The organism is Hymenobacter sp. YIM 151858-1 (genome assembly GCF_025979705.1).
Taxonomy (GTDB): Bacteria; Bacteroidota; Bacteroidia; order Cytophagales; family Hymenobacteraceae; genus Solirubrum.
Map to the genome: position 1 here is coordinate 114,939 of NZ_CP110137.1, position 43,262 is coordinate 158,200.

A 43,262-nucleotide genomic window follows, 5' to 3' on the forward strand; every position below is an offset into this window, starting at 1 on the left:
CCAGGAAATCATGCAGGAGCACCCCGGCAGCCGCCTCAAGGGCATTTACCCCTTCTGGAACAAGTACATCAAGAGCGAGAAGCGCACCATGTACGACCGCACCGAGCAGTACTTCGCCGACAACGACATCCGCCTGCTCGACGCGCGCCTGGAGCACAGCGTGAACTACCGCAAAGACGAAATGCGCTCAACCATGTTCCCGCTCAAAAAGCAGTTTCTGGATCTGGGCGTGCGCAGCCTGATCGAGCAGATGAGCAACGTCATCTTCGCCGACGCCGTGCCCGCCGGCGCCGAAGCCGACGCCCAGTAACCCCTTAAGAGCTAGCGACCCGTATTGCCATGGCCACCAAGACTTCCCCCGCCAAGAACAGCAAACCCCTGGACGAGGAGCCGCTGGGCCCCTCCAAGCGCACCAAAGCCACCACCATTAACTTCTTCCGCGCGCCCGCGGCCCCGGCCACTCCGCAGCCGGCCGCGGAAACGGTAGCCGCGCCCAAGGCCGCAGTTGCCGAGCCCGTGGTGGTTGAACCGGCCGCTCCCGTGATTGCGCCCGTGGAGGCGCCGCCCGTAGCGGCGGTAGAAACCCCGGCGTTGGCACCGGTAGCCGAGCAGCACGCGGAACCAACCACCGCGGAGTTGCCTGCTGCGGCCGTTGACGCACCCGTGGTTGAGCCAGCCATTGCAGTGGCTGACGAAGAGCGGGTCTTGACAGAAACAGCTGCCGCCAGCAGCGGGGTAGGGGAGGGGCCCGCCCTTGAGTATGCCCATTTCCTGGAAAAGCGGGACAAGGACCAGCGCACCCACGCCTACATCAGCCGGGAGCTGTACGAGAACCTGGTGTACATCGCCAACACGCTCGGCGACAACAAATTTGTCTCCACCACGACCTTGCTCAACAACATCGTTGAGCACCACCTGCAGCAGTTCGGTCCGCAAATCCGGAAGCTGATAAAGGAAAAGGAAGCCCAGGCGAAGAAGAAGCGCCGGTTCTAGGCAGCTCAAGTACTACTTGAAGTAGATTATCACGCCGCCGTGCTGGCCCACTTACCCGGGTCAGCGCGGCGGCGCTGTTTTCAGTGGGGTAGGGGAGAGGTTGCCTGCGCCGGCACCATTCAACTTAATTCGCTGCCGGGTAGCGGTGACAAACCTGCTTTTTCAGCTTGCCAGCTAGCCCAATCCTCCGCGGAGAGCACGGATTGCAGAAATGCACCGAAGCCGACATCGCGCCGCTCTAGAGCGTGGCGGCGGAGCGGCAGGCTGGTCTTGCACTTCTCGAATCCATCCCGCTCCATGATCGCCCGAAAACGTTCTGGCAGGCCTTCAAGCCAATCTAGATAGTCCGCTTCGGTTACTTCGCCCGCGGCCAGTTGCTGGTAGCGAAACGTCGCATTACCAAACCGGAACAGCCGGGCCATGTACTCCCGCTGTTCTGCCTGCAGCTGCGCCAGCGCCTGAAGCTGCGCCCGGTGCTTGTCCGCGTACGGGTGACCAGGTGCAAGCAGCGCCTCTAATTCAGCAATATCCATATTAATTACTCAGCCAGCCCTTGCTGCGCAAAGGAAGAGAGGGCCTGGGTATTCTCGTACAAACTGCCAGCCGAATCTTCTGCGTCAAATTCAGGCTGATTACCCCGCTGAATGCTCCAGATCTGAGCAAAAGATACTGTGACTGGAGAAAACTTATTCGGATTCAGCAGTACGTCGCACGTAAACCGATTGGCTTCCACGCGCAGGTTGCGAACCGCGTCGCGGTGCAAGTAAAGGGAGCCAAGTAACACTGGCCCGTCAGGGGTTTCAAAGTAGTTGGTGCAGACCAGGTAGTGATTGGAAGCATCTGCCAGGCCCGCTTGTATGTGATTCATGGCGTGAGCAGCCGGGTGAATAGGGTTAACGGCCATATCTGGTACTACTAAGATTACTGCTGATTAAGAAGGGAGTGCTGATCCGCTGCATCAGCTCGCTCTAATTTACCTGGTTTGTAGGTGAATAGCAGGTAAGGACTCACCAAGCCGTAGCAAGCCAATGCCGTCAGCTTCAGTGCACATTCGTTGGGTAGTCTAAGGCCTCGCGGCTTTGACAAAGACCAGGGTGCACCAGGTAAAGCCCGGTTCGGTCGAGCCGGGAATGGTGCTCTGCAGCACGTAGCCCTGCTGGTAAAGCTTACTGATTACCTGGTGGTAGTTTTTCGCCGCCGAAGCGCTTTCCGTCTTGTTGTTTCCGGACTCAAACTCCAGGGTTTCCTGCGGCCCGGTTCCGCGCTCGATCACCAGCCGGGCCATGCCCGAGCGTTCGTTTACCCGCACCACAACCACGGAGGGGTCCTCCGCCAGTACGGGCGAGCCGCCCAGCACCAGCAGGCAGGCCAGCAAGAAAGCAAGTCTGTTCATGGGGGAAAGATAACCGCTACTCATCCGTTGCATCCGAGCTTTGCTCCCCTGAAAATGAAAGTATTGCCAATGCGGACTTACCGGATGACGTTATTACTGAAATTGGTTTAGCACACGGAACGCCGGAAAGCAGGCTCTCGATCAAGCGCAGGCGTCACGCAGCTCGTGCTCTTCCAAGGCCGCAAGCAGCAAGGCCGATAAGTTGGCCAGGTTCATAAAGCGCAACTGGTCAGGCCGGCTGATCAGGTAACGTTTGGCTAAGTACTGGGCCGTAGCAAGCTGCCCTTCGCGCAGGTAGCGCTGGAAGTCATGCATCATTACCCAAGGACGGCTGCCGTCGTTGATGCGCACTTCCAGGTTGATAGCAAAGGGGTCAAGAAAGATGCATACCGAGAGCAGGCTGCGGGCGTTGGACTCCATGGCAGGGACGGATGGGCAATTGCTAAATTGAATAGTTTTATCTACTACCAAATTTAGCAATTATTACCGCCATTGCAAGCTACCTGGGTACGCTCAGGGTCACCTTCACTAACGCCAGGGCCGTATCGCTCCAAGTTGGTAAACCACCCGGGGTTGGTTATCTACAGGTGGGGACGAGGCCAACTCAATAAAATAATTAGCAAAGGCGGGCTTAACTTTGCGCCATGAAGGCACCTTTGTTCCGGGTTGGGCAGGAAGTGATTTGCACGAACGATGACTTCACCCTGCTGCTTGCGCAGAACCCCAACATCCAAACGCCCAAGCGCGGGCCGATCTACCTCGTGCGCGAGCTCTACGATACCCACCGCGGCTACGGCCTCACCCTCGAGGGCCTCCACAACGCGGCGGTAGCGCCGGGCTTCCCGGAAGCCAACTTCCACGAGTCACGCTTTGCGCCCGTGCCGCCGCTGGAGCAGGTCGACATCAGCGCCGCCCTCGAAGAGTGCGTGCCCGCGTAAGCCGCACCACCCTGGACCTGACCAAGAGGCGTTGCCAGGCGGAGGGTGGAGTTCCACCCATCAAGCTGCTGCGGCATCCTGCCGGTATGGACAGTGGTCCATTGATCCAATGGCTTACCTGCACGCCTTGCCAGGCCAGCTGACTTAGCCACTTGCAAGCTTTAAACCGGGTTAGCGCGGGGTCCTGTTAACCGCCTCGCGTGTGCGTGCTCACCCGGTGGGCCGGGCGGTTGGCCGGGTATTACCGCCGGACGGGCGGTGGAGAGTGCATCCTTCGGCAGCCCCATCGCTGCTGAACCTTACGGGCAGCTTAGGGCCGGAGGCCCGCACCCGCCGGGCCAGCCCTGCTGGTACCTGGCGTTGCGCTGTGCGTACAAGCGGAAACAGGGTCGGGGCTTTACCGCGCGGGCGCCCCACCTGCGCTCGGTGCGCAGCGGAGGCGAGCTTCGTGCCCGCGATGACCGGCGGGCTGAAAACCCCCGGCTGATAACTTTGCCTTTTCCAAGCTGCGGATGGCTTGGCGGTTTATTGCTCCGCTATGCTTTGTCTTCGTGTTGCGGCCCCGTGGCTGGCCTGCGTCCTGTTTTTGGCCTCGTGCTCCCGCTCACAGGAGCTACCCAGCCCCGCTGCCCCGCGGCTGAGCGGGCACCTCACGCTGGGCAACCCCTCGGGCGCCGTAACGGATGAACGACAACCGGCCAACTACCTGCTCGAGAAGCCGCAATACGCCCTGAGCTACCACCGCGACCGGGGCATTCCCAACTGGGTGAGCTGGCACCTGAGCAGCGAGTGGCTGGGCGCGGCCGCCCGCCAGGACGACTTCCGCCCCGACCCGGCGCTGCCCGCCGGCTGGTACCGTGCCGGCGCCGCCAGCTACCAGGGCTCGGGCTTTGACCGCGGGCACCAGTGCCCTTCGGCCGACCGTACCAAGTCCGTGGCGGACAACTCAGCCACGTTTCTGATGAGCAACATGGTGCCGCAGGCGCCAAACAACAACCAGCGCACCTGGGCCGCGCTCGAGGACTACTGCCGCACGCTCGTGGGCCAGGGCCACGAGCTCTACATCGTGTGCGGCGCCTACGGCACGGGCGGCACCGGCAGCAACGGCTTTGCTAGCACCATCGATCAGGGCCGGGTTACGGTCCCCAAGCGCCTGTGGAAGGTGGTGGTCGTGTTGCCGGTGGGCGACAACGACGCGGCCCGCGTTTCGGCCGGCACGCGCGTCATCGCCGTGGACACGCCCAACGAGAACGCGGTGGGCAGCAGCTGGGGCCCGTACCGCACGAGCGTGGACGCGATCGAAGCCGCGACGGGCTACGACCTGCTCGCGGCCGTAGCAACCACGGTGCAGGCTACCGTTGAAGCCCGGGTGGACAACGGCCCCACGCAGTAAGCTGCTCCCCCACGCCATGGCTACCGGACACTACGCCTTCCGCCAGCTGGACTTTCCGCAGCAGTGCCGGGTGATTTGGGAAGAAGGCACGTTTCTGATGCGGCGCTACGAGGAAGAGGACGCCGTCAACCTCTACCACCTGCCCGGCGGCTTTTTTGCCGAGGTGTACTTCGACCAGTTCGAGGGCAAGGTGTACCGCACCAACAGCTTCACCAGTACGGACTACTTCGACGGCCATTACGGCTGCTACCTGGAGTTACCCCCGTTCGAGTTTTAGCGGCCCCGCCGAACAAGAGGGGCTATACCGGTATCCGCCAACAGCTGCAGGGGCAAAATGCCTGGGAGTTCCCGCGGCTCAACTTCCAGAAGGCGCCTAGGCGCGAAGCCAGCCCATCGGTATTCAACGCCTGCCCACGCATAATCCGCCGCCAGGGGCAGGCGGGTGCAGCTTACCGGTTTGCGCCGCGTACTGTTGCAGCTCGAGGCGCCGCGCAGGTTTGCGTGCTCGTTCCAGCTTCTTTCACTGGCAGTAAGCCTCCGCGCGGTGCCGCTGCGGGCATGATTGGGGGAGCGCAAGACCAGGAACCGAGGATCTCGGCAAGGCCGAAGCGGTAGATACCGGGGAATTAGGCTGACGCAGGAAACGGGCCAACAACGGCCGCGTTGGTTGGGGCGGCAGGTGGCGATGCGTTCGCGCCCGGAAGCGGCGTTAGCAAAAGCCCGGCAGGACAGTGTGCAGTATCAGTTATTGCTTTTGTCCTGGCCTCTCCCCTGAACCCGGCATTCCACTTAGTGCATGATGCACCGATGCACTTCTGACCGACGCGGGCTGCGCGCCGGGCTAGGATCCTTCGGCAATTTCACCGTAGGCGTTTGGGTAATGTCCAGCTAGCGTACTGATGTCCTTGAGTAGGTTTTCACCCGGCCCGCCGTTACCCTCTGCCGGTGGTGGCAAAGTGGTGCCGGGCAGGTGGTTGACGCCTCCCTTTTGAGTGCTGGGGCCCATGGCCAGCTGGTTTGCTAAACCAAACAAGCAGCCCGGGATCTTTGCGGTTACTGCGGAATGTTTGAACCGCCGGGGCCTGGCTGCTAGCTATTTCCTCTAATTCACAGGCCGGACCCATCACGCACCAACCAATTATGTACCATTATTTATATAGATTATTATAACATCAGCAACACCCACCGGTTGCTTTCAATTACACACCGCCAACACCTAACTGCCATGAAGACAAGACTATTTTCCCAACTTGCCGCCTTGCTTTGCACCGGCCTGCTCCTGACCGGTTGCCAGCAGGAAGCTGTGGAGCCGCGCGCAGAGGTTCTCACGCAGACCGCCGACGCGAAAGGGCAGAGCCGCAGCTACACCGCGCACTTGTCGGGGGACGAAGAAGTACCCGCCGTCCCAACCAATGCCACGGGCCAGGCTATCTTTCACCTCAGCAAGGACGGCACGTCCATCCGTTATAAGTTAATTGTCGCCAACATCAGCAGCGTCCGCTTCGGTCATCTGCACCTGGCCCCGCGCGGCGCTAACGGGCCGGTGGTGGTGAACCTGGTGGGCCGCACCGAGCCCAGTCCGCAGGGCGTGATTGCCGAAGGGGTAATCACCAGCGCCTCGCTGCGGGGCCCGCTGCTGGGGCAGCCCATCTCGGCTTTGCTGGCAGCCATCGAAGCCGGGAACATCTACACCAACGTGCATTCGGACGAATACCCCGGCGGGGAAATTCGCGGCCAGGTTCGCTAGCCTGGCCCGGCCATTTCCCACCCGAAAAACGATTTTTGCCAAGCCCGGCCTCCGCGCCGGGCTTTTGCTTTAACCCTGGCGGCAGGGGGAGCCTGGGCAGCGAGCCAGGCAACCTGCGGCACCCACGGGCTGCTTACCTGCTCGAAAGCTTGAAGTAAGAGCAGCTGCCGCGCCCCGCCGGCGTGGCCGACCCACAAGAGCTGCGGCACCGGGCGCATGCCAACCAGGCTTCCTCGCCCGAGCTGGCGCAGGAACTAGAACGCCGGCTCCGTTCCCGGCTCAGCTAGGACCTTAAAAAGCCCACGAGGACCGGCATCTGGGCGCCGGTCCTCGTGGGCTTGCTCGTTTGCGCCGGGGCTAGTACACAGTCACCTGCTTGGTAATGGGTCCGCGGGAAGTCTGGATGAGCAGCAGGTACAGTCCCTTGCGCTGGGCGGTCAGATCTACGCCCACCCAGGGCTGCACCCGGCCCCGCAGGTCCTGGGCGCTGATCAGCTTGCCCCGGGCGTCAAACACGCGCACTTGCGCCAGGTCGAAGTCCGCCCGCTGCCAGTCCAGCGTCAGCTGCCCGTCCGTCGGGTTGGGGTACACCGCCACGGCTTCCGCGGGCGGCAAGTCCAGCACGCGGAAGTCTTGAGCGCTGCGACTGCGCCCCCCCACGCCGGCGATCTCCACCGGACCCGACTGCGCTCCCTTGGGCACGCGCACCAGCGCCGTGGTGCCGGTCGCGGAAAGCACCGGGGCCCGTACGCCGGCAAAGGAAAGGGTGTCGGGCTGGCCTTCCTGCAGGAAATGCTCGCCCGCTACGGTGATGAGCTCCCCTACGGAGGCCTGGGCGGGCGCAAAGGAGCGGATCAGCGGCGCGGGAATAAACGTAAAGTCGGCGGCGGAGCTGGCCAGCCCGCCCGGGGTTTCCAGGCGCACGCGCCCGGTTTGGGCGGCCGCGGGCACGCGCACCAGCACGCTGGTGGCGGTGGCCTGCAGCACCGGAGCCGGTGTGCCGCCCAGCGTGACCGAGGTGCGCGCCGCCGGTGCCAGCGTGTGGCCGTGCAGGGTGAGCAGGTCCCCGGCTTTGCCTTTGCTCGCGCTCAGGCTGGTAAGCACGGGCGGGTGCCACACGGTGAACGCCTCCGCGCTGCGGGCCGCGCCCCCGAGCGTGCGCAGCTCCACCGGGCCGGAGAGTGCGCCCGCCGGCACCTCCACCCGCAGTTCGGTGGGGGAGGCCAGCAGCACCCGGGCCGCCACGCCGCCCACCTGCACCGTGTCCTCGGCCGCGACGGGCGAGAAGTGGGTGCCGCGCAGGGTAACCACGCTGCCGGGCTTGCCCTCGGCGGGGCTTATACCGGCCAGCGTCGGCGGCTGGTGCACGGTAAAGGCAGCGCTGCGGGCGCTGCCGTCGGCCGTGACCACTTCCACGAGGCCCGAGCCGGCCCCCGCGGGCACGCGCACCGTCAGGGCGGCCGCCGAGCTGCTGAGCACCGGAGCGGGAGTGCCGTTAAAGCGCACCTGGGGGAGCGCGCCGCCCAGGGCGAGCCGCTCGCCGGTAATCGTGACCAGCGTACCCGCGCGGCCGGCGGCCGGGGCCAGGCCGCGCACCAGCGGCGAGGCCAGCACGGAAGGCAGCTGCACCGCCGGGTCAACCAGGGCCGGCAGGTCGTAGAGGCGGTTGACGGTCGTGTTCGTGCGCACCGGCTCGTTGTAGTCGAAAAAGATGTCGGCGAAGTTGTCGATGCGGGTTTTGGGCGGCAGCCCGCTCTTGGGCTGGATGGTAAAGTCCACGAAGCCGTGGGAAGCGGGCTCGTTGCGCGCGCTCGGCGGCAAGCTCAGCCCGGCGAAGGTAAACGTGAGCACCGGCCGCCCCTGCCCGGTCACGCTCAGGCGGTAGGGGTGGGAGGCCGCCCCGGCCTGCAGCGTGGTCAGATCCAGGTGGGCGTCCAGCGTGTCCACCAGCACCACCCGGTAGGCGTCGTCCGTGCCCGTGTTCTGGAAACGGATGCGGTAGCGGAGCGGGGTGTTGGTGGGGGTGTAGCGCTGGTCGGTCACGCCGGCGGGCAGCACCTGCTTGTCGTTGGGGTCAAACGAGTCCACGATGGGCTGGCAGTCTTCGGCAAACTCCGGCCCCGGCTCGTTGGGCGGCAGGCTGTGCAGGGCGGCATTCACCTGGCCGGGGGCGCTCAGGCCGCGCAGCTCCACCGTGGCGCTGGCCACCCGCTGGCGGGGGTGGCCGGCCGGCTGCTCGGCTTCCACGCGCACCACGGGCTCGGTGGCGGGCACGCGCAGCACGAGCGAGTCGCCGGACCCGAGGCGGTAGCGCTGCAGCCGGGCCAGCAGGCCGTTCTGGTACACGCGCAGGGGGAGGCTGTCCTGGAGGGCGCCCGTGCCGGTGTTGCGCACCACGAAGCGGGCCTGGTTGCCGGGCTCCACCCGGCCCCGCACCGTGACGGAGCCGCGCAGCCAGGTGGGCGGCGCGGGCAGCTGGTTCAGGGGCGTGATCCACGCTTGGGTGCAGACGGTTTGCCCGCGCAGCTCGGGCTGGCCGCACACCACCGAGTCCTGGATAACCAGGTGCCCGCTGGCCTGGGGCGGCAGCGAGCCCACGGCAAACACGTAGTTGCCGGCCGCGTCGCGGGTGTGCGGGGCGCTGGCCGAGATAAACCGCACCTGCGGCGGCAAGGCCACTGTCACGCTCGCGTCGCGGGCCTCGGCAAAGCCCGTGTTGGCGTAGCGCACCGTGGTGGTGTTGCGAAAGCAGCGCCGGCGGCGATTCGAGCCCACCTGCACGCTCAGGTAGGGCGTGCGGGACACCTCGTTGCCAAACTCCGGCCCGGCCAGGCTCAGGCCATACTGCCGGAAGGTGGGCGTCACGGGGGTGGCGCACAGCGGGGTGATGCTGCGCCCGAGCTCCTGGCCCGGCAGCAGCTGCTGCACGTAGTAGGTGCCGGTGTCCACGGCGATGGTGTACTGCCCGGTCTGGTCGGTCAGGCCGTAGTAATTGCCGGGTTGGGCAACGACGGCAATGCCGGCGAGCGGATCTTCGTCGGCGTCGCGCACGCAGTTGCCGTTGCGGTCCTCGAAGATGTGGCCGCTGATGTGGTTGCGCGGGCGGTGCCGGCCGTTGGCGTACCAGCGGATCAGATCGCCGCTCTGGGTGATCAGGCGGGTGCCGGCCGCGTCAACGGCCACGGCGCCCTTGAGCACCTGGGGCAGGGTGCGCGCCTGGCCGGACTGAGAATCAAAAACCTGCACCCCGTTTTGCAGGCTGGTGTTCACGTACATGTTGCCGACCTGGTCCACGCTCAGGCTGGCCGTGCCCACCGGCACGGTGTTGTAGATCTGGCGGGCGCCGTACTCGCGCACGAGCTGCCCGGTGGGGGTAAAGCGCTGCACGCGCTGGCCCCCGTTGTCGACCGCGTAAACGTACCCGAGCGGGTCGACGGCCACGGCCTGCGGCAGCGAGAGCTGGCCGGCGCCCGTGCCGCGCGTGCCGATCGGGGGCAGGGCCTGGCCCTGGGCGTTTAAGGCGCGAATGCAGCCGTCGTACAGATCGGTGATGTACATCGTGCCCGCGGCGTCGGCCGCAATGCCCGCGCCGTAGGACGTATAGGAAATGCTTCCCCCCAGCTGGGTATAGCGCCGGATGGGGCGGCCGCTGGGGTCCAGCTTATCCACCACGCCCCCGGAGAAGTTGAGGGTGAGCAGGTACATGTTGCCCAGCGGGTCGAGGGTCAGGGCGTACCCGTCCAGGGGCAGCTGGTCGCCCAGCCTGGCCAGCTCCACGCCGGCCGGGCTGTATTTTATCACCTTGCGCAGGCCGGGATGGTAGCAGTAGTAGTTGCCCAGGGCATCCAGGGCGCCGGGCTTGAGGGAAACCAGGTTGCCCCAGGTGTTGACCAGCTGCCCGCCGGGGTTGAACCGGTAGAGCTTGCTGCCGCCGCCGTGATCCCGGTTGGTGGCGTACAGGTTGCCGGCCGCGTCAAAGGCCAGGCTGGTGCGCGTGCTGCCGCTCAGCCCGCTGCCGACAAAGCCCAGAAAGGTGCCGGCGGCGTCGAATTTACGGATGGAATTGCCCTGGGAGATGGTAGTGTACAGGTTGCCGGCCGGGTCCACGGCCAGCAGGGCGTCCACGTCGTCGCGCTCGGTGTAGCCCGGCACGCGCACCGGCACCTGGCTTTCCAGCTGCCCGTCGGAGCTGACGCGGCTAACGGTGAAATTGGAGCCCAGCACGAGCAGGCGGCCGCTGCGGTCCAGGGCCAAAGCTTTGGCCCGCACCGGGGTGGCGGGGTTCGGAGGTGGCAGGGTAAACGACCACTGGGGCTGGCCCTGGGGGTTGAACTTCCGGACTCCGCCCGCGGGGTTGGAGCCCGCCACGTAGACGTTGCCGGCCGCATCGACGACGACGTTTTCGGGGTTGGGAATGCCCACGATGCCGTTGGCCGAGTTGCCGCCGGTGGAAAAGGCGAGCAGCAGCTGCCCGCCCGGGCTGAATTTACGCACTTCGCCGTAGCCGAAATCGGCTACGTACAGGTTGCCCGCCGCATCCAGGCAGAACCCGTAGCCGCCACTGTTAACCCGGGCGGGGTCGGGGTTGGTGACGTCCAACTGGTCAACGTAGCTTCCCTGCGGGTCCAGCTTGGTGACAAAGCTGCGCTCGAGCACGTACATAAAGCCCTGCCCGTCCACGGCCACGCCTTGGGGAAAGGAAACCGGCGTGCCGATAACCTTGCGGAGCTTGAAGTCAGCGGGCAGCTGGGCGGCACACAGCAGGGGCAGCAGCAGCCCGCAAAACAGCAGTAGCCGTTTAATCATAGCGAAACGGTATGGTATTGCAAGCGCAAACAAAACTGCGGCGCGGGCAGCCGACGCGGGCGAGCGCAATCCCGGGGTTGGAAAGAAATCCCCAGCATGGATCCGGAACTACTCAGCCCTTCTTGCCGGGGAATATTGTTCAAAGAAAAGTGTTGCCCCGGGTTTTAGGTGCAAAGGCCACCGAATAATCCTCTTGGGCGAGCGGGCGTTACCAGCCGGTAGGGTACCGTTGCCGCCAACGGTGCCGGGTTGAGCGGGTCCACCTTGGCTAGCAGGGGTAGGGTAGTGGTTGTGGGCGCCCTAAAGGGGCGGTGCTTGCTCGCGGCAGCACTTAGCGGTGCCCGACAAGCTTTGCCCCTCAGCTATCGGACCTGCGCAAGTTTTCGGCACGCTTATTTTTCGGCACGCTTATTCAAGCTCGCAACCGCTCTGCGCTGCGGTAGACACCGGGCCTGGAGCCACCCGCATGGGAGCCGCAGGGACCCTAGGCTTGGTTTGCTGCCCGCAACTCGCGGGCAATCAGCCAGGCGATGATGAGCAGCTCGAAGGCGAAATACAGTCGCCCCAACCAGCTCACTTGACCGAAAAAGTAGATTAGCAGGCCGGCGGTGATAGCCATGTAGAGCAGGTTAAAACCCGCCACGGCTTGTAAAGCGCCGCGGTAGCGCGCCGGACGCCACACCCAGCGGCCGAGCGAGTGCAGCGCCAGCACCAAAGCCAGTCCGCTCAGCAGGTACAGCCATGGCACAGGCAGGCCTAAAGCCGGGTTAAAGCGCTTGCTTGCCCAAAACCCGCCCAGCATAATAGCCGAAAGCAGCGCTCCCAGTCCGTCGAGCAGAAGCAATGCCCGCGGCGGAATAGGCGGAAGAGTAGGGTACCAGGGCATGGGGGTTATTGGGCAGGGATGCGGCTAGCCAATAATACCATTTTTGGCCGCCGCTGGCCTCAGGCTTGGCAGCTTACTTCTTGCTTTACCAGCGAGGTGTATGGATGTCAGTTATTGACCCGAAGTCAGTTATAGGCCCGAAGCCGCCTATCTAGGCGGCAGGTTGTTAACTGGTTTGTTTCCCCTGGCAATACAGTCGTGGCTTGACCGCTCAACGGCAGCCGCACCAGCCCGCCAGCCCAGCTATACCGCATTCGCCAGACCGTCACCGGCAGGGGCACGGCCCGCGGGCACATCCGCTACTGAGCCCGGGAAGCGGTAGCAGCCCGTTCCGCTGCAGCGGCCATGAAGCTGGCCAAGGCGCACAATGCCGTGCTCGTCATTACCAAGGTGAGCGGCTCAGCCGCAACGTTTCCTTTATTGCTTCGCTCAAGGACGTGGGCGTGGAGTTCGGGATCACGGACCAGCCGCCGGCTAACAAGCTTTGCGAGCACATCTTCCCCGCCCAAGCCTTCGAAGCAGTATCGGCCAATGCGCTGCCAGGGCCCTGGTCCGGGTTCAGCAGGCCGCGCGACGAACAAGCTGAAGGCCAGCTAATGCCGCTGCTCGGCTTCCAGGCTAACCCGACACATCTTGCGACGCATTACGGCGTCTGGTAATGGCGCTCCAACAGGTTAGAGCAAATGGCCCAGCGGCTTAGCGTGGATGGCTTGGCGGGCCATTTCGCGGGCACCTGTGCCAATGCCTGCCAGCGCTTGGCTGGCGATTGCACCACCAACACGCCAGCCAAGCTTCCCAGCCTTTCGTTTGCACCAGTTGACGGCCCTGAAATCAGGGGGCCGCACAACCAAACGGCAAGTAGGTAACGCGAAAGTAGCAAGAATTCAAGGCATTTTGGACATAAGGCATTAGGACGGCTAAAAAGCCGGCCGCCGGCAACCGAGCTCGTCGTTGGCCTGACCACTGCGGGCAAGAATTACAAGGCAAATCCCAACCAAACTCTCCTGTGCTTATTGCTCATTTCGACCCTGTTCTCCCGCTGATATCCCCTGGCCAGCTGCATGGCCCCTGACCCCGGTGTCCCGCGCAAAACCCATTGGTCTGCGCTGTATTTGCAACCGGTTGATGCCCGTGGCCCCAGCAACTGGCTGCAGTTGCAAACAACAACGATCAGCAAGGCGAAGGAGCTACCAATTGCCTCCGGACATTACACAAACGCACGTTTACAAAATGTCCGGCCGCCCGTTACCTTCGCGGCGTTCCTTAACTACCAGCCGCCACGTTATGCCCGCCTTTGTCGCCTACTACCGCGTCTCCACCGCCAAGCAAGGGCAGTCCGGGTTGGGCTTAGAGGCCCAACGCAATATGGTGCAGGCGTTCGTGAAGGAGGGCACTTTGATCGGGGAGTTCACGGAGGTGGAGTCGGGCAAGCACGCCGCCCGCCCGCAGCTGCACCTAGCCATGCAGCTGGCCAAAACGCACGGGGCGGTGCTGGTCATCGCCAAGCTCGACCGGCTCAGCCGCAACGTGTCCTTCATCGCTTCGCTCATGGACGCGGGCGTGGAGTTCGTGGCCACCGACCAGCCGCAGGCCAACAAGTTCACCGTGCACATCTTCGCCGCCCTGGCCGAGCAGGAGCGCGACCTGATCGCCGAGCGCACCCGCAAGGCGCTGGCCGTGCTCAAGCGCCAAGGCAAACAACTGGGCTCGCCGCAGAACCTCACCGCGGAAGCCCGGCAGAAGGGTTTAGCCGCCCGCCAGGCCAACGCCCGCGCGAGCGAAGCCAACCGGCAGGCCACGGCCCTGATCGTGTCGCGAAGAGCCCAGCAGGCGAGCTACAACCAGATTGCGGCCGAGCTCAACGCGCTGGGTTTCCGCACCCGGCGCGGAGCCGCCTACACCCACAAGCAGGTGCAGCGGCTGTGGCTGCGCGCTGCCCCAAGCAGCCAGGCTTAACGGAGAGCTGGGCGCTGTTACGTTCTATAAGCCCCCGTTATCGGACTTGATATAAAGTAACTGGGACTAATGGACGGTGAAGATGCGTGATTTCCTTCGCTTCATGACGACTGTCACCCGCTGCTCAACGGTTGAGTCGGCACTGCTCCATCGGTAGCGAATGTTTACGAGCGGGTGTTTGATGGCTCTGATCCGGGCGTACGTATACAGGTGCCGGCTGCTCGATTCAGGCAGTCGGATGGTATCGCCCTTGGAGACGATGGAAGGGTAAACTTCCAAGATCGTGAGGGCCCCGTTACTGCAGCCGGAGTCTTGCTTCACCCATAGCTCCAGCCCATCAGCGCGGTAGTAAGGATTATAACAGTCGATAGGAAGCGGGCATCCATGCAGGTAGATGACCTCATCTTCCTTGGAATTGCCAAGCGGTGTAAAGAGCCTGTTTACGGCACAACCCGTCAACAAGCAGCACACAGCCAGCAAGCAGCACATAAACCGGGAAGTTGCCAAAATAGAGGAAGGAAGAACAAGAGGAGGATGTCACACTACCGAAGCTTGTACCGGTTCCCGATGGGCAGGTGCTGCTCCACGAGGGTGCTCCGGTTTGGTGCGGCGGTGCTTGCATAGACCAACTGCGCGTGAATGGTCACCGACTTCGCCGTGGCGTCCAAGGTTCGCAAGAACAGGGCCGTGTTACGAGGGGTGCACACCAGGGCAAAGACCTGCTCGTCTTGCAGGTAAAGGGTTCTGTTCGTGTGCGGCGGAATCCGGGCGAGCGCCTGCGCCTCCGCTTCGGGGGCGTAGGCAGCCGAGTGCAGCGTGTCCGAGTAGGTGCGGTTCTGGTAGCGGTACGTGCACCAAAACCGGCTGCGTTTGAAATCGAGCACCAGGGTGTCGTCACTCCCGTTCGTCAGCCACAGCTGGGAGACAAAGTACGGGCTGGCGCAATGCGCTTGCTGCAATGCCTTTGCCGAGGCACAGCGAAATTCCGTGTCGGCATGCGCCACCTGAAGCGCAGCGGTGCCCGCCGCCAAGCACACGCCTGCGCAAGCGAATACCTGCCCGCAGGCAGTCAAGAGGGGGCTGATCACAGGAGCGGCAAGTAAGACGTACGACAACCTACGCGAACATAGTACCACTTTGCTCAGGCGCAAGCATGGCGCGCGCCTGGAGGAAGGATTGCCCGAGCACAACAGCTTGCACTAGACTTCACTTATGGGCCTGGGCTCACCGCCTGGGCAGGGACCTTCTTACTTAAGAAATGACGCTACGGAACTTGGTGTCCGCTTCGCAAGGGTTATCGTACCTGATACGGGGCATATCGTGCCTCAGTGTTGCTTTCCCTGTGAAAGAACTCCCCCGAAGAGTAGATTGCAAGGGTTTTTCTTTCCTTCTGGCATGAGCCTCGTTGGCGTTCCAATAACCGATCAACTTAGCTGGCTGCCAGCGCCACCAGACGCGGCACCTGGTACGCACGGTCTGCCCACGGGCTATGCGGCGTACGTCAAGCTGCTGCCGCCGTTGGGCATCGATCGTAGCATCCCCATTGCTGCCTACTCATTCGCCCGGAAAACGGCCGCGTAGCTGCAGGCGCGTGCGGCCTTTTGGAACGCCCACGGGATTCGCAACGGGCAACCGCCTGCGGACCGATTGGCGCGCATCACCTACCGGGAGGCGGCTGCGCTGGCCGGGCTGCCCTACAACGAGCACATCAGCGGGGATACCTTTTTGGCGCATTACGGGGAATGGCCCCCGCATCTAGGCAGCAGTGCGGCGATGGTCGAAGCCTTTGTGCAGGACGTGGTTCAAGTGCTGGGCCCGGGTACCGAGACGTATTTTCACGGCTCCGTCGAGCAGGGAAACTACCATTGGGGCGACGACGACTTTCCCGTGGACTGGCTGGAGCGGGGGGAGGCCGCTGACTTGGTGGCGGTGTACCGCCGAGAAGGCCAGCTTCCCACGTACACGTTTGCCGCCGACCATGCGTGGTGCCTGTTTCAAGGCGAGTGGGTGAATTGGCTAGCCGTTGGCTGTTAGGATCCCGTGGCGCAGGCGCTGCTACAGCACTCGCAGTTGGAAGCCTTTTCCCTGCTTCCCTAGCCCTTCGCACAAGCCATATGCCTGCGCAGCAACATAGCTAGCTCCGGAAAAGTACCAGTGCTTGTCCTGCGAACAATCAGGAAAGCAAAGGTACTTTCCCAAGGCGGGGTCTAGAACTACGATTATGTCAAGCGACGAAAGAAAGACGTAGGCCTTTCGACATTCCAGCTACTTTCACAAAAAAGTGCTGTATACCTGCTCGCGGCAACACGACGGAGTTGCTGGGTTCTCATCCGAATAATGACGCTGACAACAACCTACTTAAAAGAGCAAGTCCTGGCAGCTGACTGGGCTGCCGCCCGCCAGGCAGCCGCTGCATTGGTGCAACGCGGCGGGGCGGATATTTTCCAGTTTTTCCTGGCGCTGTTGGAGCAACCCAACGCGGAACTGCGCAATCAAGCGGCATTGGCCTTGCGGGACATTGGGGATCCGCAAGCCGTAGGGCCGCTGTTTCAAGCCATTCACAACCCTGCCAACCGGAACAACCGCGGCACGCTGGTGTATGCGCTCGAAAGGCTGGACTGCTCCCACTATGGGAAAGCATTGATCGAGCTGCTCTTCTACGGCAACTACGAGGTAAAATCCATGGCTTTGAAGGTGCTGGAAGCGCAGGCAATCGACTTCTCCCCCGCCGACTTGGAGTCCATCGAAGCCCAGTGGGAGCAGTTGCAGCGGCAACCGGAACTGTGTCCAGAGTACCCCTTGTGGAAAGAGGAACTGGAGGAAGTAATGGCGTATGTACGGGGCGCTACCGGAAGCGAACTTTAAGTCAACCTATACCGCTGGTTTCATAAGAGCCGTGGCTGTTGCAAAACCCCTAGCCGTAAATTCATAAGGTCATCTTGGCGACTATTGAAGGTTACCAGGCTGGAGGAGGGCCGCTGGTGGGTAGTGGGTAAGGGCTCAACTAATCTGGGTTCAGCCTACTGCCAGACTTTTGCAACAGCCACAGCCATTACCTTAAGCAACTTTTCCGCAAGGCACACTCGCTCAATTGGGGGCAGCATCCACCTTCTGTCCAACTAGAGAGAAGGGGAATTTTGCAAGCCTCCCACTCAACAAACTGTAGCGGGTTAGGGCCACAGGGTTACCGGCATGTGGGCGGAACTCAGCGTGCCTGTCCATATAGGCACTTCTTTCGCGGTCCACATGCTATCCATGTCGGACAGCTTTTGCGGGGCACTGGTGTACACTGCCTGTAGCTTACAACGCAGACCGCCGTTTGCCGTGGGTTTCTCCAGCCGGGGCGAATGGGCCCAGATAGTAGGGTCAAAATCCACGTCAAAGAGGTAGAAGCCGCCGGGAGCGATGGTCACCGTAGAGGGAAAATCCTTATCCCACCCGCGGGGCTTTTTCGCCACACGTAGGGTGCGACCGTTGGGGTAAGTAACTATAAACGAGAGGCCGTAATACCCGAAGCTGTTCCACTCTTCAAACAAGGCCACGGGAGACGCCGATACGTTGGTCAGCAGCACGTGAAAATGCTTAGGGTGCGTAAAGCTGATCGTTGGCTCCTTGGAAAGGGAGCTGGAATACGTGGTAGGCACAATTTGCAAGGTTAGTCGTGCGCGGGATTGGGCCTGAACGGGCGGCAGCGCTACCAGTGCCCCCTGACCCCAACACATGAGCAGCGTCAACCAGTGCATGAAAACCATAGGGGAAAGCTAGCCATAATTCATGTAAGCGGTAGTATCAGCTAACATCCGTTCAATAGGTGAAACTACGCTGGCGCAGCAGCGCCCCGTTGCTCCTACTCAAGAAGTCCGCCGTACCAGTAGGTAAGTTTACCTAAATACATAGTCTTGCATCAAGGGTGGTTTATAAGAGCCAATATGTAAACGACACGTCTGCAGTACTAAGGGTTAAGCTTTGCGTATCAACTTCTGTACTCGTTTGACTTTAAATCAGCGCGTGTCACAGTATAAGCCGTGAAGGCCGAGCGGGGAAGAAGCGCTGGCTCCTCTGATGTGCACTTGCAGGCTTGCTATATTCGCCATTCGACTCACTTTTCCTGCCTGCTTATGCTGCGAGTTTGGGTGAGAGCACTGCCCTTTTTATGCCTGCTGGCGTTGGGTGCTTGCTCCCCGTCCTCGGCTCCGTCCTCCCCCTATGCCAACAACCTGGCTATTTCGGATGCCCAAGGCAAGCCACGCGATACGACGACCTTTTACTTCCCCGCAGCCGACTCGATGCCCGCGCCCAAGGCCCCGCGCCCCGAAGGGGTTGTTCTTGATGGACGGGAAGAGAATTGTGCCATGGAGTTGAAAATGGCCTCCCATTACTTAACCTATTTCGAGGCGCCGGTGCTGTCTAATTTCTATCTAGGCACGCCGATTTACCGGCTTCTCTGGCTGCGCTCGTTTCACCGGCCGGTGCTGCTGACGTTGCGTCGCACGGCTACGGGGGCGACGTTGCGCACGCAGGTATTGGATAAGCATCCCTTTTTCATTGAACTCAGCGCGCGCAACCCGGACGAGTTGCCGGCGGACGCTTCGCCTAGCGAACGGGCAGCCGTCAAAGAGAATTATGAAAGGTTGATGGCGGACTCGGCCTTTCAAGCCCAAGTAGCCGCCGGCAAGCGGCGGGCTGTGCAAGTAAGGAGCGCCGAAACCACGCATTCGATCTCGCTGGCCCAGTACCAAGCCTTCGAACGGTTGCTTGCGCAAGCGCAGTTCCGGCAGCTGCCCAGCTGCAGCCCGTCGTGGGCAAACGATGGAGCCCGGTGGACCCTGGAAGCCCACCAAGCGGGCGCTTACCATATGGTAAGCAGGCAGAACCCCGATAAAAAGAGTGGTTTTCGCAAGGCATGTGAGTACCTGATTGAACGCAGCTCCGTTCGCGCAGAAGAAAGGTATTAACCTACCAGAAGCTTGTAGTCACCTGTGAGTAGAACCCGTTCAATGTTGTCACAGAAGTGGCATTACGTTAAGTAGGCAACTTAACGTAATGCCACTTATAAACCCAGAGTAAGATGGCACCTCGATTGTGTTCATGCCTGCTTAGGTAGCAGCTTGCTTAGGTTGAATGACATGACGAAGTACCACGCAAAATAGAGCAGCCAGGACACGGAGGAGATATAGCCCAAGTTGTCAAGCACCCATAAGCTGAGCACGTTCTCCGCCACGAGGTATAACGCCAAGGCTTGCGTGAAGTAGCGAAAGGCCGTCTTGCCCCCCATTTTACCAGCCAGAGGCAGCAGACCCACCGCCCCAAGCAACAGCGAAAGCGAGGAACGAGCGGCATTGTAGGCCAGTCCTTCGTTGGTTGCCTCGTAGGGCGCTACGGCTAGCGAAGCGTACAGCAGGGCGCTTGCCGTGAAAAGGGCATAGGCATAGGTCGGTACGGCTGTTCGCCCGGACTTCCACGCGCTGCCCCAGAACCCCAACAACAGCAGCCCAATGGGGAGGTAATTGGTCACGGCAATCAACCACCCGTGCTCCAGTCCGGCGATGTGCCAAGCCGCCGAGCTTAGCACCGGGGTTTGACTCGGCAAGCCCGGGTTTGCCAGTAGGTGGGATACGCTCGAAAGAACATGTAACGGCAGGATGGCACGAGCAGTCCACTTGGGGACGGGGCTGTTGTTCACGTTTAGCAGCAGTTAGGGCACGGATAAGCTCACAAAGTAATAGCAGGGCAGCGAGGGGTGTCGCGGATAGATCTTATCCACAGCTTAGACAAAACCAAGTGGGCCAGCAGTTGCTAGTAAGAGCAGGCTCTTGGAATCCTTTCTTTACATAACGTTTAGTTCTGCGACCCGCCTCGGAATAGTGGTGCTTTCACTCTTTCTCGTTTTCAAGTCTGGGAAATGCACTTTCCCGTTGCCGCTGCTAACGAAATGACTAATCACGCCACATACTAGTACTCACATACCAAGTCCCCTGCTTTGCCTGCGCTCAGGCTTCTTTGCCTGCTCGGGTTTCGATTCGGAAACCTCCGGCTGCTCCATCCGCTGCTCTTGGGTTAGCTGCCTACTTTGTTCGGTCGCCAACTGCCGCACCGCCTAGCGTTGCTGCTGCTCCTGCAGCGCCTGTGTCCGCAACGCCGCGCACTGCTCCGGGATGCCGTGCTGCATGATGTGGGCATACCGGAACGTCTCGCTCAGCGGCCGGTCGTAGCCGAACGCTTGGTCAAACGCCTGTTCTACCCGCTCCAAAAAACTGCTTGCGCTCGAAGCCGCCCGTTACAACGCCGCGTTGGGTAGCCTTGTGATTCGTCAGCGGACTTAGGTGGTACCAATTCAAGTCCTCGCGGCGGCTGACCAGGCCGTGCACGTGCGTCTGCTCGCCCTCCTCGGTCTGGCCCCGGGGCGCCTCGCCCAGCTGCACCGCCCGGTCCCGGGGGCCGCTCGTGGGCGCGCGCTCCGCCTTGGCAAAGCACACTAGGCAGCGGCCCACGATGCCCCTGCCTAAGTTGGCCGCGGTCGGGTTCGTCGCCGCCAGCGCAAAAGCCCGCAGCTGCGGGTTGCTGCTTACTAGTTCACGCCAAGGGTTCACCGGCCCTTCTGACTCGTTACGTGATTGGTAAGCGTAGGCGGACAAAAGTACCGACTTGGGTCGCTGAGCCCGCTTCCATGTGTCCGCCCAGCAGCGCCACCCGGTCGCGGATGCTGCGCAGGCCCATACCGGCCTCGGCAGTGGTCTGGGCGGGAAAGCCCACGCCGTTGTCTTCCACGCGCAGCAGCACAAATCCCGGCACGGCTTCCAGCGTCAGGCTGGCTTCGCTAGCCTGCGCGTGCTTGACCACGTTCTGCGCCAGCTCCTGGGCGATGCGGTACAGGGCTATCTGCAGGGGCTGCGGCAGGGGGTGCGTTAATTCGCTTAGATCGACGTGGCAGTCGAAGCGGAGCGTGCGGCTGCCGAGCTTGCGGCAGATGTCCTGCAGCGCCGTGTCCAGGCCGAATTCGTTGAGCGCCAGGGGAACCAGCTCGTGGGAAATGGCTCGGGTTTGCCGGATGGCCTCCGCCAACAGCTCTGCCGTGCGCTGCAGCGCGGGGGCGGCGGGCACTTGGTCGAGCTGCAGCTTGGTAGCGTACAGCGTCTGGCCCACGCCGTTGTGCAGGCTTTCGGCAATGCGCCCCCGCTCGGTTTCTTGGGCGGCTTGCACGGCTTCGAACAGGGCCTGCTGCCGGGTCAGGCGCAGGCGCAGGTTGTCGGCTTCAAGCCGCTGCAGCTCCGTAATGTCCAGGTCCACGCCCAGCACGCGCGCGGGCCGGCCCGTTTCGTCGGGCAGCACCACGGCCTTGACGCGGATGGTTTTCCCCGCCGCGCCGAGGCGCAGGCGCAGGGTTTCTTCCACGTCGCCGCTGCCCGCGGTGAGGCGGGCCACCAGCTGCTCGGCCCGCGCGCGGTCCTCGTCTACCGCGTAGGTAAGGTAAATGTCCGTCCCAACCGGCTGGCCCGGCGGCTTGCCGAAGAGGTGGTACATGCCGTCGGACCAGCGCATGGTGCCCGTGGCCAGGTCGTAGTCCCAGGAGCCCAGGCCGGCCACGGCTTCGGCCTGCTCCAGCAGGCGCAGGTTTTTTAGGCGCTCCTGCTCGGCGGTTTTGCGCTCGGTGATGTCGAGGTTGGTGGCCACCACGCCGTCGCCCAGCTTCACAAACTGGCAAGCAAACCATTTGTCGAAGCCTTCGTGGGGGTAAAAGTACTCCATGCCCTGGGGCTGGCCCGTTTCGATGGTTTGCACAATCAGGTCAAAAATGCCCACGCTGCGGATGCCGGGGTACTCCTGGGCGTAGAGCTTGCCCGCCAGGTCGGAGCGGCCGGTTTCGCGCTCCAGCTCTTTGCTCACCAGCCGCAGGCGGAAATCCCGGATGGCGCCGGCCTCGTCGCGCACGGCTTCCAGCACCGACATGGCAATCAGGTTGGTGTCGAACACGGTTTGGAGCAAATCCCGGCTTTCGCGCAGCTCGCGGGTGCGCCGGGCCACCTGCTGCTCCAGCTCGGCCAGGTGCCGGGCTTCGGTTTCGCGCAGGGCGGCTTCGGTGCGGCGGCGCTCGGTCACATCTCGCCAAAATACCGCCAGCGAGCCGTCGTCCATTGGATAGGCGCGCATTTCGAGCCAGCGCGCGCGGCCTTCTTCCCAGGCGTACTGATGCTCGAGCGACACCGGCTCGCGCTGGCGCATGGCTTGCTTGAGCAGGTGCCCGAGCTCCGAGCTTTCGCTTTCGGGATACACGTCCCAATGCAAGCGCCCGATGATTTCTCCGCGGGCGCGACCGTCCAGGCGAAGCGCTTCGCGGTTGTGTTCGAGAATGGTGAAGTCGGGCGCGAGCAGCCCGAAGCCCTCGCCCATGCCGTCGAGCACGCCCCGCAGCCGCGCTTCGCTTCCCTGCACCGCTTGCTGGGCGCGGTGGCGCTCGGTCACGTCGTTGACGTGGTGAATGATGGCCACCACCTCGCCGCGCTCGTTGAGCACCGGGGCGTTCACCGGGCTCCACCAGCGCTGCTCAAAGGTGCCGTCGGGCCGCGCAATGTCGTACTGCAAGTCTAGCAGGGTATCCGTCTGGCGGGTAGCCAGCACCCGCTCCAGCGAGGCGCGCAGGGTGCTGACGCCCGCAATGTCCGGGTCCGCGGGATTGTCCGGAAAAGCCTCCAACATTCCCTGGCCGACGAGCTCTTCCCGCGTGCGCATGGTAGCCCGCAGGTAGGCATCGTTGACCTCTACAATGGTAAAACGCGGCGCATCGGGCCGTAAGATGACGAAGGGCGCGGGCGAGGCCGCAAACAGGGAGGCAAATTTTACCTTGCTCTCGCGCAGGGCTGCTTCGGCTTTCGCTTTTTCGACCGCGGCCCACAGGCGTTCCGCTACGGTTTCGATGAGCTCGACTTCCGCTTGGGTCCAGGTGCGCGGCGTGGCCGAGACGGCGGCGAGCGACCAGACCACGGTCTTCGGGCCTTTGCGGACGCTGGCGCACACAAACGCCCGCAGGTTCACGGCGTGCAGCGAGGTGCGATTCAACGCCGAAAACCGCGCGTCGCTCTCCGTATCGTGCACGACCAGCGTCTCGTCGGCAATCCGGACGACGGTTTCCGGGAAATCAGACATCCGGACTTCGCCCCCCAGGGAGGCCAAATGCGCCGCCCGCTGCTCTGACCGCACCAGGGCGCGGTCTTCAGCTGGGTACAACACGAACACGTACGCCCGGTCCAGCTGCAAGTACTCGGCCAGCAGCCGCACGCCGGTTTCCTCCATCATCTGCGCATCCCCCAGCGCGCGCAGCTCGTCGGAGAACTGCAGTAAAAACGCCTGCTGTCGCTCGCGCTCTTTGCGCTCGGTGATGTCGCGGAAGAAAACGGCCAGCTCCTCGCCCGGGCGCGGGTACACGCTCACGGCAAACCAGCGCGCCAGGCCCGCCGCATATTCCTCGAAGCGGGCCGGCTCGCCGCTGGCACTGATGGCCGCGTAGCGCGGCAGCCACCGCGCCAGATCGGCCGGCGGCAGCACGGCTGACAGCGGCTGGCCCCGCATCGCTTGGCGGTCGAGGCCGGTCTGCGCTTGCAGGGCCCGGTTCAGCTCCAGGTAGCGCACGTCCACCACCTGCCCGGCCGCGTCGCGCTCCAGGGCACACAGGGCAAAGCCCTCGGCCATGGTGTCGAACAAGGTGCGGTATTTCTCCTCGGAAACGCGCAGGGCCTCCTCGGCGCCGGCGCGTTCCAGCCGCAGCCACACCCGGGCCGCCACCTCCTGCAACAGCCCGATGTCGTCGGGCGCCCACGCGCCTGGCTCGGAACGGCACACGCCCAGGTCAAACAGCCAGCGCCCCTCAGCCACGTAGGGCGTGTTCACCAGCGCCCGGACGCCGATGGCGCGGTATGCCGCGGCCTGCGCGGCCGGGCGGTGGCCGTCGTCCACGTCGCTGACAATCATGGGCTGGCCCGCCGCCAGCCGCTGGTTGTCTTCCTCGGTGTGGAAGGTGGCCAGAGGATACGTGCCGGTCATGGCCGGGAGCCCGGCCGGGCGGCTGTGGTGCAAAACGGTGCACTCCCGGGCTTCCGGGTCGACGGCAACGAAGAAGCAGTGCGACAGCTGCAGGTGCTGGGTGAGGCGCCGGCCCGCCAGCTCCATTACCTGCTCGACGGTGCTCAAGGGCGCAAAGTCGCTCATCAGGCCGGCCATAAAGGCCAGGTTCGCCTCCCGCCGCTTGCGCTCGGTGATGTCGCTGAACAGCACGCCCACCTGCCGCGCGTCGGGCGGCCCCACGCGGAAGGCGTGCGCGTCGTACCAACGGCCTAGCTGCGCCACGTGGTACTCCAGCTGCTCGGCCTGCCCCGTGCGGGCCACGCGCCCGTACGTTTCAAGCCAGCGCGGCTCCAGGTTGGGCACCAGTTCGCTCACGGTCTTGCCCAGGGCCTCGGTGGTCAGGCCCGAGTGCGCCGCAAAGGCCGGGTTCAGCTCCAGGTAGCGGAAGTCGACGGCGTGCTGCCCGGCCTCGTCGAAGAGCAGCTGCAGCCGGCAGAAGCCCTGGGTGGTGGCTGCCAGCAGGGCCTGGTAGTTGGTGGTTGCTTGCTGGGCCAGCTCCTGCTGCAGGCGCAGCAGCTCGGCCTGCGCCTGCCGCCGCTCGGTCACGTCCACGGCGGTGGCCACCAGGCCGTCGTCCAGCTTCACGGCCTGCAGGTGAAACCACCGGTCGGTGCCCTGAAGCCGCAGCGGCACTTCGGTGTCCAGCGGCCGGCCGGTTTCCACCACCGCGCAGTACAGCCGGAATACCTCCGAGTCGAGGATGCCCGGGTAGGCTTCCGAGTACCGCCGCCCGGTCCGGCTGGCTGCCATGTAGTGGCGCGCCGGGCGGTTTTCCAGCTCGAATTCGAAGTCGACAATGCGCCCCGCGGCGTCGCGCACGGCTTTGTGGTAGGCAATGGGGTTCAGGGAAACGTCGAACACCGATTGCAGCAAGTGCTGGCTTTGGCGCAGTTCCTGCTCGGCTTTTTTGCGGTTGGTGATGTCGTGGGTGGTCGTCGTCACCCCGTCGCCTGATTTGACGCTGGACTGCAGAAACCAGCCGTCGAACTGCTCGTGCACGTAGTGCCGCTCCGACTGGTCGGGCACGCCGGTTTCGACCACCTGCTTGAAGGTGTCGAAAATGCCTTCTTTCACCACGCCGGGATTGAGCTGGCACAGGCGCTGGCCGATGACGTCGCCGTACACCCGCTCGGCGGCGGCGTTGTTCAGCACCCAGGTGAAATCGATTACTTCGCCCTGCTCGTCGCGCACGGCCTCGAACACCTGCACCAGATCCAGGGAGCTGTCGATGGTGCGCTGCAGCTGCTCGCGTTGCAGCCGCAGCGCGAGCTCGACCTGCTTGCGCGCCGTCACGTTGTCCCAGAATACCCAGCGCTGTCCCGCCGGCGCAGGGGCCGTGCGCAGGCCAATCCACTGCTGCGTGTGGGGCAGCCAGTAATCGGCTGGGTCTGTGGCAGCCTGGCTGAGTGCCTGCACCACGGCCGGCGGCAGCACGGCCGGCTCCACCTTGGCCGCTTGCTGACCGAGCACGGCCTGAACTGATACGCCCCACAGGGCGGCCGCCGCCGCATTCAGGTAGGTCACCGTACCGTTTGCCGTCAGCAGCAGCACGCCCCAAGGCAGGGCCTCCAGCGCCAGTTCTGATGGAGCCGGCGGGTGTCCGGCGCTCGTGGGATGCAGAGCGGCGGCGGAATCAGGAGTAGCCATGCGTAGAAGCGGGGAAACCGGCGCGCATGTGGCCACGCACACGTCTGCGCTGGCGCGGGGACAGCAGTAAGAAAACAGGTGCGGCTACCCAAAAAACGGAAATTCCCGGCATTTGGCAAGCTCGTCCATCCCGGCCCTAGCGTTCGGCACTTACTGCCAAAGCTTTGCAGCCGCTTGAACCCCGAATTCATACGCTCCCTTCCGGCCCGGTGAGGAAGCGCCTGACCTTACGAGGCCAGGCTCCTGCTGGGAACCGGCAACCGCTGGTTTAGGCGGAAGCATCCTCTCACCAGCCATTCCCTGTTATTGCCGCCGCTCCTGCAGGTCTCGGGCTCTTAGGCCGGCGCACTCACCGGGAGTACCCTGCTGCCTGGCGTGGGCGTAACGAAGTGCCTCGCCCAGCGGCCGGTCATAGCCGAATGCCCGCTCAAAGACCTGCTCCGCCCGCTCCGGAAGCGGCTTGCGCTCGAAGCCGCCCGCTACAACCCCGCGGTGGGTAGCCCTGGGATCCGGGCGCGGGCTCAGATGGTACGGGTTCTGGGCTGCTGCGCGCCGGCTTGCTGGCGGGCCTGGCTGCGGGCTGGGATCTGGAGGGGCTGACCAGCTGCGCGAGGGGCGTTTGCTCCCCGGCTTGGGGTTGTGGCAAGGATCACGTAGGGGCGTGAGCCGGGCGCTGGATGGGCCAAAACGGCGGGGGGCGGGGGGATCGCCACCCGAACTGGTCCGGGTGCAGTTCCCGCCTCAGCTGCTTGCGCAAGAATAACAAGGGTTTAATCCTGGATTTACGCTGGATTAACAGCCTACCGGAACCTTTGCCCCCGCAATTAAGACCCGTCCTGAATCTTATCTTTTATGAAAAAGTTTACTTTGGTTCGCGCCCCCCGCTGGGCTTGCCTCGCCCTGTTGCCCGCCCTCGGCAGCTGCGAAAGCGGCAGCGAGCCCGTGGCGGCCAACCCCGTGGCCCTGCAGGCGCACTCCGTGACGCCGGCGCTGGTAAAGGCCCTGCCGGGCTTTGAAAACCTGGCGATCCTCCCGCTGCTTTCGTCGGACGATCGATTGCCCGAGTCGCCGAACTTCGTGTTTGGTCCCCAACCCGACGGCGGCGCCCTGCTGCGCAACCCGCTCGGCGACGGTTTTGTGCTCATCAACAATCACGAAATCTCGCAATCCGTTTCGCGGGTTTACTTGGACAAGACCTTTAAGCCCGTGCGGGGGGAATACCTCGTGGACTACAACGGCGGCACGACCCGCTTGTGCTCGGCAACCCTGGCCACCCCGGAAGAGCACGGCTTTCCGGTGCCTACGTTCCTGACGGCGGGCGAAAGCGGGGCGGAAAGCATGGTGCACGCCATTGATCCGCTGGGGCCGGCGGACCCCGCCAACCCGGGCCGACGCAAGCCCGCGCTGGGCAAGGCCAGCATGGAAAACGCCGTGCCCCTCCCCAAGCAGGCGTACCCCGGCAAAACGGTGATCCTCATTGGCGAGGACGATTCCAACGGGCAGGTGCTGCTTTACGTGAGCAACACCCCGGGGGATCTGGACCACGGCAAGCTCTACATGCTCAAGCGCAGCAACGGGGACCCAATCGAGACCAACCTGGCCATGGGCACGCGCTACGACGTGCAGTGGGTGGAAGTGCCCAATGCCAAAACCATGACCGGGGCGCAAATCGCGGCTTTCGCAACGGCCAACGGGGTGCTGCAGCTGGCCCGGGTGGAGGATTTGGATTACCGCAAAGGCAGCGCCAGCCACAACCGCGAGCTGTATTTCACGGCCACCGGGGTCAGCGAAGCCGACAAAGCCACGCCCATTGCCGGCAAGACCATGTGGGGCCGCGTCTACCGGCTGCAGTTGGCCGCCGACAACCCAATTGCCCCCGCCAAGCTGGAAGTGGTGGTGGACGGGGCGCAGGACCCGGGCCGCTACATCGTTAACCCGGACAACATCTGCGTAACCGAGAACTACGTCTACATCCAGGAGGACGGCGACTCGTTTTACCGCCTCAACGACCACGACGGCCGCATCTGGCAGTGGGCCATCAACAGCCCCAGCCAGCGGGCCAAAGCGATGCTCGAGATGGACCACCGCCGCAGCGACCCGGCGTTTAACGCCAAGTACAACCCGGGCAACGTGCAGCTGAAGAGCTCCTGGGAATACGGGGCCATGTACGACATCAGCGACCTCGTGCACTCGCCGAACACCTTCCTGGTGAACGTGCACCCGCATACCTGGCAGGATCCCCGCTTCCGCAACGCCGACGGCTCCGGGGCGGCGGCCAACACCAACAGCGAAGGCGGCCAGGTGCTCATCATCCGCGGGGTCGCCCGGTAAGACCAGCCAACCAACCGGGGCGGGGAGGGGCCAGCGCCCGCAACCCCCAAGCCGGTTGGCAGCGCGCCGCCCATCTTCCCCTATGCCTACCCTACCGGTTTCTTCCCGCTTCGCCGGGCTGCTGCTCGCGCTGGCCACCAGTTTTAGCGGCTGCGGCGTCCCAGCCGCCGCCCCCGGCCCGCTGCTTTCGGCAACGGGCGCCACCACCGAGCAGCCCGGCTCGCGCCCGGCCCGGATCAAAGCGGCCGTGGCCCAGGACATCGCGGCGCTGCTGCGGCAGGTAGACACCCGGCTGCTGCCCCTGGTGCAGCGCCCCCCGCAGCGCCCGCTACCCCAGGACTCCCTGCGCGGCGCGTTCCGGCAATGCCGGCTGGCCTACAAGCAGGTGGAGCCCTACGCGGAATACTTCCTGCCCGCCACCAGCCGCCTGATCAACGGGCCGCCGGTGGCCGAGCTGGAAATCGAAGAAACCAAGACCTTCGAACCGGCCGGGCTGCAAGTAATCGAGCAGTTGCTGTACCCGGATGCCGCCGCTGCCGCGCGGGATACGGCCGCGCGGCGGGAGTTGCGGCGCCAGGTTTGGCGGCTGCGCCGCCAGGTGCGGTCCCTGCAGCTGGCCTGGGAGGTGCAGGACTTTACCGATGCCCACGTGTTTGACGCCCTGCGGCAGGAGGTGTTCCGCGTCGTGGCCCTGGGCATCACGGGCTTTGACACGCCCTTGCAACCCGCGGCCGCGCTGCCCGAGGCCGCCGCGGCCCTGCAGGCACTGGAGCTGCCCTTGCGCCTGTACGCCGGGCCCGGGGCGGGAAAGCCCGGCGAGCAGGCGCTCGCGGCCCGGCAGGCGGCGGGCGCCGCCTTGCGGCAAGCCGGAAGCTTTGCAACCTTTGACCGCCTGGCCTTTATTCGGCGCCACGCCAATCCCTTGGGGCGGGCGCTGCTGAGCCTGCAGCGGCAGTTGAAAATTGCGCCGTTTCCCGGCGAGCTGCGGCCGCTGCGGCCCGAGGCAGCCACCCTGTTCGACCTGGGCGCGTTCAACCCCGATTACTACGCCGGCAACCGGCAGTGGTTTACCAACCCGGCCAAAGTTGCCTTGGGCAAGCAGCTGTTTCAGGACCCGGTCTTAAGCGGTGGGGGCGCTCGCTCGTGCGCCTCCTGCCACCAGCCGGCGCGGGCGTTTACCGATGGGCGGGCGCGCAGCAGGTCCCTGCGCGGGGGCAGCCTGCGCCGCAACACCCCCACCATTCTCAACGCCGCCCTGCAGGCCGGCCAGTTTTACGACCTGCGCGCCCCGAACCTGGAAAGCCAGGCCGTGGACGTGATCGGCAACCGCGACGAGATGCACGGCTCGCTGGCAACCGCCGCCGAACGCCTGGCGCGGCGTCCGGCCTACGTCGCCCGGTTCCGGGCCGCTTTTGCCGCCGCGGGCCAATCCGGGGAACCGCTGATCACGCCCAGCCGCATTCAAAACGCCTTGGCCGCCTACGAGCGCAGCCTTGTCCACTTGAATTCCCCCTTCGACCGCTACGTGCGCGGCGAAGCCCGCGCGGGCCTGAGCGCCGCCGCCATCCGCGGCTTTAACCTGTACGCGGGCAAGGCCCGGTGCGCCACCTGCCACTTTTTCCCGCTCACCAACGGGACGGTGCCCCCCACGTTCCAGGAGTCGGAAGCCGAAGTGCTGGGCTTGCCCACAAGGCCGGGCGCCCGCAGGCTGGACCCGGACCCCGGGCGGTATGAGCACACCCGGCTGCCGGAGCTGCGGCGCGCGTTTAAAACCCCGACGTTACGCAACGTGGCCCTGACAGCCCCCTACATGCACAACGGGGAATACCAAACCCTGGACGAGGTTTTGCACTTCTACAACGAGGGCGGCGGCACCGGCCTGCACCTGCCCGTTGGCAACCAAACGTTGCCGGCGGACCCGCTGCACCTGAGCCGCTCGGAGCTGGCCGATCTGAAAGCGTTTCTCTTGGCTTTAACGGATGCCCCCGACGCCGGGCCGGAGCCGAGGCCAACGGCCGGGCGAAAACCCGGGCAACCGGCCCGCTAGGGCCCCTGGCGCGGGGTGCCCCCGGGCAGGGCAATACCCGCCCCCAGGCGGGGCAGCCAAGTTACCGGGGGAAAGCAGGCTGGGCCGTCGGTCACCACTTGGCCGCTGCACCGCCCGGGCTAAATCAGCGGACAGCGCTGAGGCCATCCCGGCCCAACAACCCCTAGGCCCGGGGCAGGTCCGAAGCAACCCCGCTGGCTTGCCGGAGCACCCGCGCAACAAAGCCCTGTGCCCGCGTCTGCTTAAGCTCGGCGTACCGGCGCTGGTCTTGCCCGGCTTCCGCAGCTAAACGCATTTTCAGCGCTTCGTACTGCTGACGGGCGTCGGCGTGCCGCCGCAGGTAGTCCCGAAACACCCGGTGCCGGTGCCACTCGCGGCTGTCGTCCGCGCAGACGTACAAATGGTGCTTTACCCGGTCCAGCACCGGATGCGGTAACCCCAGGGGAACGCGCTTGAACACGTCCCGCCCGGGAATGCCCTGATCCCCGACGTGGGCGTACCCGATGGCCGCTAAGCCGGCGGCCACCTGGGGCAGGGTGACGGGCGGGGAGTAGAGCAAGTCCAGGTCGATGATGGGCTTGGCGGCCAGCCCGGGAACGGCCGTGCTGCCCACGTGCTCCGCCACGCAGGGCAAACCCGGCAGTGCCGCCCGCAACACCTGCGCGATGGCTTGAAAGTCTGCGGGCCAGCGTTCTTGGTAGGCTTGAAGCAACATGGCGACCAAGTAATGAAATTCCCCAGCACCAAACCAAACGTGAGGTCGGCTTTACGGCGGCCGGAGCAGCTAGCGCGGGCGGGCGGCCCGGGCCGAAAGCAGCGGTTGATCCGGCAGCCCCCGCGGCCCGGCTGCCAGCCGGGCGCGCCAGCCGGAGTGCAGGCCCGATTCCCCAGCTACGTGAAGCGCGATACTGCTATTGCCCTTCATCGGGGCCTGGCTACCGGAGCGGCTGCGGTCACGGGCCCGGTTCTTTGACGCAACCATAGTTGCATTTACGGGCAAGAAATTGCCTGGCGGGCCTTGCAACCCCGCAGTCAGGCACCCCCCCGCCAATCGACGGGGGCTTTTCGGGCGAAAACGAATTTGGCCGTATCAAAAGCCGCTTACGATGGGGCGGCCGCCGGTGACGCATTTACCCGCCGGCGACGGGGTAAGCACGACACGGCGCAGGCTGGGGTTCTTGCTGGCAGCCGCCGCAGCGCCAGGGTGCAAAGCCGCGTTGAGCGCGACGCCGGGCACGTGGGGCGTTGCCATCGAGGTGCCGTTGTAAGTCGAATACGTGTTGCAGGCGGTGGTCGGGTTGATAGCCGAGCCGGGCGCGCCGAGGTCCACCGTGGTTGCGCCGTGGTTCGAGAACGACGACTTGGCGCCGCTGTTGGTGATGGCGGCCACGGCGATTGCGTTGGGCAAGTTCAGGTTGGCAGGATAGCTGGGCGTCGTGTCGTTGTGGTCGCCACCGGGGCTCCGGGCTAGCTTAGTCGGCGCCGCCTCGCGCCCTCACATAGGCCAGCAGTCGTGCCATGCTTTGGCGAAACTGCCCCGCACCCAACGGTTTCAATAAAAAATCGGCGACCCGCAAGGCCCGGGCCTCGCGCTCGTACTCGGGGCTGGCCGTGACCAACACCACGCTGGGGGCCGCCGCGCCCAGCTGCCGAATCAGGTCCAAGCCCGACAGGTACGGCATTTCTACGTCGAGCAGCAGCACGTCGACGGGCTGCCGGGCCAGCAGCGCGGGCACTTGGCGGGCGTCGGGCAGCGCCCCGACCAGCTCCAGCGCGGGCGTGGTGCGTACCAGCTGCTGCAGCAGCTGGCGGCTCATTGCGTTATCGTCCACAACAAGGCAGCGCAGGGGAAGGGAAGCCAGCATAGCAAATTCCTCAGGGTGATGGATGCGGGATAAACCAAGAACCTTAGCGGCCGCGAGCTAAAATCCAGGCGCGGATCATCTCCTGGGCCTGGGGCGAAAAGGCGGGGCGCCGTTCGCCTGCCACCACGGGCCAGGTGGCTTCGTCCGCCTGAAAGAGGTGGTTGACGGCCGGGAGCTTTTTGCTTGTCACGCCGGGATTGGCGCGCAGGCCGCGGGTCAGGGCCGCCAGGTTGGCGTCAGCGTCCACGACCAGATCGGTGCCACCACTAAGCAACAGCACCGGGCAACGCACTGCCCCAAGGGCCGGCACCGGGTCAAACATCTGAGCGAAGCGCTGACGCTCCGAGGTCAGCTCGGTGGCGGCGGCTAGGGCGGCGGCTGGGCTTAAGCCCGGGTCGTCCTGCCGAAGCAGGTTGGCCACGATGGCCTGCGCCTGCTGGTTGTCGCGGGTGTGGAGCACCACGTCGAGCACGGTTTGCTGGCGCTTGACCACGGCCTCGATTTGGCCGGGTGCCAGGCCCGCGGCGCGCAGCACCTGCGTGTGCTGGGCGCGGGCCAGCTCGCGGCCGGGCAGGCCGGCCGCGGCCAGCGTCACCACGAAGGCGGGCGGCAGCGGGCGGGTGGCCGCCAGCAGGGCCGCGTTGCCGCCTTCGCCGTGGCCGACGACGCCCAGCCGGCTTAAGTCCACCTCGGGCCGGGTGCGCAGGTAATTCAGGCAAGCCTCCACGTCGCTCACGCGCTCCAGCAATGAAGGGCTCACCTGGCCGCCGGTGCTGCCCACGCCGCGGGCGTCGCAGCGGAGCACGGCGATACCGCGGCGGGTGAGAAAGTCGGCCAGCGCGCCCACGGGGCGGTACTCGCCCACGGCCGCGTCGCGGTCCAGGGCCCCGGCATCGGCCACCAGCACCACGGCGGGAAAGGGCCCCGGGCCGGGCGGCACCGTCAGCAGGCCCCCGAGCCGCAGGTCGGCGGCGGTATTGGGAAAGCCCACTTCCTCCTCGCGGTAGGGCGGGGTGAGGCGCACCTTGCCGCCGGGTGCGGCCGCCGGCGGGGCGTACCTGAGCGTCATCGCCACGGCGTAGCCGGGCTGCACCCACTGGCCGCTAAGCTGCCGGCCGTCCGGAGCCAGCTGCCCGACAAAGCGGCTAGCGGCCTCCTCGGCTACAAACGTAACCGTGTCGCCGCGCAGCTCCACGCGCACGCTCATGCGGCTGACCTTCTGCTGGGGCACGTCGAGGGTGGCAAAGTACTGGCCTCCGGTAAGCCTGACGAGGCGGAAGATAACCTCGAGCTGGCCGCCGGGCACGCGAAGCGGGCCTTGCCACAGGCCGTCGAGGGCGGGCGCTGCGGGAGCCGGCTGATCGTTAGCGCGGAGGGGGCCGACCCACAATAGCAAGCTGAGGGTTAAGAGCGGGAGGAGGGTTCTCATATGGGTGGCGAAGCCAAAAAGTGAACGGCGTGCGCGCCCCGCCGGGGGCAGGCGCCAACCAGGCCGTTGTTTACCGTACGACCCCATCTCCGGCGCGCAGGGCGAGGCGGCTGAAGCGAAAGCGGGCGGCGGCCCGGGCGCGCCGGACAGGGAACTGACTAACCGCCAAGCTTCCTACCTCCGCGGGTAGGAAGCTTGGTGCCGCCGCGCTTAGCGGCGCCGCAGCGTAAATCGGCGGGACTTGGTCTGAAATGACAGCGGAGCGTCTTCGAGCATTTCCAGGCTCAGCACACGCTGGTCCGGCTCAAGGAGAACCTCATAATCGGCCAGGCCGGCGTAGCTGCAGATCAGGCGCACCGGCTGGCCATCGGCGGGCAGGGGCAGGCGGAACATGCCGTCGGCGTTGCTGACCACCAGGTTCATGGTGCCGGCCACGCGGGCCGTCACGCCGGGTAAGGCCAATCCGTCGGCGCCGAGCGCGTAGCCGTCGAGCACGCGCGGCGCGGCGGGCTGGGCAATTGGAACCGGCGCGGCCGCGAGACGACTTGCAGGGGCCGCTTTGGCAGCGGGCCTGGCGGCTGTTTTCCCGGCCGGTGCGCCGGGTTTGGGTTTGGTGTCGGATAAACCTCTGGTCGTGGTGGCTTGGGCCGTGAGGGCAAGCAGGGAAGCAAGCAGGAAAGGGTACAAACGGGTCATGGCAAGGAAAAGCAACAGGCGAACAGAAGGGGGATCAGCACGGGGCTAGCGACGGAGGGCGACGGCGGCGGCAGGTACCTCGGCGGGCTGCCGCTCGCGCAGCAGCTGAAAGGCGTTGAACTGCCCGGCGCTTAGCCAGGGGCGCAACGCGGCGGCGTAGCGGGCTTCGGCGCGGGCGTAGTCGGCCGGCGTGGCGGCGGGGCGAGCGGCGAGCGAGTCGAAAGCGGCCAGCTGCTGGCGGGTGCAGCGGTGTACGGGGCGGAACTGGTGGGGCAGCAGGCGCAGTCTGTTGGTGAGATAGCGGGTGTATTCCACGGCGCGCTTGGCCGGGGTGGAGGCGGCGGGACCGGGCGCGGCTGAGAGGCGTACGAACGCGCCGAGCAGCAGCAGCAGCGTGAAGGCGAGGTAGTAACGAAAGCGGGGCGAAGCGTTGAGCATGGCGTCGGAGACGTGTCGGATGATTGAACGGTTCAAACTTACCGGGCCCCGCGGGCCGCTGCCGGCCGATTGCCTCAACCCCGGCATTTCTTGAGCGAACTGGCGCTTTGGCTGCACGAAGCCCGGCGCGGCGGGCGGAGTTGGACCACAACCCCGCAGCCCCTATTTTTAGCGGATGCTACTTGGGGCCGCCCGCCCCGCCGCCCGCCGCCCGGCGGCTTTGCCTGCCTGCCATGCCCGACTCCGCCCCCCTTCGCTGCATCGTCGTCGACGACAACGCCCTCAACCGCCTTACGCTCGAGCAGTTCGTGCGCCTCACCGAAGGGCTGGAGCTGCTGGCCTCCTTGCCCGACGCGGTGCCGCTGCTTGCGCGGCTACAGGAAGAGCCGCGCCCCGACCTGCTGCTGCTCGACATCGAAATGCCCCACCTGTCGGGGCTGGAGCTGGTGCGCCTGTTGCCCCAGCCCGCGCCGGCCGTGGTGCTGGTGACCTCGCACGCGGAGTTTGCCGTCGACGCCTTTGCCATGCCCGTAGCGGACTACCTGCTAAAGCCGCTGGACTACGCCCGCTTTTTGCAGGCCATCGATCGGGTGCGCGGGCAGCGCCGCGCCGCCGAGCCCCGGGGCGAGGTGCAGCCCGCCGCCCCCGACGACCAGCACTTGTTTATCAAAACCAATAACAAGCTCGTGCGCGTGGACTTTGCCGACGTGCTCTACCTCGAAGCCATGTCGGCCTACTCTCAGATCGTGACGGCGGCCGGGCGCAAGCACATCGTGCTGGGCACCCTTAAATCCCTGGAAGAGCGCCTGCCCTTCGCGCACTTTTTGCGCGTGCACCGTTCCTATATCGTAAACCTGCGGCAGGTGGAGGGCCTGGAGGACGGCTGCCTGCAGCTGGGCCCGCACGAAGTGCCCATCGGCAAAAGCTACGAAGCCGCCTTGATGGGGCGGCTGCGCAACCTTTAAGCGGGGCGCACAGGTGCTGGTCAGCAACAGGGCGGACAGCCAGCGAACCAAGTGAAATGATTGGCGCCCGTCAAAGGCCGTAAAGCCGACATACGCCATCAGTTGCGCCTGGTGGTCGTGCAAGGTATTCGGCTGGGGGTACCGGTCGTCCCAGAATGCCAGGGGTAGGCGAAGCTGCTGGGCCAGGGAGTGCACGTCTTGGGTGCGGAGGTAGAAGAACCGGGCGAATTGCTTAAGGTTGGGGCGGCGTGGTAACGCCCGTAGCGGCCGGCCTGCTCGTCGCTGAGGAATGCCACGGGCATGGGGCAAGTGGTAGCCGGCCCCGCCCGCAGCTGGGGCACATGGGGGCTGGTTCAAGCAGGCAATCAGGCAGCGGTTGGCGTAGCCCCGGCGCGCACCGAGGGACTTTGCGGGCTAGTGAATAACCGGGGAAGAGGGTGGCGTTTTCCGGGTAAAGAGAAGCACATCCGGAAAAACCGGTGCCGAATCACGGGCAGGAGCACCCGCGCTAGTCAGCATGGAGCACGACATGCGGCGGAGAATGACCACCGCTGAAAGTACGGTGAGCCCGCCAATGGCAGCCAGCGCCGCCCCCAAGCCAAAGGCATCGGCCAGCACGCCGGTCAGCAGCGCCCCGATGGCGTAGCCCGCGTCGCGCCAGAAGCGGAAGATGCCCACGCTGCGGGCCCGCTGCGGCAGTGGTGCGTGCTCGGCCACCGCCGCCAGAAACGTGGGATACACCAGCGCCGTGCCCGCGCCCAGCAGCGCCCCCAGCACCAGAAACGCCGGGTACCCGTCGGTGAACAGCATGGCCAGCAGCACCCCGCCTTGCAGCAGCATTCCCCCAAAGAGCAGTTCTTTCTTGCAGTAGCGGTCGGCCAGCGGCCCGGTCACGAGCTGGCCCAGGCCCCACACGGCCGGGTACACCGCCGCCACGGTGCCGATCTGCGACAGGGGGAAGCCTTTGCTGGCGAGCAGCAGGGGCAGCAGGCCCCAGACCATGCCGTCGTTGAGGTTGTTGACCAGCCCGGCCTGGGTGACCGAGCCGAGGTTGGGGTGGCGCCAGGTCACGTCCCAGAACGAGAGCGGCGGGCCCGTGGGCCCGGCCGGGGACTGAGCGGCTTCCAGCGCCACGTGGTGCTTGGTGTCGCGCACGAAGAGGGAGCTGAGCAAACCCAGCCCGGCCAGCGCCAGGCCCAGGTAAAACGGGTAGGGCCGCAGGCCGTACTCGGTGGCCAGCCAACCCGAGGCAAAGGCCGCGGCGGCCACGGCCAGGTAGCCCGCCGACTCGTTCAGGCCCAGGGCCAGCCCGCGCTGCTTGGGGCCGACCAAATCAATTTTCATGACCACGGTGCTCGACCAGGCCAAACCCTGGTTCAGGCCCAGCAGCACGTTGGCGGCAATCACCCAGCCCCAGGACGGCGCCCAGAGCAGCAGCAGCGGCACGGGCAGGCCCAGCAGCCAGCCGATGAGCAGCAGGTTTTTGCGCCCCACGCGCAAGGCCCAGGCCCCGGCGTAGTAGTTGGCCGCGGCTTTGATGAGGCCGAACACCACGATGAAGGACAGGATAGCCGAGCGGGCCGCCAGGTGAAACTCCTGCTCCGCCAGCTGCGGCAGAATGGTGCGTTCCAGCCCCACCATGCCGCCCACAAAGGCGTTGACCAACACCAGCAGGGCAAATTGGGGCCCGTTTTCGCGCAAGCCCAGGCGCGTTGGTGGGGTTGGGTTGGTTAGCGGAGCCATGGGCGCAGGGGTTAAGCGAGTTCGTAGGGCAGGTTGCGGTGCTTCCAGTCGGGAAAGCCTTCCTCCAGCCGCTGGGCCACGTACCCCCGCGCGGTCAGCAGCTGCACGGCCTCGTCGGCAAACACGCAGAACGGACCGCGGCAGTACGCGACAACGGGGCTGGTGCGCGGCAGCTCTTGCAGGCGGCTCAGCAGCTCCTCTAGGGGCGTGGACAGGGCCTGGGGCAGGTGGCCCTGGTTGTATTCCTGGCGGGGGCGCACGTCCAGCAGCACCACGCCTTCTTCCGCGAGCTTGCCCAGCAGCTCGTCAATGGTCACGGTTTGCAGCACGTCGCGCTGCCGGCGAAAATCCTGGACCACGCGGGCAATGCTCGCTTGCCGGGTCAGGCCGTAGGTGCGCAACAGCTGCCACGCGGCGTAGACATCGGGGTTGGCGAGGCGGTAGCGCAGGTAGTGGCCGTCGCGCTGGGCGCTGACCAGCTGCACACCCTTGAGCACTTGCAGGTGCTGGGAGGCGTTGGCGACCGACAGGCCCGTTTCGCGGGCAATGTCTTCGACGGCAAACTCCCCTTGGGCCAGCAAATCCACGATTTCCAGGCGGCGAGGGTTGGCCAGGGCTTTGGTCAGGTCGGCCAACTGGCCGTAAACCGCGTCTTTGAAAGCTCTTTTTTCCATGATTGCGACAAGGCTCGCGGCAAAGCTAGCTGGGTTGTTCAATTATTCAATAAACTCATTGAATAAAGGGTTATACCTCTCTTCATCGACTTGACTAGCCTACGTCGCCTGAATTGCCGCTACCCGGGGACTAGCTTAAAACCCGTAATCCATTGCTAGGGTCAGGTGCTGCAGGTCGACTTTGTTCACCGCCCGCGTCGGCTGATAGGTGGACCGTTCCGCGCCCCACTTGGCCACCAGCAGCGTGCCCAGGCGCAGCCCCTGCGCCGCGCCAGTGAAGGCGGGGGTGACACTCAGGTTGAGTTGGTGGAAATCGGGCAGGCTGTACTTGTTGAGCCGGACCTGCTGCGACAGGTTGAAATAGCCGCAGCCCGCTTCCAACCGGGGGCGGTGAGGCCGCTGCCAGGCCGCGGTGGTTTTCAAGGCGTGCACGTCGCCGGCGCCTTCAATACGCTCCCGGGGCAGGGTGGTGTCGAAGGGCTCCCGCCCCCACTCGCGGGGGAACAGGTAGCGCCCATGGGCTGTCAGGCGGGTGTACTGCGGGGCCAGCTGCCAAGCCTGCTATTGATACCTCACGCGCCCACTCAGGGCCCGGGCCTGCTCCCCGGGCTCGAGGTAGCGTTGGCTCACCGGCTGGGGGCGTGGCCCGTGACCAGGCCATGCTGCCAGAGCAGCAGGCTGCTGGCCGTCCAGGTGCTGGCCGGGCGGGGAAAGGCCACGGTGCTTTCCAGCAGGCTGGTGGCCAGCAGGTGGTCAGCGAAGTACTGCCAGGCCTGCACCGAGCCGCCGCGGCCCAGGGTGCGGCGCAGGCCCAGCACGGCCAGCCCGTGGGTAGGCACGTGCCCGAGGTAGTTGGCCCGGCTGCTGTCGGGGCCACGCCCATGGAGTAGCGCCCCACGGATTCGCCGAGCCGGTACCAGCGATCCGTAGAGCGCGGGGCGACATGCGTCAGCCAGCCGCCCTGTAGCGTAGTGGCTTGGCCGACCTTGCCCACCGCCCACAGGCCCTGCACGAAGTTGGGGCTCAGGCGCGAGTCTTGGGCGTTGAGCAGGGGCGTGTCCAGCCGCTGCCGGCCGTAGGTGAGGTGGAGGCCCGACCGGGGTTGCCAGCGCACCCACAGCTCTTCCACCTGGTGCAACATTTCGCGGTGGTGGGGGTGTTCCAGGTCGAAGAGGCTCAGCTCGTAGCGGCTTTCCGGGCGACCCGGCTCGGCGGCCAGCGCACTGTAATACAGGTTTTTTTAAAAAGAAGCCTTCCACGCCCAGTTGCAGGCCGTGCCAGGTCTTGGTTTCGTAGCCCAGCCCCGCCCCGACGCCGTGGGCGTAATAGTCCGGCGCTGCGCCGCGGTTGCGCGTGGCCATGAACACGGAGCGCACGTGGGCCCGGAACTCCCCCTTTCGCAAGGCCTGGGCCAGGGACCGGGCTGCCGTCGAATCCGCTGCTTCCTCTCCTGCAGGGGCCGGAGCGTGAGCCATCGGGTGCCGCAACGTATCGGGCCGTACGGATTGGGCAAGACTGGGCCGGGCGCCGGCCAGCAGCGCGGCGCCCGGCAGAAACCAGCGAATCATAGAAACGGGAAAGGGAACCGGAAGCCGGGCAGAGAAAGGTTAGTGAGGCAGCTTTTCACGCAGGGCGCTGTAGGTCCAGGTGCCGGCCAGCGCGGCCAGAATCAGTACTGCGGCCGAGGCCACGCCGCTGCCCAACTGGGCAAACAGGGGGCCCGGACACGCCCCGGTCAGGGCCCAGCCCAGCCCGAAGATGATGCCGCCAATCCAGGTGCCGTGGTTGTACTTCTTGTCGGCGAGGGTGATGGTCTCGCCGTTAATGGTCTTGACGTGGTTGCGCTTAATGAGCTGGATGGACACCAGCCCCACCAGAATGGCCGAGCCAATGATGCCGTACATGTGGAACGACTGGAAGCGGAACATCTCCTGGATACGGAACCAGCTGATGACTTCGCTTTTGGTCAGGATGAGGCCAAACCACACGCCCAGCACCAGGTATTTCAGATTTTTCATGGAGCAGGCAGGTTAAAACATCAGCGGATAAAACACCCAGGTCGTCAGCAGGCCGCCCACGAAGAAGCCGATAACGGCCACCAGCGACACCCACTGCAGGTTGGAGAGGCCCGAGATGGCGTGGCCCGAGGTGCAGCCCCCGGCGTAGCGGGTGCCGAAGCCGACCAGAAAGCCGCCGAGCACCAGGAACACCCAGCCTTTCCAGTTCGAAAGGTTTTCGAGGGCAAACAGCTCCTGGGGCAGCAAGCCCGAGAAGTCGGTCAGGCCCATCTGGGCCTGCAGGTCGCGCACCGTTTCGGCCGATATGGCAATGGTTTCGGGGTGGCCCAGCACCCGGTAGCCCAGGAAGCCGCCCAGGCCGATGCCGAGCACAAAGAACAGGTTCCAGAGTTCGGCGCGCCAGTTGTATTGCAGGAAGGGAATATTGGCGGGCACGCAGGCCGCGCACACGTGGCGCAGCGAAGAGCTGATGCCCAGGGCCTTGTTGCCGATGAGCAGCAGCGCCGGTACGGCCAGACCGATGAGCGGCCCGGCCACGTACCAAGGCCAGGGCTGGCGAAGGAGGTCAAGCATGAAGCGGAAGCGTTAAGGAAGAATACGGAGCGTGCTAGCGCACCAGCTTTTCGGGCCAGCCGAGCACGCCGCCGAGCAGGTTGCTGACCTGGCCAAAGCCGGCCTGGGTGAGTTGGCTGGCCGCGGTGGCCGAACGGGCGCCGCTGCGGCAGTACACGTACGTGGGCTTGGTTTTGTCCAGCACGGCCACGCGGCGGGCGAAGTCGGGGCCGGTCACGTCGAGGTTCACGGCGCCGGGCAGGTGGCCGGCCGCAAACTCGTCGGGGCGGCGCACGTCGAGCAGCACCGCGCTGGGCTGGCGCAGGGCCGCCGCAAACTGGGCGGGGGCAAGGTTTTTATAGGCGGGCGCGGCGCCCTGAAACAAACCAAACATGGCGAAGAAGGAAAGCAGGAATGCAAGGTGAGGCATGGGGTAAGCGTAGGTGCTACCGGAGCGCTTCCCTTGCGGGAAACTCCCCGGTTTGCCGGTGGGGGTTAGTGGCCGGCCGCAGCCGATTGGAAGGATTTCACGGCTTCGCTCAGGTCGAGCACGTCGGTGCCGGGCAGGGCCGGCGCCACGATGCTGGCGCCCGCCGCCGAGCGGTAGCCGCCGGCGCAGTGCACCACCACGGGCTTGCCCCGGGGGATTTCCAGCACCCGCTCGCGCAGCTCGGGCAGCGGAATGTTCAGCGCGCTGGCGAAGATGGGCGCGTCGCGGTGCTCGGCGGCGTTGCGGATATCCACGATGGTGTACTGCTCCGGGTGCTGACGGAAGGCGGCTACGTCCAGCATAGGCATGGTCGCTTCGGTGGCGGGCGTACCGACCAGCGCGCCCTTAATCAGCGCTTCGTAGCCGATTTTAGCGGTCTTGCAAATCAGATCCTCCAGGGTCGCCTCGTCGGCAGCGATGAGGTAGAAGGATTCTTCCGGGCCGACGATGGAGCCCAGCCAGGTCTCGAATTTGCCGCCCTGCTGGATGTTTAGCGCTCCTTCTACGTGGCCCTTCTTGAACTCGGCTTCGGGACGGGTATCCACCACCAGCACCCCGGCTTCCAGCTCGGCGCCGGCGGCCAGGCGCGGTACCTGCTGCACGCTGGGGGCGTAGGCCGGGGCGCCGGCTTTGTTCAGGGCCACGTCGTAGCCGAAGTACTTGGGGATGAAGGGCTGGTCAGCGAGCAGCTCCTTGACGAACTCCTCCTCGCTCAGGTCGCGCAGCATGGGGTTGCCGAATTTCTCGTCGCCGATGGTGCTGCTGCTGCCCCCGGCCAGGGCCTTGCCGCAAAGCGAGCCGGCGCCGTGGGCTGGGTACACCAGGACGGTGTTGTCCAGCTGCATGAGCTTGTCGCGCAGCGAGTGGTACAGCTGCCGGGCCAGCTCCTCGCGCTTGGCGGTCAGGTTGCCGGCGTTTTCGCGCAGGTCCGGCCGGCCCACGTCGCCGATAAAGAGGGTATCACCGGTAAACACGGCTTTGGCTTTGCCTTCGCGGCTCACCACGATGCTGATGGAGTCGGGCGAGTGGCCGGGCGTATTCAGGGCCCGGAAGGTGAGCTGGCCCACGGTGAACTCCTGGCCCTCATCGAAGGCTTCGTGAGCGTAATCCGCGCCCAGCAGCTTGCTCACCCGAATGACGGCGCCGGTCTGCTGCGCGATTTCTAGGTGGCTGCTCACGAAGTCGGCGTGGGGGTGGGTTTCGATGACGCTCACGATTTGGGCGTCGTGGGCCTTGGCAAAATCGTAGTACGGCTGCGGGTCGCGGGCCGGGTCGACGAGCACGATTTGGCGGGCACACTCGCTGAGGATGGCGTAGGAGAAATGGGCCAGGCCCTTGTCTTCAAATTGTTCGATTTTCATGACGGAGAAGAGGCTTTTAGCTTTTAGCGGTGGGCTGCCAGCTGGTTAGTTGATCAGAAAGGGGCTGCTTTTGGTGTAGGGCGTAAAGCTGTCAGCTAATAGCTGTCAGCTGACAACTCAGTGGAACACCAGCTCGCGCAGCAGGATAAAGGCGCCCATGGCCAAGGTGAACCAGCCGAAGGCGGGCTTGAGCTTGGCGCCGGGAATGAAGCGGGCCAGGTAGGTGCCGAGGACGATGCCGCCGAGGGCAAAGGCCAGGAAGCCGGCCAGGAAGCTCCAGGTAATGGGGGTGCCGGCGCTCAAATCGCCGGTGAAGCCGATGAGCGAGTTCAGGGCGATGATGGCCAGCGAGGTGCCCACGGCCAGCTTCATGGGCAGGCGGGCGCCGAGCACCAGGGCGGGAATAATCAGAAAGCCACCGCCGGCGCCCACGAAGCCCGTAAGCGCACCCACCACTAGGCCGATGCTCAGCACCAGCGGGTAATTGAACGCGTGCTTGGGGTGCCGCTCTTCGTCCAGTACCACCGCCGCCTGTTTGCTGCGAATCATGGACACAGCGGCGCCGACCATCAGCACGGCAAACGCGACCAGCACCAGCAGGTCTTTGGTGAACACGAGGCTCCCGAGCGTGAACAGCTCGTGGGGAATGGCGGGCAGCAGCAGCTTGCGCACCGCAAATACGGCCGCCAGCGAGGGCAGCAGAAACACCAGCGCCGTTTTCAGCGACACCAGTCCCTTGCGGAAGTAACCCCAGGCGCCCACCACCGACGTGGAACCG

39 protein-coding genes and 3 pseudogenes (1 of these 42 only partly in view) are annotated in these 43,262 nt (G+C 64.9%); 13 read left to right on the plus strand and 29 right to left on the minus strand.

Translation table 11 applies throughout. The features are described 5' to 3' along the window. Both OIS50_RS19825 and OIS50_RS19830 read left to right on the plus strand, forming a co-directional pair. A protein-coding gene (locus OIS50_RS19825; protein WP_264694633.1) for a ParA family protein crosses the window boundary here: on the plus strand, positions 1–310 show its final stretch. Its footprint begins 470 nt before the window's first position; 310 of the gene's 780 nt are visible here — the last part of the coding sequence; its start codon lies beyond the left edge, outside the window; its stop codon occupies positions 308–310. 29 nt (positions 311–339) lie between these two features. Further along, positions 340–993 carry a DUF3408 domain-containing protein gene (locus tag OIS50_RS19830; RefSeq protein WP_264694635.1) on the plus strand — a complete coding sequence of 218 codons (654 nt, stop codon included), beginning with the start codon at positions 340–342 and terminating at the stop codon, positions 991–993. A 119-nt stretch (positions 994–1,112) separates the two neighbouring features. Here the strand turns inward: OIS50_RS19830 and OIS50_RS19835 are convergent, their stop codons facing one another. The 4 genes from OIS50_RS19835 to OIS50_RS19850 all read right to left on the minus strand — a co-directional run bounded on the left by OIS50_RS19835 (position 1,113) and on the right by OIS50_RS19850 (position 2,806). After that, positions 1,113–1,526, minus strand: coding sequence for a hypothetical protein (locus tag OIS50_RS19835; protein ID WP_264694638.1), 414 nt, complete (start codon positions 1,524–1,526; stop codon positions 1,113–1,115). Positions 1,527–1,531: 5 nt separating this feature from the next. Then, positions 1,532–1,861, minus strand: a complete 330-nt coding sequence (locus tag OIS50_RS19840; RefSeq protein ID WP_264694639.1) for a hypothetical protein — start codon at positions 1,859–1,861, stop codon at positions 1,532–1,534. Positions 1,862–2,056: 195 nt separating this feature from the next. Further along, positions 2,057–2,386 (minus strand): hypothetical protein, encoded by a 330-nt coding sequence (locus tag OIS50_RS19845; protein ID WP_264694641.1) that lies wholly within the window; start codon positions 2,384–2,386, stop codon positions 2,057–2,059. Between the two features lie 141 nt (positions 2,387–2,527). Continuing rightward, positions 2,528–2,806, minus strand: a complete 279-nt coding sequence (locus tag OIS50_RS19850) for a hypothetical protein (RefSeq protein WP_264694643.1) — start codon at positions 2,804–2,806, stop codon at positions 2,528–2,530. 224 nt (positions 2,807–3,030) lie between these two features. Between OIS50_RS19850 and OIS50_RS19855 the strand changes: the two genes are divergently transcribed. From OIS50_RS19855 to OIS50_RS19870, 4 genes are all read left to right on the plus strand, one after another. Further along, positions 3,031–3,324: a hypothetical protein gene (locus OIS50_RS19855; protein ID WP_264694645.1), complete on the plus strand. Its 294-nt coding sequence runs from the start codon at positions 3,031–3,033 to the stop codon at positions 3,322–3,324. A gap of 538 nt (positions 3,325–3,862) precedes the next feature. After that, positions 3,863–4,717, plus strand: coding sequence for a DNA/RNA non-specific endonuclease (locus OIS50_RS19860; RefSeq protein WP_264694647.1), 855 nt, complete (start codon positions 3,863–3,865; stop codon positions 4,715–4,717). A 16-nt stretch (positions 4,718–4,733) separates the two neighbouring features. Then, positions 4,734–4,994, plus strand: coding sequence for a hypothetical protein (locus tag OIS50_RS19865; protein ID WP_264694649.1), 261 nt, complete (start codon positions 4,734–4,736; stop codon positions 4,992–4,994). A 948-nt stretch (positions 4,995–5,942) separates the two neighbouring features. Then, positions 5,943–6,464, plus strand: coding sequence for a CHRD domain-containing protein (locus OIS50_RS19870; protein WP_264694651.1), 522 nt, complete (start codon positions 5,943–5,945; stop codon positions 6,462–6,464). A 357-nt stretch (positions 6,465–6,821) separates the two neighbouring features. Here OIS50_RS19870 and OIS50_RS19875 read toward each other — a convergent pair whose 3' ends face one another. Together OIS50_RS19875 and OIS50_RS19880 are read right to left on the minus strand one after the other, a co-directional pair. After that, positions 6,822–11,270: a DUF7619 domain-containing protein gene (locus tag OIS50_RS19875; RefSeq protein WP_264694653.1), complete on the minus strand. Its 4,449-nt coding sequence runs from the start codon at positions 11,268–11,270 to the stop codon at positions 6,822–6,824. A gap of 484 nt (positions 11,271–11,754) precedes the next feature. Then, on the minus strand, positions 11,755–12,156 hold the full coding sequence (locus tag OIS50_RS19880) for a hypothetical protein (RefSeq protein WP_264694655.1): 402 nt from the start codon (positions 12,154–12,156) through the stop codon (positions 11,755–11,757). 1,284 nt (positions 12,157–13,440) lie between these two features. Between OIS50_RS19880 and OIS50_RS19885 the strand changes: the two genes are divergently transcribed. After that, positions 13,441–14,112, plus strand: a complete 672-nt coding sequence (locus OIS50_RS19885) for a recombinase family protein (RefSeq protein ID WP_264694656.1) — start codon at positions 13,441–13,443, stop codon at positions 14,110–14,112. 542 nt (positions 14,113–14,654) lie between these two features. On the opposite strand, the gene OIS50_RS19890 is transcribed toward OIS50_RS19885, so the two are convergent. Further along, the gene (locus OIS50_RS19890) at positions 14,655–15,200 is read right to left on the minus strand and encodes a hypothetical protein (protein WP_264694658.1); all 546 of its coding nucleotides are present in this window, start codon (positions 15,198–15,200) and stop codon (positions 14,655–14,657) included. 559 nt (positions 15,201–15,759) lie between these two features. Here OIS50_RS19890 and OIS50_RS19895 point away from each other — a divergent pair. Next, complete coding sequence (locus OIS50_RS19895) at positions 15,760–16,146, plus strand: hypothetical protein (RefSeq protein WP_264694660.1); 387 nt, start codon at positions 15,760–15,762, stop codon at positions 16,144–16,146. A 303-nt stretch (positions 16,147–16,449) separates the two neighbouring features. Beyond that, positions 16,450–16,977, plus strand: coding sequence for a HEAT repeat domain-containing protein (locus OIS50_RS19900; RefSeq protein WP_264694662.1), 528 nt, complete (start codon positions 16,450–16,452; stop codon positions 16,975–16,977). Positions 16,978–17,282: 305 nt separating this feature from the next. On the opposite strand, the gene OIS50_RS19905 is transcribed toward OIS50_RS19900, so the two are convergent. Continuing rightward, on the minus strand, positions 17,283–17,684 hold the full coding sequence (locus OIS50_RS19905; protein WP_264694664.1) for a hypothetical protein: 402 nt from the start codon (positions 17,682–17,684) through the stop codon (positions 17,283–17,285). Between the two features lie 546 nt (positions 17,685–18,230). Between OIS50_RS19905 and OIS50_RS19910 the strand changes: the two genes are divergently transcribed. Continuing rightward, positions 18,231–19,067: a hypothetical protein gene (locus OIS50_RS19910; RefSeq protein WP_264694666.1), complete on the plus strand. Its 837-nt coding sequence runs from the start codon at positions 18,231–18,233 to the stop codon at positions 19,065–19,067. A 131-nt stretch (positions 19,068–19,198) separates the two neighbouring features. Here the strand turns inward: OIS50_RS19910 and OIS50_RS19915 are convergent, their stop codons facing one another. The 5 genes and pseudogenes from OIS50_RS19915 to OIS50_RS20630 form a co-directional block, all read right to left on the minus strand. Then, positions 19,199–19,795 carry a hypothetical protein gene (locus OIS50_RS19915; protein WP_264694667.1) on the minus strand — a complete coding sequence of 199 codons (597 nt, stop codon included), beginning with the start codon at positions 19,793–19,795 and terminating at the stop codon, positions 19,199–19,201. Between the two features lie 414 nt (positions 19,796–20,209). Beyond that, on the minus strand, positions 20,210–20,362 hold the full coding sequence (locus tag OIS50_RS19920) for a DUF5712 family protein (protein WP_264694669.1): 153 nt from the start codon (positions 20,360–20,362) through the stop codon (positions 20,210–20,212). Then, positions 20,337–20,702 carry a DUF5712 family protein gene (locus tag OIS50_RS20625; RefSeq protein WP_413617048.1) on the minus strand — a complete coding sequence of 122 codons (366 nt, stop codon included), beginning with the start codon at positions 20,700–20,702 and terminating at the stop codon, positions 20,337–20,339. Before OIS50_RS20625 ends, OIS50_RS19920 begins: the two co-directional genes overlap by 26 nt. A gap of 16 nt (positions 20,703–20,718) precedes the next feature. Then, complete coding sequence (locus tag OIS50_RS19925) at positions 20,719–25,875, minus strand: PAS domain-containing protein (protein ID WP_264694671.1); 5,157 nt, start codon at positions 25,873–25,875, stop codon at positions 20,719–20,721. Between the two features lie 303 nt (positions 25,876–26,178). Continuing rightward, positions 26,179–26,421: pseudogene (locus OIS50_RS20630) on the minus strand (DUF5712 family protein); the annotation flags it as partial. Positions 26,422–26,727: 306 nt separating this feature from the next. Here OIS50_RS20630 and OIS50_RS19930 point away from each other — a divergent pair. Both OIS50_RS19930 and OIS50_RS19935 read left to right on the plus strand, forming a co-directional pair. Further along, the gene (locus OIS50_RS19930) at positions 26,728–28,206 is read left to right on the plus strand and encodes an alkaline phosphatase PhoX (RefSeq protein ID WP_264694673.1); all 1,479 of its coding nucleotides are present in this window, start codon (positions 26,728–26,730) and stop codon (positions 28,204–28,206) included. An 82-nt stretch (positions 28,207–28,288) separates the two neighbouring features. After that, complete coding sequence (locus tag OIS50_RS19935; RefSeq protein WP_264694675.1) at positions 28,289–30,253, plus strand: cytochrome-c peroxidase; 1,965 nt, start codon at positions 28,289–28,291, stop codon at positions 30,251–30,253. 163 nt (positions 30,254–30,416) lie between these two features. Here OIS50_RS19935 and OIS50_RS19940 read toward each other — a convergent pair whose 3' ends face one another. The 6 genes and pseudogenes from OIS50_RS19940 to OIS50_RS19965 all read right to left on the minus strand — a co-directional run bounded on the left by OIS50_RS19940 (position 30,417) and on the right by OIS50_RS19965 (position 34,717). After that, a complete protein-coding gene (locus OIS50_RS19940; RefSeq protein WP_264694677.1) occupies positions 30,417–30,968 on the minus strand; it encodes a GrpB family protein in 552 nt (183 codons plus the stop codon). A gap of 375 nt (positions 30,969–31,343) precedes the next feature. Continuing rightward, positions 31,344–31,688 (minus strand): annotated as a pseudogene (locus tag OIS50_RS19945) (S8 family serine peptidase); the annotation flags it as partial. A gap of 37 nt (positions 31,689–31,725) precedes the next feature. Then, positions 31,726–32,085 (minus strand): LytR/AlgR family response regulator transcription factor, encoded by a 360-nt coding sequence (locus tag OIS50_RS19950; RefSeq protein WP_264694679.1) that lies wholly within the window; start codon positions 32,083–32,085, stop codon positions 31,726–31,728. 76 nt (positions 32,086–32,161) lie between these two features. Continuing rightward, positions 32,162–33,547, minus strand: a complete 1,386-nt coding sequence (locus OIS50_RS19955; protein WP_264694680.1) for an alpha/beta hydrolase family protein — start codon at positions 33,545–33,547, stop codon at positions 32,162–32,164. A 210-nt stretch (positions 33,548–33,757) separates the two neighbouring features. Further along, the gene (locus OIS50_RS19960) at positions 33,758–34,243 is read right to left on the minus strand and encodes a carboxypeptidase-like regulatory domain-containing protein (RefSeq protein WP_264694682.1); all 486 of its coding nucleotides are present in this window, start codon (positions 34,241–34,243) and stop codon (positions 33,758–33,760) included. A gap of 45 nt (positions 34,244–34,288) precedes the next feature. Continuing rightward, positions 34,289–34,717 (minus strand): hypothetical protein, encoded by a 429-nt coding sequence (locus tag OIS50_RS19965; RefSeq protein WP_264694684.1) that lies wholly within the window; start codon positions 34,715–34,717, stop codon positions 34,289–34,291. 197 nt (positions 34,718–34,914) lie between these two features. On the opposite strand from OIS50_RS19965, the gene OIS50_RS19970 reads away from it, so the two are divergent. Further along, on the plus strand, positions 34,915–35,646 hold the full coding sequence (locus OIS50_RS19970) for a LytR/AlgR family response regulator transcription factor (RefSeq protein ID WP_264694686.1): 732 nt from the start codon (positions 34,915–34,917) through the stop codon (positions 35,644–35,646). Between the two features lie 33 nt (positions 35,647–35,679). Here OIS50_RS19970 and OIS50_RS20635 read toward each other — a convergent pair. From OIS50_RS20635 to OIS50_RS20015, 10 genes and pseudogenes are all read right to left on the minus strand, one after another. Next, positions 35,680–35,841, minus strand: a pseudogene (locus OIS50_RS20635) (hypothetical protein); the annotation flags it as partial. Between the two features lie 219 nt (positions 35,842–36,060). Then, complete coding sequence (locus OIS50_RS19975) at positions 36,061–37,389, minus strand: MFS transporter (RefSeq protein ID WP_264694688.1); 1,329 nt, start codon at positions 37,387–37,389, stop codon at positions 36,061–36,063. Positions 37,390–37,400: 11 nt separating this feature from the next. Next, a complete protein-coding gene (locus tag OIS50_RS19980) occupies positions 37,401–38,063 on the minus strand; it encodes a metalloregulator ArsR/SmtB family transcription factor (RefSeq protein ID WP_264694690.1) in 663 nt (220 codons plus the stop codon). A 135-nt stretch (positions 38,064–38,198) separates the two neighbouring features. Then, positions 38,199–38,486: a hypothetical protein gene (locus tag OIS50_RS19985; protein WP_264694692.1), complete on the minus strand. Its 288-nt coding sequence runs from the start codon at positions 38,484–38,486 to the stop codon at positions 38,199–38,201. A gap of 203 nt (positions 38,487–38,689) precedes the next feature. After that, entirely contained in the window at positions 38,690–38,902 is a 213-nt protein-coding gene (locus OIS50_RS19990) for a hypothetical protein (protein WP_264694693.1), read from the minus strand. Between the two features lie 768 nt (positions 38,903–39,670). Then, the gene (locus OIS50_RS19995) at positions 39,671–40,081 is read right to left on the minus strand and encodes a YeeE/YedE family protein (protein ID WP_264694695.1); all 411 of its coding nucleotides are present in this window, start codon (positions 40,079–40,081) and stop codon (positions 39,671–39,673) included. Between the two features lie 12 nt (positions 40,082–40,093). Further along, positions 40,094–40,654, minus strand: coding sequence for a YeeE/YedE family protein (locus tag OIS50_RS20000; protein ID WP_264694697.1), 561 nt, complete (start codon positions 40,652–40,654; stop codon positions 40,094–40,096). A 34-nt stretch (positions 40,655–40,688) separates the two neighbouring features. Then, a complete protein-coding gene (locus tag OIS50_RS20005) occupies positions 40,689–41,063 on the minus strand; it encodes a rhodanese-like domain-containing protein (RefSeq protein ID WP_264694699.1) in 375 nt (124 codons plus the stop codon). 65 nt (positions 41,064–41,128) lie between these two features. Then, positions 41,129–42,484 (minus strand): MBL fold metallo-hydrolase, encoded by a 1,356-nt coding sequence (locus tag OIS50_RS20010; protein WP_264694702.1) that lies wholly within the window; start codon positions 42,482–42,484, stop codon positions 41,129–41,131. Positions 42,485–42,601: 117 nt separating this feature from the next. Further along, a partial coding sequence (locus tag OIS50_RS20015) for a sulfite exporter TauE/SafE family protein (protein WP_264694704.1) occupies positions 42,602–43,262 on the minus strand: 661 nt, incomplete at its 5' end.

Coding starts and splice junctions, on each gene's coding strand:
- OIS50_RS19830 (WP_264694635.1), top strand. CDS start 340: ATGGCCACCAAGACTTCCCCCGCCAAGAACAGCAAACCCCTGGACGAG.
- OIS50_RS19835 (WP_264694638.1), bottom strand. CDS start 1,526: ATGGATATTGCTGAATTAGAGGCGCTGCTTGCACCTGGTCACCCGTAC.
- OIS50_RS19840 (WP_264694639.1), bottom strand. CDS start 1,861: ATGAATCACATACAAGCGGGCCTGGCAGATGCTTCCAATCACTACCTG.
- OIS50_RS19845 (WP_264694641.1), bottom strand. CDS start 2,386: ATGAACAGACTTGCTTTCTTGCTGGCCTGCCTGCTGGTGCTGGGCGGC.
- OIS50_RS19850 (WP_264694643.1), bottom strand. CDS start 2,806: ATGGAGTCCAACGCCCGCAGCCTGCTCTCGGTATGCATCTTTCTTGAC.
- OIS50_RS19855 (WP_264694645.1), top strand. CDS start 3,031: ATGAAGGCACCTTTGTTCCGGGTTGGGCAGGAAGTGATTTGCACGAAC.
- OIS50_RS19860 (WP_264694647.1), top strand. CDS start 3,863: ATGCTTTGTCTTCGTGTTGCGGCCCCGTGGCTGGCCTGCGTCCTGTTT.
- OIS50_RS19865 (WP_264694649.1), top strand. CDS start 4,734: ATGGCTACCGGACACTACGCCTTCCGCCAGCTGGACTTTCCGCAGCAG.
- OIS50_RS19870 (WP_264694651.1), top strand. CDS start 5,943: ATGAAGACAAGACTATTTTCCCAACTTGCCGCCTTGCTTTGCACCGGC.
- OIS50_RS19875 (WP_264694653.1), bottom strand. CDS start 11,270: ATGATTAAACGGCTACTGCTGTTTTGCGGGCTGCTGCTGCCCCTGCTG.
- OIS50_RS19880 (WP_264694655.1), bottom strand. CDS start 12,156: ATGCCCTGGTACCCTACTCTTCCGCCTATTCCGCCGCGGGCATTGCTT.
- OIS50_RS19885 (WP_264694656.1), top strand. CDS start 13,441: ATGCCCGCCTTTGTCGCCTACTACCGCGTCTCCACCGCCAAGCAAGGG.
- OIS50_RS19900 (WP_264694662.1), top strand. CDS start 16,450: ATGACGCTGACAACAACCTACTTAAAAGAGCAAGTCCTGGCAGCTGAC.
- OIS50_RS19910 (WP_264694666.1), top strand. CDS start 18,231: ATGCTGCGAGTTTGGGTGAGAGCACTGCCCTTTTTATGCCTGCTGGCG.
- OIS50_RS19925 (WP_264694671.1), bottom strand. CDS start 25,875: ATGGCTACTCCTGATTCCGCCGCCGCTCTGCATCCCACGAGCGCCGGA.
- OIS50_RS19930 (WP_264694673.1), top strand. CDS start 26,728: ATGAAAAAGTTTACTTTGGTTCGCGCCCCCCGCTGGGCTTGCCTCGCC.
- OIS50_RS19935 (WP_264694675.1), top strand. CDS start 28,289: ATGCCTACCCTACCGGTTTCTTCCCGCTTCGCCGGGCTGCTGCTCGCG.
- OIS50_RS19940 (WP_264694677.1), bottom strand. CDS start 30,968: ATGTTGCTTCAAGCCTACCAAGAACGCTGGCCCGCAGACTTTCAAGCC.
- OIS50_RS19955 (WP_264694680.1), bottom strand. CDS start 33,547: ATGAGAACCCTCCTCCCGCTCTTAACCCTCAGCTTGCTATTGTGGGTC.
- OIS50_RS19960 (WP_264694682.1), bottom strand. CDS start 34,243: ATGACCCGTTTGTACCCTTTCCTGCTTGCTTCCCTGCTTGCCCTCACG.
- OIS50_RS19970 (WP_264694686.1), top strand. CDS start 34,915: ATGCCCGACTCCGCCCCCCTTCGCTGCATCGTCGTCGACGACAACGCC.
- OIS50_RS19975 (WP_264694688.1), bottom strand. CDS start 37,389: ATGGCTCCGCTAACCAACCCAACCCCACCAACGCGCCTGGGCTTGCGC.
- OIS50_RS19980 (WP_264694690.1), bottom strand. CDS start 38,063: ATGGAAAAAAGAGCTTTCAAAGACGCGGTTTACGGCCAGTTGGCCGAC.
- OIS50_RS19995 (WP_264694695.1), bottom strand. CDS start 40,081: ATGAAAAATCTGAAATACCTGGTGCTGGGCGTGTGGTTTGGCCTCATC.
- OIS50_RS20000 (WP_264694697.1), bottom strand. CDS start 40,654: ATGCTTGACCTCCTTCGCCAGCCCTGGCCTTGGTACGTGGCCGGGCCG.
- OIS50_RS20005 (WP_264694699.1), bottom strand. CDS start 41,063: ATGCCTCACCTTGCATTCCTGCTTTCCTTCTTCGCCATGTTTGGTTTG.
- OIS50_RS20010 (WP_264694702.1), bottom strand. CDS start 42,484: ATGAAAATCGAACAATTTGAAGACAAGGGCCTGGCCCATTTCTCCTAC.